The 56,425-nt window shown below is 37.8% G+C and carries 63 protein-coding genes, 1 pseudogene and 1 other annotated feature (1 of these 65 cut by a window edge); of the genes and pseudogenes, 48 read left to right on the top strand and 16 right to left on the bottom strand.

What is annotated here, in order from left to right; genetic code table 11:
- Positions 1-586, bottom strand: partial view of a DUF2254 domain-containing protein gene (locus tag ACFX4R_RS21550; protein ID WP_377570311.1) — the start only. The gene continues 803 nt to the left of window position 1, outside the view; 586 of the gene's 1,389 nt are visible here — the first part of the coding sequence; it begins with the start codon at positions 584-586; the stop codon falls past the left edge of the window.
- A gap of 104 nt (positions 587-690) precedes the next feature.
- On the opposite strand from ACFX4R_RS21550, the gene ACFX4R_RS21545 reads away from it, so the two are divergent.
- Complete coding sequence (locus tag ACFX4R_RS21545; protein WP_013083648.1) at positions 691-1,137, top strand: DUF4385 domain-containing protein; 447 nt, start codon at positions 691-693, stop codon at positions 1,135-1,137.
- Here ACFX4R_RS21545 and ACFX4R_RS21540 read toward each other — a convergent pair whose 3' ends face one another.
- The gene (locus tag ACFX4R_RS21540) at positions 1,138-2,451 is read right to left on the bottom strand and encodes a hemolysin family protein (RefSeq protein WP_043981596.1); all 1,314 of its coding nucleotides are present in this window, start codon (positions 2,449-2,451) and stop codon (positions 1,138-1,140) included.
- A 269-nt stretch (positions 2,452-2,720) separates the two neighbouring features.
- On the opposite strand from ACFX4R_RS21540, the gene ACFX4R_RS21535 reads away from it, so the two are divergent.
- On the top strand, positions 2,721-4,754 hold the full coding sequence (locus ACFX4R_RS21535; protein WP_043981597.1) for a Na+/H+ antiporter: 2,034 nt from the start codon (positions 2,721-2,723) through the stop codon (positions 4,752-4,754).
- Between the two features lie 47 nt (positions 4,755-4,801).
- On the opposite strand, the gene ACFX4R_RS21530 is transcribed toward ACFX4R_RS21535, so the two are convergent.
- Positions 4,802-5,338 carry a histidine phosphatase family protein gene (locus ACFX4R_RS21530; RefSeq protein ID WP_013083645.1) on the bottom strand — a complete coding sequence of 179 codons (537 nt, stop codon included), beginning with the start codon at positions 5,336-5,338 and terminating at the stop codon, positions 4,802-4,804.
- A gap of 263 nt (positions 5,339-5,601) precedes the next feature.
- Here ACFX4R_RS21530 and ACFX4R_RS21525 point away from each other — a divergent pair, with 263 nt between their 5' ends.
- On the top strand, positions 5,602-6,483 hold the full coding sequence (locus tag ACFX4R_RS21525; protein ID WP_377570308.1) for a M23 family metallopeptidase: 882 nt from the start codon (positions 5,602-5,604) through the stop codon (positions 6,481-6,483).
- 30 nt (positions 6,484-6,513) lie between these two features.
- Here ACFX4R_RS21525 and ACFX4R_RS21520 read toward each other — a convergent pair whose 3' ends face one another.
- Positions 6,514-6,972 (bottom strand): hypothetical protein, encoded by a 459-nt coding sequence (locus ACFX4R_RS21520; RefSeq protein WP_013057518.1) that lies wholly within the window; start codon positions 6,970-6,972, stop codon positions 6,514-6,516.
- Positions 6,973-7,171: 199 nt separating this feature from the next.
- On the opposite strand from ACFX4R_RS21520, the gene ACFX4R_RS21515 reads away from it, so the two are divergent.
- The 4 genes from ACFX4R_RS21515 (at position 7,172) to ACFX4R_RS21500 (ending at position 10,106) form a co-directional block, all read left to right on the top strand.
- Positions 7,172-7,816, top strand: a complete 645-nt coding sequence (locus tag ACFX4R_RS21515) for a GntR family transcriptional regulator (RefSeq protein WP_377570405.1) — start codon at positions 7,172-7,174, stop codon at positions 7,814-7,816.
- A gap of 78 nt (positions 7,817-7,894) precedes the next feature.
- Positions 7,895-8,926 (top strand): zinc-dependent alcohol dehydrogenase, encoded by a 1,032-nt coding sequence (locus tag ACFX4R_RS21510; RefSeq protein ID WP_043981600.1) that lies wholly within the window; start codon positions 7,895-7,897, stop codon positions 8,924-8,926.
- Complete coding sequence (locus ACFX4R_RS21505) at positions 8,923-9,684, top strand: glucose 1-dehydrogenase (RefSeq protein ID WP_043981601.1); 762 nt, start codon at positions 8,923-8,925, stop codon at positions 9,682-9,684. The genes ACFX4R_RS21510 and ACFX4R_RS21505 overlap by 4 nt, the downstream gene beginning before the upstream one ends.
- A 62-nt stretch (positions 9,685-9,746) precedes the next feature.
- Positions 9,747-10,106: a hypothetical protein gene (locus tag ACFX4R_RS21500; protein ID WP_043981602.1), complete on the top strand. Its 360-nt coding sequence runs from the start codon at positions 9,747-9,749 to the stop codon at positions 10,104-10,106.
- A gap of 44 nt (positions 10,107-10,150) precedes the next feature.
- Here ACFX4R_RS21500 and ACFX4R_RS21495 read toward each other — a convergent pair whose 3' ends face one another.
- Positions 10,151-10,381, bottom strand: coding sequence for a hypothetical protein (locus ACFX4R_RS21495; RefSeq protein WP_165575001.1), 231 nt, complete (start codon positions 10,379-10,381; stop codon positions 10,151-10,153).
- A gap of 263 nt (positions 10,382-10,644) precedes the next feature.
- On the opposite strand from ACFX4R_RS21495, the gene ACFX4R_RS21490 reads away from it, so the two are divergent.
- On the top strand, positions 10,645-11,157 hold the full coding sequence (locus ACFX4R_RS21490; RefSeq protein ID WP_377570306.1) for a P-loop NTPase family protein: 513 nt from the start codon (positions 10,645-10,647) through the stop codon (positions 11,155-11,157).
- Between the two features lie 79 nt (positions 11,158-11,236).
- Here the strand turns inward: ACFX4R_RS21490 and ACFX4R_RS21485 are convergent, their stop codons facing one another.
- Both ACFX4R_RS21485 and ACFX4R_RS21480 read right to left on the bottom strand, forming a co-directional pair.
- A complete protein-coding gene (locus ACFX4R_RS21485; protein ID WP_043981605.1) occupies positions 11,237-11,908 on the bottom strand; it encodes a glyoxalase in 672 nt (223 codons plus the stop codon).
- A gap of 39 nt (positions 11,909-11,947) precedes the next feature.
- On the bottom strand, positions 11,948-12,349 hold the full coding sequence (locus ACFX4R_RS21480) for a hypothetical protein (RefSeq protein WP_028408992.1): 402 nt from the start codon (positions 12,347-12,349) through the stop codon (positions 11,948-11,950).
- Positions 12,350-12,478: 129 nt separating this feature from the next.
- Here ACFX4R_RS21480 and ACFX4R_RS21475 point away from each other — a divergent pair, with 129 nt between their 5' ends.
- A complete protein-coding gene (locus ACFX4R_RS21475) occupies positions 12,479-13,714 on the top strand; it encodes an MFS transporter (RefSeq protein ID WP_165575002.1) in 1,236 nt (411 codons plus the stop codon).
- Positions 13,715-13,735: 21 nt separating this feature from the next.
- Positions 13,736-14,041 (top strand): GNAT family N-acetyltransferase, encoded by a 306-nt coding sequence (locus ACFX4R_RS21470; RefSeq protein WP_377570302.1) that lies wholly within the window; start codon positions 13,736-13,738, stop codon positions 14,039-14,041.
- 109 nt (positions 14,042-14,150) lie between these two features.
- Here ACFX4R_RS21470 and ACFX4R_RS21465 read toward each other — a convergent pair whose 3' ends face one another.
- Positions 14,151-15,062, bottom strand: a complete 912-nt coding sequence (locus tag ACFX4R_RS21465) for a DMT family transporter (RefSeq protein WP_097825101.1) — start codon at positions 15,060-15,062, stop codon at positions 14,151-14,153.
- Between the two features lie 167 nt (positions 15,063-15,229).
- Positions 15,230-15,376 (bottom strand): hypothetical protein, encoded by a 147-nt coding sequence (locus ACFX4R_RS21460; RefSeq protein WP_013057506.1) that lies wholly within the window; start codon positions 15,374-15,376, stop codon positions 15,230-15,232.
- A gap of 220 nt (positions 15,377-15,596) precedes the next feature.
- On the opposite strand from ACFX4R_RS21460, the gene ACFX4R_RS21455 reads away from it, so the two are divergent.
- On the top strand, positions 15,597-16,487 hold the full coding sequence (locus tag ACFX4R_RS21455; protein WP_162214451.1) for a LysR family transcriptional regulator: 891 nt from the start codon (positions 15,597-15,599) through the stop codon (positions 16,485-16,487).
- 84 nt (positions 16,488-16,571) lie between these two features.
- A complete protein-coding gene (locus tag ACFX4R_RS21450) occupies positions 16,572-17,744 on the top strand; it encodes an iron-containing alcohol dehydrogenase (RefSeq protein ID WP_237074477.1) in 1,173 nt (390 codons plus the stop codon).
- A 38-nt stretch (positions 17,745-17,782) separates the two neighbouring features.
- Here ACFX4R_RS21450 and ACFX4R_RS21445 read toward each other — a convergent pair whose 3' ends face one another.
- A complete protein-coding gene (locus ACFX4R_RS21445) occupies positions 17,783-18,115 on the bottom strand; it encodes a hypothetical protein (RefSeq protein ID WP_377570298.1) in 333 nt (110 codons plus the stop codon).
- Positions 18,116-18,314: 199 nt separating this feature from the next.
- On the opposite strand from ACFX4R_RS21445, the gene ACFX4R_RS21440 reads away from it, so the two are divergent.
- The 7 genes from ACFX4R_RS21440 (at position 18,315) to ACFX4R_RS21410 (ending at position 24,835) form a co-directional block, all read left to right on the top strand.
- Positions 18,315-19,352: an EAL domain-containing protein gene (locus tag ACFX4R_RS21440; RefSeq protein WP_377570296.1), complete on the top strand. Its 1,038-nt coding sequence runs from the start codon at positions 18,315-18,317 to the stop codon at positions 19,350-19,352.
- A 172-nt stretch (positions 19,353-19,524) separates the two neighbouring features.
- Positions 19,525-20,769, top strand: coding sequence for a YeeE/YedE family protein (locus ACFX4R_RS21435; protein WP_165575003.1), 1,245 nt, complete (start codon positions 19,525-19,527; stop codon positions 20,767-20,769).
- Between the two features lie 300 nt (positions 20,770-21,069).
- Positions 21,070-22,176, top strand: a complete 1,107-nt coding sequence (locus ACFX4R_RS21430; protein ID WP_377570293.1) for a CapA family protein — start codon at positions 21,070-21,072, stop codon at positions 22,174-22,176.
- Positions 22,177-22,267: 91 nt separating this feature from the next.
- Positions 22,268-22,453: a DUF4083 family protein gene (locus ACFX4R_RS21425; RefSeq protein WP_043981614.1), complete on the top strand. Its 186-nt coding sequence runs from the start codon at positions 22,268-22,270 to the stop codon at positions 22,451-22,453.
- A 100-nt stretch (positions 22,454-22,553) separates the two neighbouring features.
- On the top strand, positions 22,554-22,787 hold the full coding sequence (locus ACFX4R_RS21420) for a hypothetical protein (protein ID WP_192993831.1): 234 nt from the start codon (positions 22,554-22,556) through the stop codon (positions 22,785-22,787).
- 103 nt (positions 22,788-22,890) lie between these two features.
- The gene (locus ACFX4R_RS21415; protein ID WP_043981616.1) at positions 22,891-23,376 is read left to right on the top strand and encodes a GNAT family N-acetyltransferase; all 486 of its coding nucleotides are present in this window, start codon (positions 22,891-22,893) and stop codon (positions 23,374-23,376) included.
- 127 nt (positions 23,377-23,503) lie between these two features.
- Positions 23,504-24,835, top strand: coding sequence for a TIGR00366 family protein (locus ACFX4R_RS21410; RefSeq protein WP_237074479.1), 1,332 nt, complete (start codon positions 23,504-23,506; stop codon positions 24,833-24,835).
- 43 nt (positions 24,836-24,878) lie between these two features.
- Here ACFX4R_RS21410 and ACFX4R_RS21405 read toward each other — a convergent pair whose 3' ends face one another.
- Positions 24,879-25,718, bottom strand: a complete 840-nt coding sequence (locus ACFX4R_RS21405; protein WP_237074480.1) for an SDR family oxidoreductase — start codon at positions 25,716-25,718, stop codon at positions 24,879-24,881.
- A gap of 224 nt (positions 25,719-25,942) precedes the next feature.
- On the opposite strand from ACFX4R_RS21405, the gene ACFX4R_RS21400 reads away from it, so the two are divergent.
- The 3 genes from ACFX4R_RS21400 to ACFX4R_RS21390 all read left to right on the top strand — a co-directional run bounded on the left by ACFX4R_RS21400 (position 25,943) and on the right by ACFX4R_RS21390 (position 29,086).
- A complete protein-coding gene (locus tag ACFX4R_RS21400; RefSeq protein ID WP_013057494.1) occupies positions 25,943-26,905 on the top strand; it encodes a carbohydrate ABC transporter permease in 963 nt (320 codons plus the stop codon).
- Positions 26,905-27,732: a carbohydrate ABC transporter permease gene (locus ACFX4R_RS21395; protein WP_013057493.1), complete on the top strand. Its 828-nt coding sequence runs from the start codon at positions 26,905-26,907 to the stop codon at positions 27,730-27,732. Before ACFX4R_RS21400 ends, ACFX4R_RS21395 begins: the two co-directional genes overlap by 1 nt.
- 70 nt (positions 27,733-27,802) lie before the next feature.
- Entirely contained in the window at positions 27,803-29,086 is a 1,284-nt protein-coding gene (locus ACFX4R_RS21390; protein WP_377570290.1) for an ABC transporter substrate-binding protein, read from the top strand.
- A gap of 122 nt (positions 29,087-29,208) precedes the next feature.
- Here ACFX4R_RS21390 and ACFX4R_RS21385 read toward each other — a convergent pair whose 3' ends face one another.
- Positions 29,209-29,532: a YnfA family protein gene (locus ACFX4R_RS21385; RefSeq protein WP_162214445.1), complete on the bottom strand. Its 324-nt coding sequence runs from the start codon at positions 29,530-29,532 to the stop codon at positions 29,209-29,211.
- A gap of 311 nt (positions 29,533-29,843) precedes the next feature.
- Between ACFX4R_RS21385 and ACFX4R_RS21380 the strand changes: the two genes are divergently transcribed.
- The gene (locus ACFX4R_RS21380; protein WP_043982729.1) at positions 29,844-30,830 is read left to right on the top strand and encodes an MBL fold metallo-hydrolase; all 987 of its coding nucleotides are present in this window, start codon (positions 29,844-29,846) and stop codon (positions 30,828-30,830) included.
- A 40-nt stretch (positions 30,831-30,870) separates the two neighbouring features.
- Here the strand turns inward: ACFX4R_RS21380 and htpX are convergent, their stop codons facing one another.
- Positions 30,871-31,743 (bottom strand): protease HtpX, encoded by an 873-nt coding sequence (gene htpX / locus ACFX4R_RS21375; protein ID WP_043982731.1) that lies wholly within the window; start codon positions 31,741-31,743, stop codon positions 30,871-30,873.
- A gap of 252 nt (positions 31,744-31,995) precedes the next feature.
- On the opposite strand from htpX, the gene ACFX4R_RS21370 reads away from it, so the two are divergent.
- Both ACFX4R_RS21370 and ACFX4R_RS21365 read left to right on the top strand, forming a co-directional pair.
- A complete protein-coding gene (locus ACFX4R_RS21370; protein WP_013083614.1) occupies positions 31,996-32,334 on the top strand; it encodes a PadR family transcriptional regulator in 339 nt (112 codons plus the stop codon).
- On the top strand, positions 32,324-33,001 hold the full coding sequence (locus tag ACFX4R_RS21365; RefSeq protein ID WP_377570287.1) for a DUF1129 family protein: 678 nt from the start codon (positions 32,324-32,326) through the stop codon (positions 32,999-33,001). The genes ACFX4R_RS21370 and ACFX4R_RS21365 overlap by 11 nt, the downstream gene beginning before the upstream one ends.
- A 172-nt stretch (positions 33,002-33,173) precedes the next feature.
- Here ACFX4R_RS21365 and plsY read toward each other — a convergent pair whose 3' ends face one another.
- Entirely contained in the window at positions 33,174-33,761 is a 588-nt protein-coding gene (gene plsY / locus ACFX4R_RS21360) for a glycerol-3-phosphate 1-O-acyltransferase PlsY (protein WP_377570284.1), read from the bottom strand.
- Positions 33,762-34,410: 649 nt separating this feature from the next.
- Between plsY and ACFX4R_RS21355 the strand changes: the two genes are divergently transcribed.
- The 15 genes from ACFX4R_RS21355 to ACFX4R_RS21285 all read left to right on the top strand — a co-directional run bounded on the left by ACFX4R_RS21355 (position 34,411) and on the right by ACFX4R_RS21285 (position 45,268).
- A complete protein-coding gene (locus ACFX4R_RS21355; protein WP_225049418.1) occupies positions 34,411-34,599 on the top strand; it encodes a hypothetical protein in 189 nt (62 codons plus the stop codon).
- 307 nt (positions 34,600-34,906) lie between these two features.
- A complete protein-coding gene (locus ACFX4R_RS21350; protein WP_043982736.1) occupies positions 34,907-35,218 on the top strand; it encodes a hypothetical protein in 312 nt (103 codons plus the stop codon).
- A 129-nt stretch (positions 35,219-35,347) separates the two neighbouring features.
- Positions 35,348-36,088 carry a GH25 family lysozyme gene (locus tag ACFX4R_RS21345; RefSeq protein ID WP_377570403.1) on the top strand — a complete coding sequence of 247 codons (741 nt, stop codon included), beginning with the start codon at positions 35,348-35,350 and terminating at the stop codon, positions 36,086-36,088.
- A 34-nt stretch (positions 36,089-36,122) separates the two neighbouring features.
- Complete coding sequence (locus ACFX4R_RS21340) at positions 36,123-36,449, top strand: nucleoside triphosphate pyrophosphohydrolase (protein WP_162214441.1); 327 nt, start codon at positions 36,123-36,125, stop codon at positions 36,447-36,449.
- A gap of 174 nt (positions 36,450-36,623) precedes the next feature.
- Positions 36,624-37,568: a DNA-binding transcriptional repressor DeoR gene (locus ACFX4R_RS21335; protein WP_183128468.1), complete on the top strand. Its 945-nt coding sequence runs from the start codon at positions 36,624-36,626 to the stop codon at positions 37,566-37,568.
- 5 nt (positions 37,569-37,573) lie between these two features.
- Positions 37,574-37,897: a hypothetical protein gene (locus tag ACFX4R_RS21330; RefSeq protein WP_377570281.1), complete on the top strand. Its 324-nt coding sequence runs from the start codon at positions 37,574-37,576 to the stop codon at positions 37,895-37,897.
- Positions 37,898-38,079: 182 nt separating this feature from the next.
- The gene (locus tag ACFX4R_RS21325) at positions 38,080-39,381 is read left to right on the top strand and encodes a pyrimidine-nucleoside phosphorylase (RefSeq protein WP_162214439.1); all 1,302 of its coding nucleotides are present in this window, start codon (positions 38,080-38,082) and stop codon (positions 39,379-39,381) included.
- A gap of 21 nt (positions 39,382-39,402) precedes the next feature.
- Positions 39,403-40,077, top strand: a complete 675-nt coding sequence (gene deoC, locus ACFX4R_RS21320; RefSeq protein ID WP_013057476.1) for a deoxyribose-phosphate aldolase — start codon at positions 39,403-39,405, stop codon at positions 40,075-40,077.
- A 59-nt stretch (positions 40,078-40,136) separates the two neighbouring features.
- A complete protein-coding gene (locus ACFX4R_RS21315; protein WP_013057475.1) occupies positions 40,137-40,535 on the top strand; it encodes a cytidine deaminase in 399 nt (132 codons plus the stop codon).
- A 19-nt stretch (positions 40,536-40,554) separates the two neighbouring features.
- Complete coding sequence (locus ACFX4R_RS21310; RefSeq protein ID WP_013083603.1) at positions 40,555-41,736, top strand: NupC/NupG family nucleoside CNT transporter; 1,182 nt, start codon at positions 40,555-40,557, stop codon at positions 41,734-41,736.
- Positions 41,737-41,884: 148 nt separating this feature from the next.
- Positions 41,885-42,499: an AmiS/UreI family transporter gene (locus ACFX4R_RS21305; RefSeq protein WP_025751370.1), complete on the top strand. Its 615-nt coding sequence runs from the start codon at positions 41,885-41,887 to the stop codon at positions 42,497-42,499.
- Positions 42,500-42,541: 42 nt separating this feature from the next.
- Positions 42,542-42,786 (top strand) — a binding site (T-box leader).
- Positions 42,787-42,853: 67 nt separating this feature from the next.
- Positions 42,854-44,083: an MFS transporter gene (locus ACFX4R_RS21300; protein ID WP_162214438.1), complete on the top strand. Its 1,230-nt coding sequence runs from the start codon at positions 42,854-42,856 to the stop codon at positions 44,081-44,083.
- An 84-nt stretch (positions 44,084-44,167) separates the two neighbouring features.
- Positions 44,168-44,584, top strand: coding sequence for a DUF4275 family protein (locus ACFX4R_RS21295; RefSeq protein WP_377570401.1), 417 nt, complete (start codon positions 44,168-44,170; stop codon positions 44,582-44,584).
- A 34-nt stretch (positions 44,585-44,618) separates the two neighbouring features.
- Positions 44,619-44,861 (top strand): DUF805 domain-containing protein, encoded by a 243-nt coding sequence (locus ACFX4R_RS21290; protein ID WP_237074484.1) that lies wholly within the window; start codon positions 44,619-44,621, stop codon positions 44,859-44,861.
- Between the two features lie 50 nt (positions 44,862-44,911).
- A complete protein-coding gene (locus ACFX4R_RS21285) occupies positions 44,912-45,268 on the top strand; it encodes a DUF805 domain-containing protein (protein ID WP_043982754.1) in 357 nt (118 codons plus the stop codon).
- Between the two features lie 71 nt (positions 45,269-45,339).
- On the opposite strand, the gene ACFX4R_RS21280 is transcribed toward ACFX4R_RS21285, so the two are convergent.
- Positions 45,340-46,398: an LLM class flavin-dependent oxidoreductase gene (locus tag ACFX4R_RS21280; protein ID WP_377570279.1), complete on the bottom strand. Its 1,059-nt coding sequence runs from the start codon at positions 46,396-46,398 to the stop codon at positions 45,340-45,342.
- A gap of 320 nt (positions 46,399-46,718) precedes the next feature.
- On the opposite strand from ACFX4R_RS21280, the gene ACFX4R_RS21275 reads away from it, so the two are divergent.
- The 5 genes and pseudogenes from ACFX4R_RS21275 (at position 46,719) to ACFX4R_RS21255 (ending at position 51,949) form a co-directional block, all read left to right on the top strand.
- Positions 46,719-47,531 carry an amino acid ABC transporter substrate-binding protein gene (locus ACFX4R_RS21275; RefSeq protein WP_377570276.1) on the top strand — a complete coding sequence of 271 codons (813 nt, stop codon included), beginning with the start codon at positions 46,719-46,721 and terminating at the stop codon, positions 47,529-47,531.
- A 151-nt stretch (positions 47,532-47,682) separates the two neighbouring features.
- Entirely contained in the window at positions 47,683-48,486 is an 804-nt protein-coding gene (locus ACFX4R_RS21270) for an SRA domain-containing endonuclease (protein WP_043982758.1), read from the top strand.
- Positions 48,487-48,669: 183 nt separating this feature from the next.
- Positions 48,670-49,581: an NAD(P)/FAD-dependent oxidoreductase gene (locus tag ACFX4R_RS21265; RefSeq protein WP_322552175.1), complete on the top strand. Its 912-nt coding sequence runs from the start codon at positions 48,670-48,672 to the stop codon at positions 49,579-49,581.
- Positions 49,582-49,922: 341 nt separating this feature from the next.
- Positions 49,923-50,255 (top strand): annotated as a pseudogene (locus ACFX4R_RS21260) (putative immunity protein); the annotation flags it as partial.
- Positions 50,256-50,593: 338 nt separating this feature from the next.
- Positions 50,594-51,949 carry a TrkH family potassium uptake protein gene (locus ACFX4R_RS21255; RefSeq protein ID WP_322552174.1) on the top strand — a complete coding sequence of 452 codons (1,356 nt, stop codon included), beginning with the start codon at positions 50,594-50,596 and terminating at the stop codon, positions 51,947-51,949.
- A gap of 298 nt (positions 51,950-52,247) precedes the next feature.
- On the opposite strand, the gene ACFX4R_RS21250 is transcribed toward ACFX4R_RS21255, so the two are convergent.
- On the bottom strand, positions 52,248-53,447 hold the full coding sequence (locus tag ACFX4R_RS21250) for a macrolide family glycosyltransferase (RefSeq protein ID WP_377570273.1): 1,200 nt from the start codon (positions 53,445-53,447) through the stop codon (positions 52,248-52,250).
- A 357-nt stretch (positions 53,448-53,804) separates the two neighbouring features.
- Between ACFX4R_RS21250 and ACFX4R_RS21245 the strand changes: the two genes are divergently transcribed.
- The 3 genes from ACFX4R_RS21245 (at position 53,805) to ACFX4R_RS21235 (ending at position 56,275) form a co-directional block, all read left to right on the top strand.
- Entirely contained in the window at positions 53,805-54,299 is a 495-nt protein-coding gene (locus ACFX4R_RS21245; protein WP_165575016.1) for a DinB family protein, read from the top strand.
- Between the two features lie 437 nt (positions 54,300-54,736).
- Positions 54,737-55,024, top strand: coding sequence for a hypothetical protein (locus ACFX4R_RS21240; RefSeq protein ID WP_165575017.1), 288 nt, complete (start codon positions 54,737-54,739; stop codon positions 55,022-55,024).
- Positions 55,025-55,858: 834 nt separating this feature from the next.
- Positions 55,859-56,275, top strand: coding sequence for a hypothetical protein (locus ACFX4R_RS21235; protein WP_098886629.1), 417 nt, complete (start codon positions 55,859-55,861; stop codon positions 56,273-56,275).
- The last annotated feature ends 150 nt before the right edge of the window (positions 56,276-56,425 follow it).

Below are 56,425 nucleotides of genomic sequence, written 5' to 3'. Positions count from 1 at the left end.
TTGAAATTAAGTTGCCGACTTTAATCCAGTTAATAACATGATGAATTAAAAATACAAACATACCTAGACAAATGAAAGCTACCAAAATGGCTAGTGAAGGAACAATAAAAGTGTTGCTGACTTGATTGCTTCGAACTTGAATAAGCAGTACAAGCACGTACACATACCCACCGATAAAAGTGCCAAGCACGCGCTGAGTTTTGGCATCTGTATTGAAATTTTGAATCGTTCTAGGAGAAAACTGGCCTACAAACGTAGTCAGTACCACTAAAACAGAAGAAAACGTAATCGTCGTCATCGTTAATAAGGAATTTGATACTGAACTCAAAATAGTATGAGCAAGCTCTTTATCCGTTAGAAATACAGAAGGAACTAATTTTAACCATTGTTTATGAGCTGTTAAATATCGATCTAAAAATGTACTAATAGTGGCTAAAACAAAAGCAACAATTCCATATAAAGAAGGAGTAATCCAAAAATTAGCTTTGATTCGGTTTTGCTGTAGCTTTATTGACATAACGAAATCTCTCGTATCATGATTTAATAAGTTCGGCCTTCTTTTAGCATGGAGAAAAAAGTTAGTCATACTTATCCACCTATTATTACCCGCATCTGCATGTGAAAAACTTCTTTAAGAAAAGTTTTATCATTCATTTGTAAGGGGTAGAGATCAAAAAGGAGGAGAGAGCCGTGGCATTTGATTATTCACTTGACTTTGAGCATATCGATTTTAGAAAACATCCTGAAAAGTATAGAGTAGGAAAAGGAGAACAAGGAGTTCTCCTTGTGGAGCCGTATAAAAGTGAAATTCTTCCTCATTGGCGTTTTCGAACACCTGAAATTGCTGAGGAATCGGCGGACGCCATTTATCAGCTTTTTTTAACCTACAAAGAAAAAAGCGATTTTGTTGGAATGGACATGGCCCGGAAATTTCTCCAAATGGGATATACGCGATCCAGGCGCTACGCGAACTACAAAGGCGGAAAGAAATACAGCAAAGACGGAGAGCGTAACGAACGGCAAATTGATGAACAAAAAGCAAAATCGGCGGCTATTTTTATGAAAAAATGGAAGGAGGTACGAGAGAATAAAGAGTACTTGACATTTAAAAAAGAGCATCAAAAAAAGTACGGATAATCAGCTGTTATCCGTACTTTTTTCCTTTGTTATTTCGATTCGTTTAATATGGTGATGTTCAATATCAATGACTTTAAATGAAAAACTTTCGTTTGTGATGCTGTCACCTTTAGCAAGATCAAACTTTTCGGTCAGCATCCAGCCGCCAATGGTATCAACGTCTTCTTGCTCAATATTTGTTCCGAGTAAGTCATTTACTTCTTCAATCAACACCTTCGCATCGAGTACGTAGTGATTTTCATTAATTTTGTGTACGTCCGGTATTTCATCATCATCAAATTCATCACGAATTTCACCAACAATTTCTTCTAAAATGTCTTCTACCGTTACAAGCCCTGTTGTTCCTCCGTACTCGTCTATTAAGATGGCCATGTGAATTCTGTCTTTTTGAATTTTAAGCAATAAGTCGTAAATGGCGATGGAATCAATGACTTGAATGATGGGTTTCATATACGTTTGCACGGTACGTGGTTTAATATCATCTTCTTTTATGTAATCCGCTAATATTTCTTTAATATTAACTAATCCCACCACTTGATCTTTGTTTCCATCTACAACTACTGGATAGCGAGTATATTGCTCTACTCTAGCCATTTTTAAGAATTCTTCTATCGTTTCATCTGCTGATACGCTAACAATTTCTGTACGAGGCACCATGATTTCTTTAGCCGTACGATTATCAAATTCAAAAATATTATTCATGAACTTAAATTCCGATTGATTAATTTCACCGCTCTCATAGCTTTCAGATAAAATAATTCTAAGTTCTTCTTCACTATGAGCTACTTCATTTTCAGAAGCTGGCTTCAGGCCGAATAATCCGACAACGCCTCTTGCTGAGTGGTTTAAAAGCCAAATAAACGGATAAAGTAACTTAGAAAAAAGAATAAGAGGACGGGAAAATAACAGCGTCACTTGTTCGGCTTTTTGAATCGCCACTGTTTTGGGCGCAAGTTCCCCAGCTACCACATTTAAAAATGTGACAACCGAAAAAGCAAGAACAAAAGATATGACATGCGAAAGTGATGCAGCAAAAGGAAGCATGTCAATAAGCGGCTCTAATAAATGACCTACCGTAGGTTCACCTATCCAGCCTAGACCCAGTGCGGTAACCGTAATGCCTAACTGTGTGGCTGAAAGATAACCATCTAAATTTGATACTACTTTTTTTGCTGCTAAAGCGTTCCGGTTTCCTTCTTCAATTAACTGGTCGATTCTAGTCGACCGTACCCTAATGACGGCAAATTCCGTTGCAACAAAAAAGGCTGTTAATATGATTAATACGATGAATAAAATGACATTTACTGTTTCCAAATTTATCTCCTTACCCCGTTGAAACGGATAAGGGAACACCTCCCTTATAAAAGTTTGATGAGCTGATTTATATGGTAAATAAAGAATATCATGTATACTGTTCCCTTAATGTCCGCAGAAATAAACTTACCGAAAAGAAAGAGCACTTTTTAATAACCCACAACATTTTTTGGCACAAAAAGCGTAAACTAAACACTATAAAATGAATGAAAAGAGATAACGTGATACCTTTAAAAGGATGTAAATAGAAGTAGGAGTCGATTGTTTTTATGGAATTTTTTCTGACGATATTAGTCTTATTGGCTTTGATTGGTCTATCTAATATCATTAATCATTTTGTACCATTTATTCCTGTTCCATTAGTTCAAATAGCTTTGGGAGCAGGGCTTGCTATCTTACCATTTGGCGGAGATGTACATTTAGAGCCTGAGTTATTTTTTATTTTATTTATTGCCCCGCTATTATTTAATGATGGAAAAAACGTGTCAAGAGCTGCTCTTTGGAAGCTTCGTACACCTATTTTATTACTAGCGCTGGGACTGGTTTTTGTAACGGTGGCAGTAGGGGGATATCTAATCAATTGGCTCATTCCTTCCATTCCGTTACCGGCGGCATTTGCACTAGCTGCTATTTTGTCCCCGACAGATGTAGTGGCTGTTGGAGCTATGGCGAGCCGAGTAAAGCTCCCTAAGCGAATTATGCATTTGCTGGAAGGCGAAGGGCTGATGAATGATGCCTCTGGTCTGGTAGCGTTTCAAGTAGCAGTAGCTGCTACCGTAACGGGCGTCTTTTCTATAGTAGATGCTACATTTCAGTTCCTTTGGGTAGCGCTGGGCGGTTTGTTTGTAGGAGCATTTATCGCTTTTTTGATTATCAGATTGCGTGTACTTGTTCGACGTTTAGGAATGGAAGATATTACGATTCATATGTTAATACAAATTCTAACTCCATTTGTTGTCTTCTACATTGCTGAACATTTTCATTTATCAGGAATCTTGGCAGTTGTAGCAGGCGGCATTGTACATGCGATTGAGCGTGACCGAGAGGAATCACCTAATCAGCAGCTTAAAGTAGTATCAAAAAGTACTTGGACGGTTATTTTATATTTGTTAAATGGCTTGGTGTTTGTACTGCTTGGTCTGCAAATACCTAAAGTGGCGAAAGCAATTATTCAAGATCCAAACTTTAATAATGGACAAGTGCTTCTTTATATTTTGATTATTACTGTCTTTTTGCTTGTACTACGATTTATTTGGGTGATGGTGTCATGGTCAGTAGGCTGGTATTACAAAAATAACAAGCATCTAAAACCTGAGCCTCGGTCTATTGGCATTATCACGGTTTCAGGTGTACGAGGAGCGGTTACGTTAGCCGGAGCGTTTTCGATCCCATATACGCTTGATAACGGCAGTGATTTTCCGGAACGCTCTCTGATTATTTTTCTAGCAGCAGGCGTTATATTGTTAACCTTAGTTACGGCAAGTATTCTTTTACCTCTCATTGCGAAAACAGAAAAGGCGCCGAAGAAGCCTGAGCGCAATACAAAAGAGGTTAAAGCACGCATTAAAGTGCACAAAGCTGCTATTCAGCGGTTAAAAAGAGAAATGACCGAGGAAAATCGTGGAGCAGCCCTTTCGTTAATTTCAACGTATAATACAACGATTAATAACATCATCGTTAAAACTCATCCTTTAGAAGCCTCTGAAAACAAACAGTACGAAGAAAAAATTCGATTGCTGGCTCTTCAGGCCAAGGGGAAATTGGTGGAAAAGCTATTAAAAGAGGAAAAAATAGACCGTGAGACAGCGTATATTTGTTTGGAACATACGCACAAGCTTGAAATGGCTGTAACCAATCGTGTAAGGTACAAATTATTGGTGAGCTGGATGAGGTTTAAAAAAGTTTTATTATTACTAGTCCGAATTTTTTCACCTAATAAGCAGGCGTTAAGAAAACAAAGCTTGCGAAGAAGAAGCAAAGTGAATAAAGTACGTATTCAAATGATTGAAGAAGCGATAAAGGTCATTAAAGAAAATATGAACGAAGAAAATCGAATGATTTCACTTGCTATTATTAGCGAATACCATAGATCCATGGCAAGACTTAGAAAAGAGAGTACGGAGTATAATTCACGCAAACGTAAAAAAGCAACGAGAGATTTATGTTATAAAGCGTTTCATACCGAGCGGGAAACGGTGCAAGAACTTTATGAAAAAGGAGAAATCACGCGTGAAATCGCTCATAATATCCGAAAAGATATCGCTTTACGTGAAGCATTAACAATTGAAGAAAATGGTTATTAAAAAGTCGCAGAGAGTAGTCTCTGCGACTTTTTCTAGTAAGTTTCATTCTATTGCTTTTCAAAAAGATAAAGCTTTCCGTTAACAGCAATATCAAACCGAGGCCCTTTAAAGCCGCGTTTTATAAGTTCTTTACGCATAAACTTCATAATGCCTCCGTGGCTGACAATCAGCAAATCGTCTTCTGACTCGGAAATGGCGCGATCTAGCACTGCTGCTACTTTTCTCTTAGTCTCAGCCATATCTTTACGAGCTTGTTTGTTGATGAGTCCGGACATGCGAAACAGTAATACCCAGAGGATAAAAGGAAGTTTAAATTTTACTGGAATAATAGGCATAGGTATTTCTCTAAGTTCCGGAAGAAGCGTGATCTCTTGTTTATAAATATGCTTTGCCGTTTTGTGTGCTCGCGGCATATCGCTTGAAAAACAGCGTTTCCATTGGATATTATTCAAATCAGTCTCTCCATACGTAATATCTGATTCATCATATTCCTGAAACCAAGCCACTAGTTCGTCAGTGGATAAGCGGTGGTTTTCTGGAAGACCTTTGTTTACTTTGTAATGACGTACTAATGCTACTTTCATTGTGAAATCTCCTTAAAATCTAAGCGCCAAAAACACTTATTCGGCGCAGCTTGATTTTCTTATTTAACGTTATTTTCATCATGCTGCACCTCCTTTCAAATATTTGTAAAATAAGTATAAAATGGATTAAGAAAATTGTAAATACGGAATAAAAGAAGATTTTGAGATAGAATAACTGGAAAATGAAACCTTTTTATAACATAAAACGTATTACTTATAGATAATTCAAACAAATTGAAATACATATAAAAGGGTGGATTACAATGATGGATACAGAGAGAAAAGTGAACATCAGAGAAGAGTTTGGAATTTTATTTGCACAAGGGGATTTTAAGAAACTTTATGATTGTGTAAGCGAAGAATTTAAACGTCAAGTTTCGCTTCAGCAATTTTTGGAGCAGAGCAAATTGTTTAATCAAGGAGAACAGTTCTACAGACTAGAAACAAATCTCTATTTAACTCCTCAAATTGAGCAGTTTATTTGGTTAAATTCTACACAGACGAAATTCATCAGCGTTATGTTTGATGAACATAACATTATACAAGCACTTGTGATTGCTCCTATAGAATCATTTTCAGAGAGAGATCGATGGAGTACAAACAAATATACGATGCCGATTCAAAGTGAATGGTTTGTCTATTGGGGAGGAAAGCATGAGGTGTTGAACTATCACCATCCAGTCGAAAAACAAAGGTATGCGTATGATTTAGTCGTGCGAAAAGGAAAGCAAAGCTATAAAAATGATGGAATGAAAAACGAAGATTACTATGCCTATGGAAAAAAAGTTGTAGCGCCGCTTGAAGGAGTCGTTATCACAGCAGTTGATGGTCAAGAAGATAATGAAATTGGACATACGAATAAAAAAAATCCTTTAGGAAATTACGTCATCATTGAGCATGAAGGAAAAGAATACAGTGTGCTTGCGCATTTGAAGAAAGGATCGGTTTCTGTGAAAAAAGGAGACGTGGTTCGTAAAGGAACGCTGCTCGGAAGGTGTGGAAATTCCGGGAATTCATCCGAACCCCACATTCATTTTCACGTCATGGATGCCTCTGACATCGAAACGTCAAAAAGTTTGCGAATTCGGTTTCATGCGGCCATTGAACCGATTCGCGGAGATATGGTTATTCCATTTTTTTACTGATTAAAAAGCCATAGCGTTTGCTGTGGCTTTTTATGCAGGGCTTTCCTCAAATATAAAGTCAAGCAGCCGTTGAAACAAGTAAAGGATAATAGCTACGGTAGTCATGACAAGGAAAAGCCCAAAATGACTGATATCATACAGATTATAAAGCCCGATTTTAGCAAGAAAAGGAACAATAACATAACCATGAATCAAATCCAAAATAATGTTAACAATTATGTACAAGATAAACCCCGGATACGTCAGGTAAAAGACAAAGATCGTAATCACAATATGAAGGCAATAAATCGTTGCTCCCATGCTAGTAAGAAAAAATACGTTTTCTTGAACCGTCCACCAGTGCATTTTTTCCGCTACTTGATAGGCGATTGTCATCATTAATGCAGCAAATAACCCTACAGTAAAAAATCGTTTAACACGCTGTTTATCAAGCAGCAGCAGTAAAAACCATGGAATAACAAGAATCCCCCATAATATAATTTGATTCATTCATCTTCCCACCTTTTATTTATCAGTAGTTCTTAGTGTAAGAAAGAGTTGTAAAAATATACATTCTATAAAGAAAACGTTTACAATCAGATTACTTCTCTATATACTAAATCTTGAATACTTGTATACAAGTTGGCTAAGGAAGTGATGACACATTAAAAAGGTAACCTACCCGGAAAAATGGCTTCGCGGAGCCTCGCTGGGAGAGCAAGTTGTAAGCAAATTAAGAATTCAAATTATGAGCGGCGAGCTGAAGAAAGGAACCATACTATCGGAAAATCAGCTCTCGGCAGAGTTTGGAACGAGTCGATCTCCTATAAGAGAAGCGCTGCGGACCCTTTCAAACGAAGGACTCATTGATTTACAGCGAATGGGAGCAGTTGTTATTGGTTTAACAGCTAGGGATTTAAACGAGCTGTACGATGTTCGTCTGCTTTTAGAACATTTTGTCTTAGAACGTCTATCTGAAGTCAACCATGATTCGCTTATTAAAAAGCTTGAGCAAAGTATTGATCAAATGAACATGGCAGCTAAATACGATGACTATGTAGAGTTTGCTTATCAAGATTTGCGGTTTCATGAGCTCGTGATTATCGAAGCAGGCCACAAACGGATATTAAAATTGTGGGAAAGCATCCGTGAAATTATTTTAGCTGCTCTTTTAATTACCACTGAAAAAAGATTTCGAGATGATAAAGCAGCTGTGTTCCCACTGATAAAGCAGCATCATGAAATGATTAAAGCATTAAAGTCTCAAAATACAGAATGTATTCAAGATGAAGTGAAGCGTCACTTTGAAGACACGCGAAATACGATAACAGCTTCACTTTTGAATGAAGCATAAAAAAGGATAAAAGATTCAAAATGTTTTTGGACCTTTTTATCTTTAACTTGTCGACAAGTATACAAAGGGGATGGGAAAATGAAAGCAGGTGTCTACGTTTCAGAAACAAAAGCCGTTATGCAGCAAAAAGCGAAACCGGTTATAAAAGAAGGAGAAGCGCTTGTAAAGGTATCTCATGCTGGAATTTGCGGAACGGATATGATGATTTATTTTGGAAAACATCCTAGATCACAAGCGCCACTTATTATGGGGCATGAATTCAGCGGAGTTATAGAAGAGATCCGAGGGGAAACGAAATTTTCTTTAGGTGACCGCATAGCAGTTGAACCTACGATTAGCTGCAGAACGTGTGAAGCCTGTGTAAGAGGACAGTTTCACGTTTGTAAGAAGTTAAAACTAATCGGCATTGATCAAGATGGAGGGTTCGCGCAGTACGTGGCTGTTCCAGTGAACCGCCTTCACCTCTTACCAGAGAAACTGTCTAGCGCGCATGCAGCTCTTGCAGAACCTGTAGCGGTTGCCGTACATACAGTACGACGCTCGCGGTTGAAAGTAGGAGACCAAGCTGTCATTTTAGGGGCAGGACCTATTGGACTGCTGATCGGGATGATTGCGAGACGAGCAGGAGCAAAAAAAGTAATGATCTCAGATATTAGTTCTTATCGCTTAACTAAAGCGAAAGAACTTGGCTTTATACCAATTGATGCAACGAAAAAAGACGTCGTAAAAGAAGTGCGCTTGCTTACGAATGACGTCGGTGCAGACGTTGTATTTGAAGTAGCTGGAAATCAAATGACAGCAAAACAAATGGTTGAAACAAGCCGTATTCAAGGAGAGATTGTGGTGGTGAGCGTATACAAAAACGCTCCAGAAGTAGATTTAGCAGCAATGCACTTTAAAGAAATTTCATTAACTACAACGAGATGTTATACAAGGGAAGATTTTCAGACGGCTATTGATTTACTGACAAACGGTGAAATAGCAGCAGATTCTTTAATTTCTCATAAACTGCCGCTTGAAGATCTTCAAGCGGGGTTTGAGTTTATGCAGCGGCCTGATGAATCACTTAAGGTTTTATTTGCACCAAACGGAGAGGAGAATGAACAATGACAGTAGATTTATTTTCTTTAGATGGTAAAGTAGCAGCGATTACGGGAGCAACGAGAGGAATTGGAAGAGCAATGGCGATTGCTTTGGCAGAAGCAGGTTCGGATATCGCTCTTCTGCAGCGATCAAAGGAATTTCTTGGAGTAAAAGAAGAAATTGAACGTCTCGGAAGAAAATGCTTTATTGTTAATTGTGATCTAGAAAATGCTTCTGAAGTAAGCGAAGCGATCTCATCGGTTGTTGCTTATTTTGGCAATCTCGATATTTTAGTGAACAACGCTGGCATTCAAAGACGTTCACCCGCTGTAGACTTTGCAGAAGAAGATTGGGATGCTGTTATGAATGTTAATTTAAAAACCGTATGGTTGTTATGTCAGCAGGCGGGCCGCCAAATGCTTAAACAAGGAAGCGGAAAAATTATTAATATGGCATCTTTGCTTTCTTACCAAGGAGGTATTACCGTTCCGGCTTATGCTGCAGCAAAAGGCGGAGTTGCTCAACTTACAAAGGCTTTATCTAATGAATGGGCAGCAAAAGGCGTAAATGTTAATGGAATTGTACCAGGGTATATTGCTACTGATATGAATGAAGCACTTATTAACGATGAAACGCGCAGCAGACAAATCATTGAACGTATTCCCGCAGGCAGATGGGGGGAAGCAGATGATTTTAAAGGAGCGGTTGTCTTTTTAGCATCTGATGCATCTGCCTATATTCATGGGCACTTACTTGCTGTAGACGGAGGCTGGCTAGGAAGATAACGCATGAATGAACGAATTTTTTCATATCATGAACAAACTTAATTAAAAGGAGCGTTCGTGGTATGAAAAGGTGGATGTTAAATATGGGTATTTCTGTCACAGTGCTCATAACTGCTTGGGCGGTGTATACAAAGCCTGAAGAGAAAGAGGTTTCGCTATTTTCTTACGATCAGCCTTCTATAGTTGTTCAAAAAGAAAGCACAGACTTTGAAAAAGCGTTAAAAGCTTTTTTGACGCAGCATGGCTTTCAAGAAGTTAGGGTGCTGAATAACTATGCGGAAGCTCAAATTCTAGTTCTTCTGCCTCGCGAACACCTTTCTTCTCATAAGAAAAGGGAAATTCAGCAAATGGTAAATCAAGTTGCCAAACAGTATCACGTTCATCCTGATGTAGTTAATGTTCAGCTATATGAAAAAAAGTAAAAAGCCTTTTAGAAAGGGGAATCCCCCTCGATAAAAGGCTTTTTTTACTCTTTCTTCTTCTCTTGTTCAGCGAGCTCTTCTTGTCTTTTAAAATGTGATTTTCCTAACGCATACACAAAACTAAAAAACAAAGGAAGTAAAATAGTCAGCAGCAAAAGGCGGGTAAGCATATCGCCCAAATCATTTCTTGTTAAGTAAATATTAATAGCTGCAATGACAATATAAACAAAAATACCGAGGTTTCGTAAAAATCTCTTTAGCATAGATGCATTCATTTTTTTCACCTTACTTTTATATACTCACATTTAAGGTAAAGGAAACGATTCATAAAAGCAACCTATTTACTACAAAGCAAGAAGGAATATAGGGATTTATAATGAATATTTATAGGTTGCCTGAAAATCATGGAAATAAAAATCCTAACATGAAGTCGTTTTATAAAGAAGCTCGCTCCGAGTACACTGAATGCGCCGAGTCAGCTATAAACAGCTGCCTTCTCTTCAATCAGCTTTATTTCTTAAAAAGGTAAGGTGATAAGATGAAAAGAGTACTGGTAATGGGCGTTTCTCCAGGAGTAGGAAAGTCTACATTTGCCAAGAAATTAGGGGAAAAGCTTGATCTAGAAGTATATCATTTAGACAGCCTGTATTGGCAGCCTGGCTGGACGGAAAGAGACAATGATAGCTTTGGAGAATTGCAGGAACACATTGTAAAAAAAGACAGCTGGATTATCGACGGGAACTACAGCAATTCCTATGACCTGCGAGTGAAACGTGCAGATACCGTTATTTATTTAGAGCTGCCGCTAATCGTTTGTATGTACCGAGTAATAAAGCGGAGAATCGTATATGCAAGAAAAACGCGTGAAGATATGGCAAAAGGATGCCCTGAAAAAGTAGATTGGTCATTTTTTACGTTTATTCTTACTACGTATCGAGAACGGAAAAAAAAGATGAGAAACCGGTTTAAAAAGCTTAAAAATGATGAGGATTACAAGGTTTTTATGCTGATGAACAGAAAGGACATCGAGAACTATATACAAAACCTATAGGAAGGAGTATGTGCTGAATTTTGAACAAAAATAGCCACGTAACAAGTTCGCTTGTTACGTGGCTTTATTAAAAAAACAATCATTCTTGCGTAATCTTCAACATTCCTTCTTCGTCGAGCGCAAGCGTTAGAGAATGATTGACTTTTACCATTAATGGATGAACTTCAGAGTCTCGGTTCGAAAAAAACCACCTTCTTTTAGGCGTCCCTACAAGAAAAAACGCACTGCCGCTTCCTAAAAAGTTAAAGGTCTCGTTTAATAGCCTGTTGTTACGTACGGTGATACCGGAGTTAATAAGCTGTGTCCCTACAGAGTGGACATGAGGAGTTGTCAAGTTGATTTCTCCTATGCTTAAAAGCGACTTAGAAGAAAAGGGGTCCTTGGATGACGCGCAGTCCGAATGTCTTGAAATGTATTCAACAATATTATGAGCAGGGTCTTCAAAATAAAAGGAATGAGCATCAAATGCTTCAAAATAAATCTCATCTTTCTTCTCTTCTGTATTGAGGAAGACTCTCTGAGTAGCCCATTGCTTTGCTTCCATAAACCGGTTTGCTGGAATATTAAAAGCAAAATGGTAAAAGGGCTTTGTATGTAGAGAACTTTCTTTAAAGGTTAGCTCACTTTCACCAACCTTGATGGAAAAAGAACGCGGTGAAGCGGCGGTTAATGGAAAATCGAGAGAATTTACATAAAAATCCTTCATTGTGTCCAATAAGTGGGTGTACAGGACAGCTTGATTAATGATCATAAACCATTCCTCCTCGTTTAAGCGTTGTCTAAAATGGTATTACACAAATTTTTCGCTCTCTTTTTGATTACTGCTTTTCCAGTGAAGCTGAAAAGAGCCTTTATGCTCAGAGCCTACAAAATTAATACGATATCTCCTCGTTTTTTCAGGTGTTAAATAAAGAGAGTTATTAGTCATTTCAAAAAATCGTGTCTGTTTTGGATCTTCTACGTACAGGGACAGGTCTCCGCTTTTGGTATTTTTAGATAGCGTAAAAGCGTAGGTTACGCCTTTTTTGAGTTTAATGCTCCGGGAGTAGCGGCCCGTAAAGCTGTCGTATTCGCCAAAGAAAACCTCACTTCGTTCCTTTTTTATTTTGCCTCCTACAATTTGATTTTCCTGGCCGTTAAAGTTAATAAGTAAAAAAGCGATAAGAACAATAAGAAAACTATATTTAAACATAAAAACCTCCATCTACTAAATTATAGATAGTTTTGGATTTCGTCAAATAGTGTTATAGTTTAAAAGGGAAAAATTAACAAAAATGAATTATCTTTTTGCATGTTACGTCTAACAGAAAGGAGAAAAGAATTGACTCAGCGTTTTTATCTTTTAGCAGCAAGTCAAGTAACCGCAAATGTAGGTTTTGTTCTTTATACAATGGCTGTCACTTCCTATATAAAGGAAAACACCGGTTCAACAGCTCTTGCGTCGATGATTACGATGACGAGCTTACTTGCACGGCTCCTTAGCGGCCTTATCGTACCTTTACTAGCCGATACGTATAAATCCATTCACATTATGCGGTCTGTTCAAGTGATGCAGATAGGGATGCTTGTTGGATTGTATGTGCTGCTTACACAAGAATTTACAGTCACAGTACTAACGATGGGTTTTATCATTGTTGGAATCATTTCTTTTTTTAACGGCTTTTTTTCCATTTTTAAAACGTCAGTTGTACGCAGCTTAGTAAATGATAGTCAAAGAATGCAGGCGAATAGCTTGCTTTCAACAATTGATCAAACTTTTCTGTTTGCAGGGTGGTCGCTTGGTGGTTTCGTTTTGTCCTTAACGGGATCCACTCAGTCTCTATTTATAACGGCAGGTCTTCTATCGATCTCATTTGTTTGCTTACTGTTTATAAAAGAAGCCCATACATATAAACAAACACAAAAGCGAAGAGCGGCAAAACTAATGGAAGGATGGCGCTTTTTATGGATACATAAACGCATCAGAGCCCTCGTTATAATGGACATCATCGAGTCGCTTTTTGGAACCATTTGGATTGGAGCTATTACTCTTTCTTTTGTGAAAGAAGTGCTTGAAAAAGGAGAAGCGTGGTGGGGATATATAAATGGTGCGTATTATTTTGGAAGCATAGTTGGAGGAATTATTGTGTACCGAATGTCTTCTATGGTAAAAGGAAGGCTTTTGCTTTTTATGTTCGCAGGCTCACTCGGTTATGCTGTTTTAACCGGTTTTTACGGTCTAGTAACGAACCCGTATCTAGCTTTAGTACTTTTGATAATGATGGGTCCTGCCTATCAGCTTCGAGATGTAGCTCAGGAAACCATTTATCAAAATACCTGCAGCAATGGGATGCTTTCTAAAGTAATAGCGGCAAAATCAACTCTTGTACAGTCTGTGTTTATACTTTCCATAGCATTTGTAGGGACAATAGCCGATCTGTTTGGGGTAAGGTTTGTATATCTATTTTCAAGCTTCATGCTACTTTTAACGGCTCTAATAGGCATGGCAGGGTTAATGTATAACAAGCATTCTATCGAAATAGACAAGACATCTGCTGAACGGAGAGAAGGTATATGAGAATCATTAGGCTAATGTATCTTGTGGAGCATTTACAGTCAACACAACAAATTAATTGGCGTAGCCGGCCTTAATGAAAATCCTCACAGCCAGTATGCTAACGCTGGAAGAGTAAGGAGGTTTTATGTTTCAGCTCAATTGTGCAGAAAGGGTATAGGCAAGCGACTTTTAAAAGAAATTATTCACTATGCAGAGAATTATTATGACAGTCTCGTTCTTTATACAGACATGGACGAAGCGAAGTTATTTTATGAACGAAACGTTTTTAAACGCGTATACAAGCAGCATAAAATCACTCATGAATATAAACTAAAAAATGTTCATTAATCAAACTAACGGACATTTAATTCAATTAGGACATTAAAATAATATACGAATAACGCCCAGAAAAAATCTGAGCGTTATTAGCATGAATCAACCGAACCCGTTACTCTTGTTAGTTTGCTTTTTTAAGTTTAAGAGCTGTTTTAGGAGCAGGGCTTTTTTTGACAATATACAAACCGCTAAAAATAATAAGTCCTCCAAGCAGCTGCATAGCATTGATGGTCTCTCCAATAGTTACAGCAGCAAAAACAACGGCGAACAAAGGAATAACATACATGTAAACCATTACTTTTGTAGAACCAATTTTTCCAATTCCTACATACCACATCACCAGCCCGTACACTGTCACGAACAAAACAGAGTATGCCAGAGAGCTCCAGCTACCTATATCTGTTGGCCATACAAGTGTTTGATAGGTGAAAAGACAGTAGACAGTAAGCGGAATAGCGCCGATTAAAGCGGACCACGCAGTCACGCGCAAAGCAGAATATTTTACGACTAAAGGTTTTGCTAAAATCGGGTACCAGCCCCAAGCAATGGCTGCCACAATCCCCATGATGTTTCCGAACCATGCAAGCTGCGACAGCGCATGACTAGAGTGACCAAACAGCAGTACAAACGCAGCCCCAAAAAAAGCAAGCACAGAGCCTAGCTGTGTTTTTAATGAAAAAGCTTCATGCTTATATAATATAGCTAGGATTCCTGTGAAAATAGGAGACATCGAAATAAGTAAAGAAGCATTTGTAGCTGTTGTATACTTAACAGATACCATAAACAGCGTTTGATAGAGCGTAACGCCTACTATACTGACCGCTATTAAGCGTCCCCAGTCTTTTTTTTCGATCCGAATGCCTCGCTCTATTATTCCTGTAATAAGTAAAAGAATAGGAGCAACCATTATAAAACGCAGTGCGCTAAATTGAATGGAAGACATATGAGCAACTCCAAATTTTCCGATTGCATAATTGGCTCCCCAAATTAACGCCACGGATAATAATATCCATTCCAGCCAGCCTTTTTTCATGTAATCACCTCGAGTAAGTATAGAAACTAAATAAGTGCGAATATCCTTAGTTACAAAGTATACAGGAAGAAATTATGTAAAAGGCCAGCCAATTCAGCTATTTTTATCTCATCCACTTGTTTTTAATACAAATAAAAAAGCAGCTGCATTAGCTGCGTTCATGATTGTTATCCACATTGTTCTATCTCATCTAATCGCACAAGTTCGACTTTAAAAGCATGATCAATCGGTCGGATTTCACAGTATCCTGAATCATATACGTGAATCAGTACAAAGCGTTTTCCTTTATATAACACTTCTTTGTAGGCTGTCATGAGATACACCCTTTCTTTTCATAGGTTTGTTTTTCATTCTATGAACAAAAAACGGCGTAATTGCCTAATATAAAAAGAATTTTTAAGGTTGATAAAATTGCTTGGCAAAACGAGTTCGCTTATACTGTACTGTGATTCTATTTACGTATAAGTTCTAATTACTAGAACAGCTTTAACATATGGACAACGAAACCAAACAGCAGTACATAAGGAGCAGCACATGGATATTAATTATTTATATACATTTAAAGAAGTAGCGAAGTGGGGGAGCTATACACGAACGGGCGAGGAGTTAGGGTATGCTCAGTCAAGCGTTACCACTCATATAAAAAAATTAGAGGATCATTACGGTCAAAAACTATTTGAACGAACAGGACAAAAAATGAAGCTGACTCAGCCTGGTGAAGAATTGCTTTATTATGTGAATCAAGTAACCGAGTTATTAAATGAAGCAAAAGAGCGTCTTACTACGAACGAAGATGCTAGAGGAACCGTTTCAATAGGAACCGTGGAGTCGCTGGCCGCCTATTTTATTACACCGTATATTCGTGAATTAAAAAAACAGCACCCTTCTCTAAAGATTATGCTAGAAGCGGGTTTATGTCCAAATTTAACACAAGGAATTATTGACGGAAAGTATGATGTAGCCGTTTTGCTTGATCGCCTTCAAACATCTTCAAGTTTAGAAGTGATTCCTATTCGAAAAGAAAGCATGGTTATGATTGCTTCGTCTTCTCATTCTTTTAGTAAAAGAAACAGCGTTCTAATGGAAGAGTTTGAGGGAGAGACCATTATTTTAACTGAGAGCGGCTGCCCTTATCGCACGCTTTTAGAAGAGATGATGCGCAGCAGCGGTATTCATATGCAATCGGTCATCTCGTTTAGCAGTCTTGAAGCGATTAAACAGTGCGTAGCGGATAATTTAGGTATTGCTCTTGTACCGGAAATAGCGGTAAAACAAGAGATGGAAAGTGGAAAACTGATTAAAGTCCCGTTTGACCACGAAGAATTTTATCTTTATTCACAGCTTATATTCAAAAAGAAAAAATGGCTGACGGCACCTATTCAACAATTTATTTCACTTGTTAAAGAAGGTTATCAAAAATATTGATAATAGATATAGAGAATCTTCAATAATGATGAAGTAGTTTTCGTGCTACACTTTTTATAAAACATGAAACTAGAGGTGTAGAACATGAATATATTTTTGCAGCACAATCCTACAAAATTATACTTTGGAAAAAATCAAATTACGAAGCTATCGCAAGAGCTTGCTTCTTATCATAAACAAGTAAACGTTCTGTTAGTATACGGAGGAGGAAGTATCAAACGAAATGGCGTATACGACGAAGTGAAAGCTGAACTTCAGTCTATTAACGCGGTTGTTCACGAGCTGTCTGGTGTAGAACCTAATCCTCGTTTGACTACGGTAGCTAAAGGCGTGGACATCTGTAAAAAAGAAAACATTGATTTTCTTTTAGCCGTTGGGGGAGGAAGTGTAATCGATTGTACAAAAGCTATTGCAGCTGGAGCCGTGTATGAAGGAAATACATGGGATTTAATTACACGTAAAAAAGAGATTACAGATGCGCTTCCTTTTGGAACGGTATTAACACTTGCAGCAACTGGGTCTGAAATGAATTCAACTTCTGTTATAACAAATTGGGAAACAAAAGAAAAGCTCGGATGGACGTCTTCTCACGTATTTCCCGTCTTTTCTATTTTAGATCCGGCGTACACATTTTCAGTGCCGCGCGATCAAACCGTCTATGGAATTGTTGACAGTATGTCGCATGCGCTTGAACACTATTTTCATCGCACGGAAAATACGCCGATGATCGACGGCTTTATTGAATCTTTACTAAGAACGGCTATACAAGAAGGTCCTAAGCTTCTTAAAGATCTGACTTCTTATAAGTATCGTGAAACGATGATGTATATCAGCACGACGGCGTTTAACGGAAGCTTAGCAAACGGAACGGACGGGGGAGACTGGGCTACTCACCGTATCGAACATGCTCTGTCGGCCGTATATGATATTCCCCACGGAGGCGGTCTTGCTATCTTGTTCCCTAACTGGCTGGAGCACGTCTTAAAAGAAGACCCTTCCCGTGTAAAACAATTGGCTGTAAACGTATTTGGCATTGATCCAGCAGGAAAAATCGATGAAGAAACAGCAATGGAAGGAGCAAAAGCGCTTCGCACTTTCTGGAATGACTTAGGAGCCCCGAACTGCTTGCGTGACTATGATATTGATGATCGTGAATTTGATGCGATTGTTGAAAAGACCTTTGTAAAACCAGGTGTTGGCACTTATAAAGAGCTTGACTATGCAAGCGTTCGAGATATTCTAGAAAGATCCAAATAAAAAAAGACGAGCTGCCTGCTCGTCTTTTTTATATGTACTCAATAATCCATTAGAAAATAAAGAAAAAGAAAAAAGCACAGCACAATGCATCCTGCTCCTACCGTTATTTCGGAAAAACCTTGAATAAACGTACTTTTAGGACTGCCTCCATCGTTTTGCAGATGAAATACATGTTTTCTTTTGCGTTCATGTACGATTACCAACGAACCAAAAGCAACCGATAATAAGGTGAAGAGCGGCACCGCGATTAAAAACAGTTTAATAGAATACGCCCAGTACGATAGATACAGCATATAATACATTGCTCCGGTACTTAAGGCAAAGAGTATTAAAGAAAATAAAAACCACTTCGTAAACCGGTTTTTGCTCATGTATCGTTCACTTCCTTTTATCAAGTGCGTCTTATGATGTAGACAATAAAATACGTCTATCATTGTACCAAAACTTTTTGGTACATTCTATTTTAACGGGAAAATAGGGTTTGTAAGTTTCTTAAAAGTGGTATAGTTCCTAAGAACTATCCATGTATACATACAAAAAACTGATGATAAATGAGGGAGAAGATGAGCTATGGGGTGCGACGCGTGTCTGCCAATTAGGACAGGATATACGGTTTCTTTTCAGAAATCAAGCGATGTGAAGAAATTGGAAAAATACTTTAAAGATATTTCTCAAAGCCAATGGAAGACTCTTGGAGAAGATATGGTCTGGATGAGGGAAGATATCTTTTGGAGTTTTATGGATTATGTTCATCAGCATCTAGACCCTCGGCATGTGTGGGCTGTAGAAGCCAAGCAGCGGAGCCCGTTTGAAAACCTGCGGGGTATGGAGCCAATCACCGTTTTTCAAAAAATGAAAGATGCCTTGTGGATTGATGAGCTGATTGAAGACAAGCGAATTTGCTCATATTATCAGCCCATTGTATCGATTGATCACGAACGCGTGCATATCGTTGGCCACGAAATTTTATCAAGAGGATTAGAAGAAGACGGAAGTATTATACCGCCTTTTAAAATGTTTGAAGCTGCTCAAATAAGAAATAAAACCTTCGCTCTTGACCGAGCCTGTCGCTTAGAAGCTGTAAAAAATGCTAGTATTATTGATCGTCAGCTGATTTTTATTAACTTTATTCCTACAGCAATATATAATCCCGAGCATTGCTTGGCATCTACATTTGCGTTAATTCAAGAATTGAATATAAAACCCGAACAAATAGTGTTTGAAGTGATTGAAACCGAGGATGTTCAAGATATTGAGCATTTAAAAAACATTTTGAATTATTATCGTTCCCACGGATTTAAATATGCTTTAGATGACGTAGGTGTTGGTTATAACACGCTGAAGAGGCTTTTAGAAGTGGAGCCTGACGTGGTGAAGTTAGCATTTGAATTCACAAACGGAGTCAGTAAAAATGAGAAACAGAAAAAAGTGGCCCAAGAGATGTTAGCTATCACCCATAGAATGGGGGCGAAGGCTCTTGCGGAAGGAGTAGAGACAGAAGAAGATTTAAAATGCCTGATAGAGATGGGATATGATTTGTTTCAAGGGTATTATTTTGCAAAGCCTCATCCTACTCCAATAAAAGAGATTCATTCTATTTACGCTTAGCAGCGAAAAGCAGAAGAATAGAAACTTCTGCTTTTTGTATGACTAAAGGTAAGAATATTTAAAAAATAAACAATTCACTTTCATTTTGCTAAACAGTTTACAGGAGAAGGGAAGTGCTATAAGATGATAAATATTAATTCTTAGTATTTCTATCAGAAAAGGAGTGGATGATGTGTCGCAAACGTTGCACTCATCATATAAATCAAAGCCTACTACTGTTGTAACAGAATTAAGTCCTATGCAAAAGCCATTATTTGCAGGAGGGGTTATGACAGCAGTTATTTTATTTCTTGCGATTGTGCTCACGACTAATTGGACGCAAGGTGTTTTATTTATTATCGGCCTAGCGTTAGGGATGACGCTTCTATACGCACGTTTTGGCTTTACATCAGCATTTCGCCGCCTTGTATCTGTCGGCAATGTTCAAGGCTTGCAAGCGCATATGCTTATGCTTGCAATTGCGTCAACATTGTTTGCTATTATTTTAAGTACAGGCTTTAGCTTTACAGGGGTAACGCCAAAAGGATATGTCTCACCTGTAGGAGTAAGCGTGATAGTTGGTTCGTTTATGTTTGGAATTGGCATGCAGTTAGGAAATGGATGTGCCTCAGGGACGCTGTATTCGTTAGGCGGAGGTTCTTCTTCTATGATTTTAACACTTTTAGCCTTTATTGTAGGTTCTATGTTTGGGGCGTATCATTTGCCATTTTGGCAAAAGCAACCTTCGCTTCCCCCTATCTCATTAGCTGAATCGACAGGTCTTGGTTATTTTGGAGCTTGGATTATACAGCTTATCGCGTTCGCAGCGATTTACTGGATTACGATTCAAATTGCTAAAAAGAAAAATCCGCCTATGATGAAACAGCTTCCTACTACAAAAGGGTGGAAAAAGATTATTCGAGGCTCTTGGCCTCTATTCACAGCAGCGATTGTGCTGGCAGTATTAAATGCATTGACGCTTGCTGTAAGAGGAAACCCTTGGGGAATCACTTCTGCTTTTGCATTATGGGGCGGAAAAGCCATGATGGCAGCCGGGATAGATGTATCGAGCTGGGGATTTTTCCAAGGTGCAAATGGAGAAGCGCTAACGCAAAGTGTGCTAGCAGACTCTACCAGCGTGTTAAACTTTGGGATTATACTAGGGGCCTTCATTTCAGCGACGGCGCAAGGGACGTTCAAACCAGGAAAGATTAAGCCCGGAGTTGCGGGAGCAGCTGTTGTTGGCGGCCTTTTAATGGGGTATGGTGCGCGTCTTGCTTTTGGCTGTAACATCGGCGCTTACTTTGGCGGCATTGCTTCATTTAGTCTTCATGGATGGGTATGGATGGTTATGGCGATGCTTGGCACAGGCTTAGCACTATTTATCCGACCGATATTTGGACTCAAAAACCCTAAATCTAATGATTCGATTTGTTAAGTTTAGATAAAACCTTCTTTGCATGAGCAAAGGAGGTTTTTTATTTTAGGTGATGTTTGAAAACCTCTATATTTTTGTAAATTCCTTGACGTTTATCAAAGATCATCAGCTTTCTTCATAGCGCTTGTATTAAAAAACCTCTTGTTTTAACTCAAAAAGAAGATAGGAATTTCCTTTTTTTATAAAAATTTCACTTATTTTGCCGATATAACAGGAAGATTGTATGTATTTGGCGAAATGTACATTAAACACCATGTCCAAACACAGTTATTAAAACGTAAAAAGGGGTTTTAACGTTACATGAATAAGTATTTAAAAAAAGCTGTTATTTATGGAAGTTTGTGTTTTTTACTAGGAGCGTGCGGAGGAGCAGGAGAACAAACATCTTCTGAACCGCAGAAAAAAGAAGAAGCTGTAAAATCTAAAGAAGAAGCGACAAAAAAAGAAAAAAAAGAGGGCATTAATACAACCATTAAAATTAGCGCAGCGGGAGATTTTACTTTAGGAAATGATGAAAGCTTCAGCTATGATTCTACTTTTAATGACGTAGCGGCAAGAAATGGCCTTCCATATTTTACGCAAAATGTAAAGTCGATTTTTGAACAAGATGATTTAACAACGGTTAATTTAGAAACGACGCTGACAAAGGCGACCGAAAAAGCAAGTAAAACATTTCGTTTTAAAGGTGATCCTTCTTTTGTGAATATTTTAAAACAAGGAAGTATTGAAACCGTTAACTTAGCTAATAATCATACACGTGATTATTTACAGCAAGGATATGATGATACAAGAGAGAACTTAAAGAAAAGCGGAATAGGCTATTTTGGCTATGAAGATACATACATCACAACGGTAAAAGGAGTCAAAGTAGGATTGCTTGGATATCCTGGCTGGGATGACACCAAAGAAATAAGAAGCCAGATTAAAGACAGAATTAAGTCTTTAAAAGAAAAAGGAGCTAAAATTATCATTGTGCATTTCCACTGGGGGTCTGAACGACACTATGTTCCTGATACAGCGCAGCAAGCATTGGCGAAATATACAATTGATAACGGAGCAGATTTAATTTTAGGTCATCATCCTCATGTTGTTCAAGGAATTGAAGAGTACAAAAATAAATTTATTGTCTATAGCTTAGGAAACTTTATGTTTGGCGGAAACAAAAATCCAAGTGATAAAGATACATTTGTATTTCAGCAGACATTTACGATTAAAGATGGAAAGCTAACGACGAATAAAGACATCAACGTCATTCCATTCCGTATTTCTTCCACAACAGCACGAAACGACTACCGACCTACGCCTTTAACAGGCCCGGAAAAGGACCGAGTGAAAAATAAACTGATTGATGTTTCCAATCAAATCAAACAGGAAAAGTGGACAGTTTACGATGAAGATAGTAAATGAAGCTCTCAGCATTGAGAGCTTTTTTTTATAAAATAAAACAAAAATAACCAAAAAAATAATATAATGTAAAAAATAGATTAAAGGTGGAACTATGGTTAATATAGGTGATATAATTTTTCAAATTCTTATGATGCTTATCCTGATAGGAATAGCAGGAGTAATAATTGCATTTATTATAGGCTTAAAAAGGTTGATTCAAAAGCAGGGGGCAAATGAAAAAAGGCTTCAGCGTATGGAGCAAAAGTTAGATGATATGCTGAAAAATAAAGAGTCTTGACTATACAGAAGCACTGTCAATACATCAGTACTTCTGCACTTGACATTTTATAAAAAAGCAGTAAGATATGTATACATCATTTATATAGGGAGGAAGTTACATGGCAAAGTCAAAAGCAAAAAAAATGCGTGATAAAATGACGCGTGAAGGCAAGCGAAACCCAGAATTAAACCGCAGTCTGTTTGTATTTGCAGACATGGAAACGCGGAAAACCAAAACAAAGAAGGAAAAACTTCAGCATCAGCAAACAAAACATAAAGAACGATTATCAGACGGAGCGTACAGTACCGGAGATGATCGTTTTTTTATTGCGTTTCATACATCTAGAAAATGAAAAAAGAGTTTTTTGACTATCCATCTTCACTTTGCTCAAATATTTTTACTGTAAACTTTCACAAAAAACCCTTATGATAGGAAAAGAAGGGGATGAACTAAGAATGCTTACGATTGAAAAAGTACCTAAAGACCAAGCGGGCGTTTTGCAAAATTTGTATTCTCTTTATCTCCACGATTTATCTGCTTATACACCTTCTTTAGATATTTGCGAAGATGGAGCTTTCCACTTTGAAGAGCTGCCGCTGTTTTGGAAAGTAGAAGGCCTCTCGCCATACTTTATTAAAGTAGATGATAAGCTGATGGGCTTTTTTTTACTTCTTGAACAGCCCGCACTTCAGCAAGAAGCAGATTACTGCATCAATGATTTTTTTATCTTAAACAAATACCGAGGGCAGGGCATCGCTTCCAAAACGGTAAAAGACATTTTCTCTCATCGAAAAGGAACATATATGATTATTGAGCTTGCAGGCAATAAGCGGGCTATTTCATTTTGGAAACATATTTATAAAAGCTTACATATTTCCTTTCAAGAAAAGAAAATTGAACTTGACGGAGAACCAACTCTTATTCAAACATTTAGTGTGTAAAACCCTTCTGAAAAACAGAAGGGTTTTTTATTTAAACTAAATATTAACAATTTTCAACAAATTATGTATAATTAAAGATGCTTGTCGACATTTATTCACAGGAGTATTCCTGTAAAGGAGGAGTAAAATGAAAGCGTTATCTAATTTCTTTACGGCGCTTGTGCAGCGTTTTTTACCTGATCCGTTTGTATTTGCTTTAATCTTGACGCTGATTTTATTTGTATCAGGTATTGTTTTTACTCCTCACGGGCCGATTGAAATGGTTCAGTTTTGGGGAAGTGGCTTTTGGAACCTTTTGGCATTTGCGATGCAAATGAGCTTAGTGCTTGTCACGGGACATGCGCTTGCCAGCTCGCCGCTTGTAAAGAAGTGGCTTGTGAACATAGCACTGTTAGCCAAAACTCCGGCGCAAGGGGTAATTCTTGTCACGCTCGGCGCAGCTATGGCCTGTATGATCAATTGGGGGTTTGGCTTAATTGTAGGTGCGCTGTTTGCGAAAGAAGTAGCGAAACGCGTGCCGGGATCTGATTACCGGTTTTTAATTGCCTGTGCTTACATAGGGTTTTTAACATGGCACGGAGGCTTGTCGGGTTCGATTCCTCTTGTTGCTGCTACACCTGGAAACCCAATGGAAAAAACGGCTGGACTTATTCCGCTGTCAGACACGATTTTTACAGGGTACAACTTATTTATTACCCTCGGGTTATTAATTGTCCTTCCTATTATGACAAGACTGATGATGCCGACGGGAAAAGAAGTGGTAGAAATTGATCCAAGACTGTTGGCGGAAGATGAAATGGCTCCGGCTACAGTTGTTGAGACAACTTCTTCTAAGCCAACATTTGCTGTACGCATGGAGAACAGCAGGTTTTTAAGTCTGACGATTACACTTCTTGGGTATTCATATTTAATTTATTATTTTGCTACAAACGGTTTTAAAATGGATATTAACACAGTGAACTTATTGTTTTTTACAACGGGTATTTTACTTCACCGCACGCCTTTATCCTATATGAATGCTGTTTCTAATGCTGCGAAAGGAACCGCTGGGATTGTGATTCAGTTTCCATTCTACGCAGGTATTCAAGGCATGATGGAGCTATCAGGCTTAGGCGGGAAGCTAACGAACGCATTTATCTCGATTTCAAATGAAACGACATTTCCGTTTCTTGCGTTTTTAAGTTCTGGTGTTGTGAACTTTTTTGTTCCGTCTGGAGGAGGACACTGGGTTGTACAAGGACCTTTTATTATGCCGGCAGCTGAACAGCTCGGCGTAGATCCGGGAGTCGCTGCGATGGCCATTGCCTACGGAGAAGCATGGATGAATATGGCGCAGCCGTTTTGGGCACTGCCCGCACTAGCTATCGCAGGGCTCGGAGCGCGAGATATAATGGGCTACTGCGTGACGACCTTAATTGTATCAGGCTTTATTTTTGCTATAGGACTAACGTTTTTCTAATACGAAAAGGTCAGCTGAAAAGCTGACCTTTTTTTATTCTACATTATAAGCCAACTTCGCGTGCACTCCAGTTCCAGAATTCTTCTGCGAGTCGTTCATTTTTTGCTCTTGAAGAAGGGGGTGTAACGCGTTTTTTATAAAAATAAGCGCCGCTAATATGCGTCACTTCAGGGCTGACTGCTAAATAAATAGCTGTTTCGGCACCTTGAAGAGGTGTTAAAAAGAAAGGGCGAAGCACGGCGTGAACGCTTTTTCCAAAACCCGTTTGACGATTAACGCCGATAGCGGTAGAGACTGCACCGGGGTGTAGGCAATTTACGGTTACAGAAGTATCTTTTAGCTTTTTACTTAAATGGACCGTAAATAAATTATTCGCTAATTTAGACTGAGAGTATCCTCGCCATATTCCGAATCCTGTTGTTAAGTGAGGGTTGCTGAAGTCTATTTTTCCAGCTTTATGAGCACCGGACCCAACGTTTATAATGCGTCCTTGCTGAGATTTTTTCAGCAGATCTAAAAGTAAATTAGTTAACAAAAAGTGACCCAAATGATTGACACCAAGCATCATTTCAAAGCTGTCTTGGGTTGTTTCACGCTTGATTGTCACCACGCCCGCGTTATTAATCAGCACGTCAAACACGCTGTAGCGAGACGTAAAGTCTTCACTGAAAGCCCGAATACTGTCAAGAGAACCTAAGTCACAGGTCATAAGAGATATGGAATCCGATCCGCTTTGACGCTTCGCTTCTTCTAAAGCCGTATTTCCTCTTTCTTCATTTCGGCATACCATAATGACTTCGAATCCTTTTTTAGCTAGTTCAATCGTTGTGGCCAGCCCCATTCCAGAATTGGCACCCGTAATTAACGCTCGTTTGGCTGTCATGCGTATGTTCCTCCCAACTACATCTTTTTTCTAGTGTATAGGATAAGAAGATACGTCGTCCACTTCTAGCTTTTCTTTCATGCATACTTTAAAAAAATGCGTAAAATGTGCACAGGGGAGAAAATGTTGCACAAAGGTCAATATTTTACACCCTACTCGTCAATTAAAGCGGTTTCATAAATAGCTGATTTCGCTAAAATAAGACATAGGGAGGTGCTAGTAAGATGAATAGCCAAAGTAAATTACAGGAGACAGAATATGTTCCTTTAGAGCAAGAACTTAAAAGAGAACCATCCATTAATACAAAAAAACGTAAAAATTTGAAAAATGTAGGTTTATTTGCACTATTTGTAGGGCCCGCACTTTTAGCGTTTTGTGTGATTGTACTTATACCATTTTTTACAGGGATTTATTACTCATTTACAGACTGGAACGGAGTAAACGGCACGATTAACTGGGTGGGCCTTGATAACTTTAAGTACTTGTTCACCGAAGATAAGCAGTTTCAGCAGTCGTTTTGGATCACAACAAAATATACGGTCGTTGCGATTATCTTAACGAATGTGGTGGGGTTCGTGTTAGCAATCCTTGTTACTCAAATGTTAAAAACACGAAACATTTTACGTACGGTTTTCTTTATGCCGAATTTAATTGGCGGACTTTTACTAGGATTTGTATGGCAGTTCATTTTTGTAAAAGGATTTGCATCTATCGGACAAATCACGGGAATTTCGCTTTTTGAACTTCCTTGGTTGGGAGACGCAAAAACAGCATTTTGGGGCATCGTGATTGTAAGTGTATGGCAAGGAGCGGGTTATATCATGCTTATTTACACAGCAGCACTGCAAAACGTACCGCAAGAGCTAATTGAAGCAGCAAAAATTGACGGAGCAAGCAGATGGCAAATTCTTCGTCACATTACAATTCCAATGGTAGCACCGGCAGTAACGGTTTGTTTATTCTTAACGATTTCATGGTCATTCAAAGTATTTGATGTCAACTTATCATTAACAAACGGTGGTCCATTTAAATCAACAGAAATGTTAGCGCTTAACATTTATACAGAAGCATTTGTTAATAACAGATACGGTCTAGGTGAAGCAAAAGCCTTAATTTTCTTCATCGTCGTAGCAGCAATTACAATTATTCAAGTAACATACACCAAGAAGAAGGAGGTTGAATCGTGATGGGAAACAAATATACGAGCAAAACCTTTATTGTTGAAATTTTAGCAGTCCTGCTTGGACTAGTGTTCTTGGTACCATTTTATTACGTGCTTTCAAACTCACTGAAGTCATTTGCAGAAATTTTGTCAAACACATCGGCACTGCCGACAACAATTCAGTTTCAAAACTTTGTTAATGCATTCAACCAAATGAATTACTTAAAAGTGCTTAGCAACTCGCTGATCATTACAGTCATTAGTAACGCAGTTCTAGTCATCTTCTGTTCAATGGCAGCTTACATGCTGGTTCGAACAAAGAAAAAAATCAGCAGCATTATCTTTATGGCATTCGTAGCGGCAATGGTTATTCCGTTTCAATCCATCATGATTCCACTTGTAAAAGTAGCAGGAAACTTAAATCTGTTAAACAGCATCTGGGGTATTGTGATCATGTATTTAGGCTTTGGTTCAGGTATGACGATTTTCTTATACCACGGATTTATTAAAGGAATTCCAGTCGAGCTAGAAGAAGCAGCAATCATCGACGGATGCTCACGTCTAGGCGTATTCTGGAGAATTGTGTTTCCGTTATTAAAACCAATTACAGTAACCGTAGTTATCTTAAACAGCCTATGGATTTGGAATGACTTCTTACTTCCGTCTCTTGTTCTGCAAGATCCTGAGCTAAGAACAATTCCGCTTGCCACATTCTTCTTCTTTGGTCAGTATACAAAGCAGTGGGATTTAGCACTAGCAGCACTTGTGATCAGTATTATCCCGCTATTAATCTTCTTCTTTGCAATGCAAAAACACATTGTTAAAGGAATTACAAGCGGTTCAATTAAATAATAGAAACGGCAACAGGGCTGATTTTGATGCTGAGGCGTCAAAATCAGCAGCAAATAGGGAGGAACGGAAAATGGCATTTAAAATGAAAAAATGGCCTTTAGCAGCAGGTGTTTTATCGGCTACGCTTTTATTTTCAACCGCGTGTTCAAACGAAAGTGCATCGGGTAATAAAAAAAGCGGCGGAGATCAAGTAGTAGTAGATGTATTTCAAGGAAAAGTAGAAATCGCTGATCAGCTAAAAGCTTTAACTGATCAATATACAAAAGAACATCCAAACGTAAAGTTTAATATCCAAACGGTTGGTGGAGGAGCTGACGGCGCAGCTGCTTTAAAAGCACAGTTTGCGTCGGGTAATGCACCTGATCTTTTCACAAACGGCGGATATCAAGAGGCAAAAACATGGAAAAATAAATTAGAAGATTTATCGGATCAGCCGTGGATTGATGACGCGTATGAAAACACACTTACACCAATGACGATGGACGGTAAAGTATATGGGCAGCCGATCAGTCTTGAAGGCTACGGATTTACATATAACAAAAAACTGTTCAAAAAAGCAGGCATCAAAGAACTTCCAAAAACATATTCAGAATTAGAAGCAGCGGCTAAAAAGCTGAAAGCTGCCGGTATTACGCCATTTTCTATCGGCTACGGCGAGTGGTGGGTGCTTGGAAACCACGGCTTAAATATTCCATTTGCTAGTCAAAAAGATCCGGATGCATTTATTAAAGGGTTAAATGACGGCAGTACGAAAATCGCAGGAAACGAGCAGTTCAAACAGTATGTAAAGCTGCTTGATTTAACGGTAAAATACGGAAATAAAAATCCGTTAACGACGGACTACAACACGCAAGTAACGAAGTTTGCGAACGGTGAAGCAGCGATGATTCAGCAAGGAAACTGGATTCAGCCAATGCTTGATAAAATTACGCCGAACATGGGTGTAGGCATTTTGCCTATGCCGTTAAGCGATGATGCAGCTGTATCTGACAAGCTTGCAATCGACGTTCCAAGCAATTGGGTTGTTCACAAGCAAGCGCCAGCGGCAGATAAAAAAGCAGCCAAAGATTTCTTAAACTGGATGGTTACATCTAAAGAAGGTCAAAAAGCGTTAGTAGAAGACTTTAAGTACATTCCAGCCTTTAAGTCAATCGAAGCAAAAGACATCGGTCCTTTAGGCGAAGAACTTCTTAAATATTCTAAGGATCAAAAAACGATTCCTTGGGAATGGACAAAATTCCCTGAAGGCGTAACGCAAAAATTTGGAGCGGATGTACAAGAATACATCGGCGGCCAAACATCTGAAGATGAGCTGTTAAAATCATTAGATAAAAGATGGGCTGAGTTGAAGTAATGAAAAAGACAACCTTGGGGTTGTCTTTTTTGTAAGTGCATAAACTGGCAATATAGCTGTATTTATCTAAAAAAATAAAAGGCGGCAGAATTCATGTATTCTGCCGCTTTCTGCGTTATCATTTAACTTCTTGGCCAAAGCATAACGGCTACGCCAAGTAGACACACAAGTCCGCCAATCCAATCATATGTATCGGGCATTTTTTTATCAACCCACCACGCCCAAAACAGGCTTAAAACAATAAAAATACCGCCGTAAGCTGCATATACACGTCCAAAGTCCGGGAACGACTGCCACGTAGCAATGACGCCGTACAGCACCAAAGCAATACCGCCCAGAAGTCCTAACCAGCTTGATGCTCCTTCGCGCAGCCACTGCCAAATCAGATAGCCTCCGCCAATTTCAGCAAGGCCTGCTAAAATAAAAAGAAAAATTGCTTTAATCATAAACTATACTCCTTATATCATCATTCCATCTCTTTATTCTATCTTACTTTCTTAGTTTGATAAATCATTCGTTTGCTTTAAATAAGTACACTGGAAAGCATTCCTTTATCAATTTGTCTTCAAACCTGCTAAACTATTAATAGTATGAGTTTATGTAAAATGTTTGTACGAGTACAAAGAGTCATCCAATTATTGAGGCTCAGCACACTTTTACAAAAGGTAGAAGTTAGCAGGAAATTGACTATTTAAAAGAATAAAACGTTTAACAGTATAAAGCAGTAAAAAGAATGCAGATATAGGGGTTTGGTAAAATGAGTTTAGATCATAAGGTAATACGCATTGAGCTGCCTACGCCATTTCCAATTGGACCAGTGAATGTGTTTTTATTAAAAGCAGACAAGTTAACGTTAATTGATGCAGGTATGAAAACCAAAGAAGCGTGGAATGTTTTTGAAGAGGCGCTTCGTAAAGAAGGATATAAAGTAACAGACATTGAACAAGTGATTCTTACTCATCAGCATCCGGATCACACTGGATTTTTAGAATGGCTGCCGAGTGATATACCGGTTTACGGTCATAAGCTTGTGGAGCCTTGGATTTACCAAGATGAAGAGTTTGTTCAGCAGCATAATGAGTTATACCGTAATTTCCTTATGGAGTTTGGAGTCAGTGATGATGTAATGGATACATGGCTTCGTAAAGCAACGGCTGCAATTCAAGTATATTCACCTAAAGGACAGAAGCTAGCAGGGTATTTGAAAGAAGGAGATACACTTCCGTATGCCAGTGATTGGGAAGTGATTGAAACGCCGGGACATTCCTTGAGTCAGCTGATGTTTTACAATCGAAAAGAAAAAGTCGCGTTTGGCGGAGATCATATTTTGCCAAAAGTACCGTCAAATCCATATTTAGAGCCAACCATTCAAAATCCTAAGCCAACGCCGCTATTGGACTACTTGGCGTCTCTTGAAAAAACGTTAAACTACGACATTGATTTGATCTACAGCGGACATGGTGAACCGCTTGGTGACATTCATTCTTTAATTATGGAACGTATTCAAAAGCAGCATAAATGGGCCCTGCGCGTGTTACAAGTAATGGGTGAAGGAAAAAAAACAACGCTTGAAGTCAGCGCAGCTTTTTTCCCGGATATGTATCAAAAAGCACCGGACTTTATTTTCTCAGAAGTGTACGGCCAGCTTACGTATTTAGAGAAAGAAGGATACGTTGAATTAACAAAAAATCAAGATGGCGTCTTGCTGTGGGAAACTACACGTGTGCTTGCTCCTCAGTCATAACATAAAAAACCAGCTTCTATAAAGAAGCTGGTTTTTATGCTTATAGTGAATGCAAGCGCTCAATGCGTTTTTCAAGCGGCGGGTGAGTAGAGAATAAGCGTGAGAACTTTTCTTTGCCGCTAATTTTAAAAGCAGCAATTGATTTTTGACGGTCATCTACTAATGAAGTAGTATGACGAAGCGATTCTAACGCATAAATCATTTTTTCTTTACCACCGAGTTTAGCTGCAAGCGCATCGGCTTTGAATTCACGTCTTCTTGAATGCCAGAAGATAATTGGGCTGCTTAAGATACTAAAGAGAATCTCAAATACAATCGATGTAAGGAAATAAACAACCATCGCAAACTCTTCTCGCACAAAGTTTGACACCGCTTTGGCTACTAAACGAGAGAAGAAAATAACGAATGTATTTAATACTCCTTGCAGAAGCGTAGTTGTGACCATATCCCCGCTTTTAATATGCGCTATTTCGTGAGCGATAACGCCGCTGATCGCATCGCGGTCCATTCGTTCAAGCATTCCGCTTGAAACGGCAACAAGCGAGCGTCTTTTACTTGGCCCAGTTGCAAAAGCGTTAACTTCCGCTGAATGATAAATTCCGACCTGAGGCATTTTTCTTAATCCTGCAACAGATGCAAGTCGATGCGTTTCTTCTAAAACAAATCGTTCATATTCACCTTGAGGAGAACGTTCATCAATAACTTGAACACCCATCATCCACTTTGCCATCACGCGTGACATCATAAGAGAAATAATCGCGCCGCTGAAGCCGGCAATTACGCTAAATGCCAGCAGGCCGCCGTAACCGCTGCTTCCCATATAGCTTTGAACACCTAATAAAGATGTAATCGTTGTGATTGTGATTAATACTAAAATATTAACGAAAATAAACAGTGAAATTCGTTTTAGCACAAGTCTTCCTCCTTTAACTAATACGTGCATGATAGGTATACGGTTAGTAGAGAAGAAAGGTTTCATTTATTTATTCAAATTTACTAAAAAGATTACTATGTTAAGTGGTTTAATGAAAAAAAGTAAATAAATGGTTGATCGTTTACCATAAATAGTTTATTATGAGTGATATAAAGCTATCTTGTCTTGCAAGGTAGCTTTACTTTAAAAATGTATCTTGTATAACAAGATAGTGAAAAGGAAGAAATCAATATGTCTTTGAGAAGTCAATTGTTAAAAGGAATTTTAGAAGGGTGTATCTTATCAATCATTCAAAAAGAAACGGTTTATGGCTATGAGCTATCCCAGAAGCTTCAACAATATGGATTAAATGATGTGAGTGAAGGTTCGATTTACCCAATTTTACTACGTCTTCAAAAGGAGGGATTAATAAAGGGAGAAATGAAAGCATCGCCTTCGGGTCCTAAACGAAAGTACTATCATCTTACGGCATCTGGTGAGAGCGCATTATGTGAAATCCAAGAGGAATGGATCAACATTCAAAACCCTGTAGATAAATTGTTGAATAGGAGTTTTTACGATGAACGCTAAGGAATTAATTAAATTAAATAATAAGAAGCGAAAAGAGCTGACCAAGGAAAATGAAGAGTACTATGATAATATGCTTGTTTACATTCGAACGAGTGTGTCAGTTTCTGAACAGCAGGCTGAAGAATTATTGATGGAGCTTTTAGATCACCTTATTGACGCACAAGCGGAAGGGAAGCGTGCTGAAGAGGTGTTTGGAGAAAACCTTAAGACGTACTGTGATGAAATGATTAAACAGTTACCTAAAGAACCCTTAAAAAGCACTGCTTTTTTTATAAGCTTTTTATTGTTACAGCTAGCAAGCTTGATGGCTATAGTAAGCGGGATAGGAAATATCGTTGTACATTATGTTAAGGATAGCAGCCAGACTGTTTATATCGGAACAGCAATCGTCACTTTTGTTATTGTTGCAGCTATTATTTCTCTTGATGTTTTTCTGCTTTTAAAATGGATACAAAAATCTGTTTACAAAATTTCGAATAAGATTAAGGACTTTTTTCTACTCTTTGTCTTAATTTTTATTTCTCTTGCCGGGATGTTTTTTTTACCAAAGCTTATTCCACCTTTTGGGTATGTAATAGAAGTTGGAGGTTTCTTATATTTAGCTGCTGGTGCCGTAACACTCATCGTTTTAAGGTGGTTAAATAGTAAATATCAAATTATAAAATGAGATATAGGAAGCAGCGAAATGTATTGTTTAGTCTATAATCAAGAGCATTTTTAAAGAAATTTCATAATTTACGTCTATCTTGGGACAAGACATACTAAAATAATTAAAAAGGTGTTCAACGCATGAACACCTTTTTGGTAACACCATTTAAAAATTACTAACTTTAGTACGTTTAAAAATTAACCTTAGGTTCTGTACCTAATTTAATGCGTTTGAAGTTTTTAATATGCTTCCATGTAATAAAAACAAAAATAACGGCTGCGAATACCATCAATACTACATCACCTATATAGAGTGATACCAAAAAGGCAACCAATGCCCCAATAGGTGAAGACAAGGATACGTATTTAGAAATTTTGAGAGAAATTAAAAAAGCTAGAATCCCTAGAATGAAAGCTAATGGTGAAAATGCAAGGAATACACCAGCGGCAGTCGCTACAGATTTTCCTCCTTTAAACTTTGCAAAAATCGGATAGCTATGTCCAAGAATAGCAATAAATCCAGGGACAAGCATATGCAAGTGACTATTCATCATAAGCGGTAAACAGACAGCTAGCGAGCCTTTTGCTATATCGCCGATCAACACTATAATACCTGCTTTCTTTCCTAAAGTACGAAAGGTATTAGTGGCTCCTAAGTTACCGCTTCCGTGCTTGCGAACATCGGTTTTGTAAAAGCCCTTTCCAATCACTAAAGCAAAAGGAATGGACCCCATTAAATAAGCTAATAAGATAATTATAGCGTTTGTTAATACGTTCATTGTTGGCACCTCAAATTGTGTTGTTATTATTCATTTTATAGCAAGATATCAAGAGTAAAGTTTATTTTGTTTCTGAACACTTCTATTAGTATGTATTGCTTCCCAGCGAGTAAATTGCGGCCTCTTAATAGTGGAAGGTAGCCTTTTATATCTCTACAAAAGATAAACGCGGTAAAAGCAGTCTTTTGTATGGATAGAGGGTGCTAGCTGTTTCGGTAGAGCATTTGTAAATTCAACTATATTTTTAGCGGAATAGCTTCATGACTTTATGTTAAAATATTTTTGGATTTTCAAGCCTTCCTACGTATTAGGACGAATCCATATGTCCATTATAAATATGTAAAAAAGAAAAGAGGATAGGCGGAAAGGCAAAAATAAAAAAACTTGCTACAACAACAGCAAAGTTTTTTGCGCATCAGCCGTTCTGATTTTTTCTACAAAAATAAAAACTTGTAATACAATTTTTAAAATATAACATAAATGTTTAAGGATTAAAAGATATTTTGGGTATATTGTATTAGAAGAAATGTGTTTTAATATTTTTTTATAAAAAACAAGACAAAGAAATTAACAAATCAAAAGAAATATAATAAAATGTAAAACGGTGTTTCGAAATATTAACTTCTTAAAGTTGAAAGGGGTCCTGCACTTGTTGTGGACAGATATCAAAGAACGAGAAGTAGTTATGTACAAAAACTGCCAGGCGAAAATTTTAGAAAAAAAGGTGCCGAATAAAATAGTCGTGCGCAATCTAGAATTCCCGGAAAAAGGCGATTGGATATCAGCCGAGCTTGATTTTGAAGCTGTTGAAAAATTTGAGAAGAGTCGAGAACACTAATACGAAAAACATTTTATAATACTTCTATTTGTTATATAAGAAAAAGCCGAGCTTACATTTTGAGTTCGGCTTTTTTGTTTATATTTAATTCGTTCTCTTCACGAAGAGCTGCTCGTTATTAAATGTAAAACCACGTCTTTTTCCTCTCATTCATTTTCCACTATTACACTAGCCCCGTATAAAAACGTATCTTTATACGGGACTATCGATTTATTTTTAGTACACGTATTTTTGCCGCTTTTTTCATATACAACTGTTCAGAAACAAAACCTCTGTGCATACATTGAAGACAAAGGGGGAGGATACATTGGGAAAAACAAGTCGTATATTGAAATGGGTCAGCGGAGGATTAGAGGCTCTTTGGGGGATTCCCCTCCTAGGCGGCACCTTGGTTATAAGCCTAGCCTACACGCCGCTTATTCTAATGCTCGCATTGCACGTCGTAGGTTTAGTATTTGCGATTAAAACAAACAAAGTTCGGACAGGGCATATCATGGGAATTGTCTGTTCTGCTATTGCGTGGATTCCAATTGTCGGCATGATTATGCATATTTTAACGGCTATTTTCTTACTGATAGAAGCAGCCAAAGATAACGAGCCATCTGAAGACGCAGCATAAAAGAAAAGCCGCCTGATTTTTAGGTGGTTTTTTGTATTTAACACCACAGACTTGGAGGCTATATTGTTTTGGAAAATCCTTTTTATGTTAGAATATTAGAAGTATTTTCTAAAAAAGGGGGTAAACATAATAGGCAAAGCCAATCGAAAAAACAAAAGACTTTTTATAGCAGGACTCATATTAGTCGCTCTTGTAAGCTTTATATTTTTACTATGGAGTAAAGGATGGGTAATTCCTAATGCGATAAGTGCCAACCGCTATGATGTAAAAGGCGTAGACGTATCTTCTTATCAAGGGGAGATTGATTGGAGTGTGCTGAGTAAACAAGATATTCAGTTTGCTTTTATCAAAGCAACGGAAGGAAGTTCATTTCAAGATCCTTTATTTAAACAAAACTGGGAACAAGCAAATCGGAAAAACATGCGGATCGGAGCTTATCACTTTTTTAGCTACGATAGCAAAGGTTCCACACAAGCGGCTAATTTTATCAAAGCGGTCTCTCTTAAAAATAATGATTTGCCTCCAGTGATTGATGTAGAATTTTACGGAGATAAAAAACAAAGCCTGCCGTCTCAGAAACATGTATACAAGGAGCTTTCTAGCATGATTAAACATCTTGAATCTCATTATGACAAGCGCGTCATTCTTTATACGACGCCTAAAGCGTATAACTTGTATATTAAAAACAGATATCCTGAGTGTGATATTTGGATTCGCGATGTTGTGAAAAAGCCTACTCTTGAAGAACAGAAGAAATGGGCGTTTTGGCAGTATACGGACAAAGGGCGGTTAAGCGGCTATAAAGGTAAAGAAACGTTTATTGATGTAAATGTGTTTAACGGAAATCAAGCAGAATTTGAAAAATACTAGTTTACTAGAAAGGTAAGAGATGGAGGAAAAAATAATGCCTACTTATAACAAGCTAGTGCGAGATAAAATTCCCACGATTATTGAACAAAGCGGAAAAACCTTCAAATCACGCGTGCTCCAGCGAGAGGAATATCAACATGAGCTGACGAAAAAGGCAAAAGAAGAACTTCAAGAGTACGTAGAAGCCCAAACGCATCAGGAGGCAATTGAAGAGCTCGCGGATTTACTGGAAGTTATGCAGGCGCTAGCAGCTGTGCACGGGGCCACGCCAGAACAACTTGAGAAAGTGCGTGAGGAGAAGGCCAGGGAGCGCGGGAAGTTTGATGATCGGATTTATTTAGTGGAAACAGAAGAAGTGTAGACCCGTGTTTTGTTATCTTAAATTGGTCACCGTCCTTCCTTAGTATTTCTCTTTTCAATCCAGTTACAAAATCCCCTCTTGAAATTTTGTTCACCAAACAAGTAAACTAAAGACATAAGTTTGGTAAAATTGGGATAAGAAATTCATGAGGTAGGGGAGAACAAGTCGATGGAGATGGATCAAGAGAAATTTAATAAGGTGATTGAAGCGGCAAGGATGTATTATATTCTTGATTATAATCAAAGTGAAATTGCAAAAAAGCTTGGTGTATCAAGGCCTACGGTTTCTCGATTGCTGCAGACAGCAAAAGAAGAAGGCATTGTTCAAATTAAAATTGTGGATTCATCTATCAATAGTGAAAAATTGTCTTCTCAACTTGAACAAAAATTCAATTTAAAAAAAGCAATCGTCACACCGGTGCCTCAATATGAAAATCACATTATTAAAAGTCATCTAGGCGTGGCAGCAGCTGACTATCTCTATGACATCGTAAAAGACGGAGATATTATTGGGGTGACGTGGGGAACAACTCTTTATCAAGTGGCCATCGATTTAAAACAAAAGTATGTGAATGACGTGCAGGTTGTGCAGTTAAAAGGCGGAGTAAGCCATTCGGAAACGAGCACGTATGCTTCTGAAATTATGTACTTATTTGGAAAGGCATACAATACGCCTCCTATGCATCTTCCTTTGCCTGTAATTGTCGATCACGTGGTAGTCAAAAAAGCAATGGAAACGGATCGTCATATTAAGCGCATTTTAGATTTAGGCAAACAAGCCAATATTGCCGTCTTTACTACGGGACCCATTAAAACCGATTCGCTGCTTTTTCAGCTTGGCTACTTTTCCGAACAAGATGTAGAGATGATTTCCTCGCGAGCAGTAGGAGACATTTGTTCACGTTTTTTTGATAAAGATGGACAAATTTGCAATGAAAGCCTGGATGAACGGACGCTTGGACTTGATCTGGAAGAACTAAAGAAGAAAGAGTACGCCATTTTAGTAGCGGGCGGGGATCAGAAAATTGACAGCATTTACGGAGCACTGCAAGGGAATTTTGCAAATGTGCTCGTTACAGATCAGTTCACGGCGCGCTTTTTGTTAGATAAACAAGAGTAAGGGAGATGAAAACGCTGTTTTTTCAAGAGCAAAAGCTTCATCGGATTGAAATAGTAGAAGATATTGTATCTTATTCGGCGTCATCTCTGCAGGCGCAGCGAAACCGGTATCCTTTTCAAACAGACATCTCAAAAGACGGAGTGATTGCCAAAGGAACCACGGGCTATATCATTAAACAGTGGGGAAAAATGTACTTCTCCCCTGATGCTAATCAAAAAGGAATTGAACGGTTTACGCCGCCTGATCAGCCATACGTATTAATTCCTTATAAAAAGGTAAAGAATAAGTACCGAATCATGTTGTCATTTGTGATAAAAGCTGAAAAATAAGGGAAGACTTCCGAGTGCGGAAGTCTTTTTTTATTCACTAAAACAGCAGCTATAAATATTTTTGAACAAATGTAAATATATATGTTTACAATTGTTCAAAGCTATTATATAGTAAGGGTGTAAGTTGTTGAAAACGTTTTAGTGGATGCACAATATGCAGATACTTTTAGGGGGAAAACGTCATGAGAATGGTTGACTTAATTGAAAAAAAACGTAATGGACATGAATTAAATAAAGCTGAAATCGATTTTATTATCGAAGGTTATACAAAAGGGGATTTACCTGATTATCAGCTATCGGCATTTGCGATGGCGATTTACTTTCAAGGAATGACGCAGGAAGAACGCGTGAATTTAACGCAAGCAATGGTTGAATCAGGCGATCAAATCGACTTATCAAAAATTGAAGGTATTAAAGTAGACAAACATAGCACAGGCGGCGTAGGTGATACAACAACACTTGTATTAGGACCTTTAGTAGCTGCGGTTGATGTACCGGTTGCCAAAATGTCTGGCCGCGGCTTAGGACACACTGGCGGTACGATTGACAAACTTGAAGCAGTGCCTGGCTTCCACGTTGAAATTACAAATGAAGAATTCATTCGTTTAGTAAATACGAATAAAATTGCCGTTATCGGTCAAAGCGGAGACTTAACGCCGGCGGATAAAAAACTTTATGCACTTCGTGATGTAACAGCAACGGTTGATTCGATTCCGTTAATTGCAAGCTCAATTATGAGTAAGAAAATTGCAGCTGGAGCAGATGCCATTTGCCTGGATGTAAAAACTGGGAACGGCGCGTTTATGAAAAAGCTTGAAGATGCTGAAGAATTAGCAAAAGCAATGGTTGAAATCGGAAAAGGCGTAGGTCGAAACACAAAAGCAATCATCTCAGATATGAGCCAGCCTCTAGGTTTTGCGGTTGGTAATGCGCTTGAAGTGAAAGAAGCGATCGACACGTTAAAAGGCGAAGGCCCTGAAGATTTAACAGAGCTTTGCTTAACATTAGGAAGTCACATGGTTGTACTTGCTGAAAAAGCAAGCAGCTTAGATGAAGCGCGTGCAATGCTTCAAGAAGTAATTAAAAACGGAAAAGCATTAGAATCGTTCAAAACGTTCTTAAGCGCACAAGGCGGAGACGCTTCTGTTGCAGACGATCCGTCTAAATTACCGGATGCAGCGCACAAAATTGAAGTGCCAGCAAAAGAAGATGGCTACATTTCAGAAATCGTTGCAGAAAAAATCGGCGTAGCAGCAATGAAGCTAGGTGCAGGACGTGCAACAAAAGAATCTGAAATCGACTTAGCAGTTGGTATCATGCTTAATAAAAAAGTTGGCGACCAAGTGAAAAAAGGTGACTCTCTTGTTACAATTCACAGCAACAGCGAAAATGTACAGGAAGTAATGGATATCGTCTACGATTCTTACAGCACGGTCGCTGAAAAAGTGGAAGCTCCAACGTTAATTTATAAAGAAATTCATTAAGAGACAGAGAGGAAGTACAAAATGAGTCAAAACATTACGGGTATTATTGATCATACATTATTAAAAGCAGATGCGACAGAAGAGCAAATTACGGTTTTAGCACAAGAAGCAAAAGAATATTCATTCGCTTCGGTTTGTGTAAATCCAACGTGGGTAAAAAAAGCAGCTGAGTTATTAAAAGATGCTCCAGAAGTGAAGGTATGTACGGTAATCGGTTTCCCTCTTGGAGCTACTACTTCAGCAGTAAAAGCATTCGAAACAACAAATGCAATCGAAAACGGTGCAGATGAAGTAGATATGGTAATCAACATCGGCGCGTTAAAAGATAAAAACTATGACTTAGTGCAAAGCGACATTCAAGCAGTAGTAGATGCTGCAAAAGGCAAAGCGCTAGTAAAAGTAATTATTGAAACAGCTCTTTTAACAGACGAAGAAAAAGCAAAAGTTTCTGAGCTAGCTGTAAAAGCTGGAGCTGATTTTGTTAAAACGTCAACGGGCTTTTCTACAGGAGGCGCAACGGTAGAAGACGTAGCGCTTATGAGAAAAACGGTTGGACCAGATGTAGGTGTAAAAGCTTCTGGAGGCGTTCGAGGCTTAGAAGATGCAAAAGCAATGATTGAAGCTGGTGCAACACGTATTGGTGCAAGCTCTGGCGTATCAATTGCAAAAGGTCAATTAAGCAACTCTGATTATTAATAAATGACAGCAGGTTAGTACTAACTAACCTGCTGTAAACTAAGCAAAGGATGATGACTGTGGAGCCAAAACAATTAATAGATGAAGCAATCGCAGCAAGCAAACAGGCACATGTACCATATTCTCACTTCCATGTTGGTGCAGCTCTTTTAACAACCGATGGGAAGATTTATCGTGGATGCAATATTGAAAACGCTTCCTATGGATTGACGAACTGCGCTGAGCGAACGGCAATCTTTAAAGCTGTTTCAGAAGGGGACAAGCAGTTTTCAGCTATTGCAGTTGTAGGAGATACGGACGGACCAATTTCTCCTTGCGGCGCATGCAGACAAGTATTAGCTGAGTTCTGTGATGATCACACACAAATTATCTTAGCAAACCTAAAAGGAGATTTTGTGATTACCAACATCAACGAAATCTTACCGGGCTATTTTTCATCAAAAGACTTACAAAAATAAGTAAGCAGTGGAGGATACTATGAAATATTTAATTGGCATCTTAGGGTTACTCGTTGTCTTTGGATTAGCGTATCTTGCAAGTAATAACCGTAAAGAAATCAAATATAAACCAATCGTTATTATGGTTGTGATTCAAGTTCTTTTATCAGCTTTACTTCTTAATACAAAGTTTGGCTTGATTATTATCAATGCGATTGCCAGCGTTTTTGGAAAGCTGCTTTCATACGCAAACCAAGGAGTAGAGTTCGTATTTGGAGGCATTGCGAACAAAGGATCAATGCCGTTTTTCTTAAACGTGCTGCTTCCGATCGTTTTTATCTCTGTCTTGATTGGGATTTTACAGCACTTTAAAATTCTTCCTTTCATTATGAAATGGATTGGCTTAGTTCTCAGCAAGATTAACGGAATGGGAAAATTAGAGTCTTATAACGCAGTAGCTTCCGCGATTGTAGGTCAGTCAGAAGTATTCATTACTGTTAAAAAGCAACTAGACAAACTGCCGCCAAATCGTTTATATACGCTTTGTGCATCAGCTATGTCGACTGTTTCAATGTCAATTGTCGGTGCTTATATGACAATGATTGAACCAAAATACGTAGTAACAGCAATCGTTATTAACTTATTTGGCGGATTTATTATTTCTTCTATCATTAACCCTTACACAGTAACGGATCAAGAAGATATTTTAGAGGTACAAACAGGTCATAAGCAAACGTTCTTCGAAATGCTTGGCGAATACATTATGGATGGATTTAAAGTAGCAATTATCGTAGGTGCGATGCTAATTGGTTTCGTTGCGCTGATGGCTGCGATTGATAACGTGTTTGAAATGTTATTTGGTCTATCGTTCCAGCATCTTCTTGGCTATGTGTTTGCACCGTTTGCATTCATCATGGGTGTTCCTGCTTCAGAAGTTGTGGCAGCGGGTGGAATTATGGCAACAAAACTTGTAACAAATGAATTTGTGGCAATGATGAGCCTGTCGGATATGGCTTCAACATTCAGTGCTAAAACGCTTGGAATTGTATCTGTATTCTTAGTATCATTTGCTAACTTCTCATCAATTGGAATCGTGTCAGGAGCTGTTAAAGGCTTAAGCGAAAAGCAAGGAAATACAGTAGCGCGCTTTGGTCTTCGTTTACTATACGGAGCTACGCTTGTAAGCGTACTGTCAGCAATTGTTGTCAGCTTCATTTTATAAGTGTAATAGAAACAGAAAGAAAAGCAGTTTCCTTTTCAAAAGGAATTGCTTTTTCTTTTTTACATGTAAACTACAACTCCGCACATCCTAAAGAAAAACATCGACGCAGAGGAGGACAAGAAAAGCTGGGGGCTTTTCTTACTGAAAAATGGATCAAATTGGACTGTTGCTGTCAGGTGCAGCTTTATTTTTAAACGGACTGATGCTGCTTGGAAAAGCAGATGAAAAAAACGTAGGCGTATTTAACTTATTTGTTGGAGCTTTTCAAGTTATTGTTCCGTTTTATTTAATTATTACGTCAGATCAAAGCAACTGGATTTTGTATGAAAGAACGGCAATCTTTTTATTTGGCCTTACGTATTTGTATGTAGGGGTGACTGTATTAAAGGGAATGCAGGGAACAGGACTTGGCTATTACTCGCTTTGGGTATCGATTATCGCTTTAGTGTACGTTACGGTTTCTCTTGTTCACTATCATGACGTAGTTAATGCCATTACATGGATTCTTTGGTCGTTTTTATGGTTTTTATTTTATGTGCTTAATACGAGCAAAAAAGATGTATCTGCATATGTGGGGAAAGTGGCGATTGTCCAGTCGTGGGTGACGTTGACGATTCCAGCGCTGTTTTCACTAACAGGCGTATGGGGAAATAAGGATATGTACAATATGTGGGGAATCGTGCTGGTGGCGTCTATCATTTATTTCGTATATCTAGGGTATCGACTATTCTTTTCTCAGCCGCAAAAAATGATTTTGAAATAAAGTATTTACAAAAAATAGATAATAATGGTAAGATGTTAGAAATTAAATGCCGTGAAGAGAAAAGTAGACAGCGCGTATTCTTAGCAGAGAGCTCCGGAAGCTGAAAAGGAGCAAGAAAAACGCTGTTGAAACAAGCCTCTGAGCAGCGCATTGGATCTAACGTGATAGTGCGACGGCTGCTTCCGTTACAAAGCTAGAGTATAAGCGAAAGCCGTACTCGATAAGGTTTATATGGCGACATATGAACAAACTAGGGTGGCACCGCGATTCATAATCTCGCCCCTAAGACAAATGTCTTGGGGGTGGGATTTTTTTATTGATCGAAATCAATAGTGAAGCGGAGGCCTTTCTTTTATGAAAAATAAGCTGTTGTCTTGGAAATACCCGTGTTTATTACTGTTTGGAATTGGCATTAGCAATATCGGGGACTGGATTTATTTAATTGCTTTAAATGTCATGATGCTTGATATGACGAATTCGCCGCTTGCGGTTTCAGGGCTATACATGATAAAGCCGCTTGCTGCGCTATGTACAAATATATGGTCTGGAAGCTTAATTGACCGCATGAACAAACGGAAGCTTATGCTGTTTTTAGATTGGACGCGCGCGGGGATTATTGCTTGCTTTCCGTTTTTCTCATCCATACTGATCATTTATGTGCTGGTATTTATCATGAGTATGGCAAGTTCAATGTTTCGGCCAGCATCGATGGTTTATATCACAAAGCTTATTCCACGTAAAAAACGAAAAAGATTTAATTCGCTGCGCAGTTTGATTGATTCAGGCGGTTTTCTTATTGGGCCAGCCGCAGCAGGTGCGCTATTTATGATTGGAACGCCAGCGTTTGCCATTTATGCTACTGCTGCAGCGCTGGTATCGTCAGGAGTGGTTACTTTGTTTATGCCGAACCTGGATACAAAAACAGAAGTTAAAGAAAATAAGCTGTCTGTAAACACCATTCGAGAAGATTGGAAAGCGGTGTTTCGTTTCAGTAGAGCCAACAGATACATTATCACCATTTATGTATTATTCAGTTTCTTAATGGTCATGGCCACGGCAATTGATTCTCTTGAAGTTTCATTTGCAACAAAAGTCATTCCTTTGTCCGAAAGCGAATACGGATTTTTATTAAGCATAGCAGGAGCTGGCATTATGATTGGAGCAGTTGTGAATACACTGTTTGCTAAGAAGCTGTCGACGAACTTTCTCATAGGCGCCGGCAGTGTAGGGGTGTCGCTTGGTTATTTGCTGTATGCGTGTTCCTCTTCTTTTCAAACTATCGGAGCAGGATTTTTTAGCTTATCTTTTGCGTTAGCTTTTGCAAGTGCTGGTTTTCAAACCTTTTATCAAAACAGTATTCCCGTTGACATGATGGGTCGAGTAGGAAGTATATATGGACTGCTTGAGTCACTCCTGATCATTATCATGACTTTTTTATGCGGCATGGCTGCGCACATCTTTTCGATTCAGGAAGCTGTAATTGGTGGAAGCCTGGTTATGTTTTTAAGTACAATTGTATTGTTTTTGTGCACGTTAAAGCCGACGTTTTATAAAGTGAATTTGGTCAAAAAGCAAAGAATCTAACGCACGGGTACTAGTGGACAAATAAGCTAAGAAGCCGATAAAAAGAAATGAATACAGGATAAAGGATGGAAAAGCACAGTGAAAATGAAAGATGCGTTAAAGAAAAAAGGAATGTTTGTTAAAAAATTACCGAATCAAGGTGAATTCTTTCGAAAGCGATGGGAAAATGAATTTGCAAGTGCTTTAAGCGCATCGCAAAAAAAGAAAATTTATATGGACCAATTTTTGTGGCATGCGTTTAGCTATGAAAAGCTCCCTTGCTTGCAAGGAGAACAAGCGGTTCAAGCGTTCGAACAGCAAATAAAGAACGACTGTTATTTGCTGTTTGAGCATGATGAACGAGTGCTGCAGCTATCTAAATGTAAGCATCTAACAAGCGCTGATTTAAGTGAAAATACAAACATGTATTTAGAAGATTTATATGTGGTTGATAAAAACTTCACGTGGACTTACGTAATTACCCATGAAAGCTCATGTGAACCTTACTTTTACCGAACATAAGTGAAGATATGGCCTGCCGTGTTTATAAAGGTGTGTGCTTTCAGCTATTGAACTTATAACAGATATGCCTCCGTTTTTGCGTATAGTTTATCTTGTTGCAGTCCTCATTCCATCTCTTGCTGTGACGGCACGCCGACTGCATGACATAGGAAGAAGCGGCTGGTGGCAGCTCATTAGTATTATTCCGATTGCAGGAGTTATTTGTCTATTAATTCTTCTTTGTCTAAGAAGTGAGTCGCAGCTAAATCGTTTTGATGTACCTAATAAAGTTGCGTAGGACTTAAATGATTAGGTAGTTTAATTTAATAAATAAAGAGAGGGTTTGTCATGTACTGGTATATAAAAGCGTTAAAAAATTACGCGACGTTTCGAGGAAGAGCAACGCGTACGGAGTATTGGATGTTTACATTATTTGCTTATATCTTTACGCTTGTTCTATACGCCTTGGTTTTTATTGATTCAATTGCTCTACTTGTATCTATTTTAATATTGCTCTATGGAGTAGCAATGATTCTGCCTTCACTTGCTGTTACTGTTCGCCGGCTGCATGATACAGGAAGAAGCGGCTGGTGGTATTTAATTAACTTTGTTCCAGTTATCGGAGGCATTTGGCTGCTCATCTTACTTTGTCAAAGAAGCGAAGTAACAGCCAATATTTACGATACAGACACGCAGGCATCTTAACCAGAGTAGTTTATTAGTTTAAAAGTTAATAAACTAATAGACAAATTATTTTTAGCTAAAGAAAACTCCTGTTAAAAAGGAGTTTTCTTTTTTTTATTTTCCCACACGCTGCTGGGAAGTTCTTTTCGAAGAACAGGTGCAATATCATCTGCAAAGCGCTCTAGCTGTTCGCGCTGTTCTGCTTCGCTTAGACCGTCTACGCTGATGCTCAGCACTTCGTTTCCATAAGCATGGTGATAGTCTATTATTTTTTCAATGATTTGCTCAGGGCTTCCTACTAAAGCAGGACCATGTTGAACGATATCTTCTAGTGATGTGAACGGCGATTGATTATGTTTGGCTGCTTCTGTATTGCTAAAGGCGTTATAATACGGGCGATAGCGGCGAATCGCTTCTTCCGCTGTATTAGAAATATAGAGGCTACTCGCCCCCGAACCGACGATGGCCTTGCGTGGGTCATGGCCATAATAAGCCAAACGTTCGCGGTAGTGGTCAATCAGCGCTTTATATTTAGCCTGAGGATGGAAGGAATTAGATGAAAATAGCGGCTCTCCGTATTTAGCCGCCAGTTCTGTAGACAGCGGGCTTGACGCGCTTCCATGCCAAACGGGAATAGAAGTTTGAAACGGACGAGGCTGAGTCGTAACGTTTGTCAAAGGCGAACGATAACGGCCACTCCACGTGACATTTTCTTTTGTCCAAAGCTGTTTTAAAAGAGCGTATCTTTCAGCAAGAGATTCCCATTGTTCTTCTTCTGTAATACCAAAAAGCGGATAATGACGCGGGTCATTGCCTTTTCCGATAATCAGTTCAAGGCGTCCACCCGATAGGTGATCAAGCGTTGCATAATCTTCAGCTACTCGTACAGGGTCTAAAATACTTAGAACGGTAACGGTCGTAAGGAGACGGATGTGTGACGTTTTAGCCGCAATTGCACTTAAAACAACAGGAGGAGAAGAAGACAAAAAAGGAGTTCCGTGTCTTTCGCCGACTCCGTAAGCATCAAAACCTAACTTTTCTGCCAGCACTGCTTGATTTAACACATGCTGAAACTTTTCTTGAGCAGTGAATATTTCTCCAGTAACCGGGTTCGGGATGTTTTGAATAAGACTAAATAAAGCAAATTTCATACGTTTTACCTCCAAAAGATAAAATGGTAGACGACAATAAAAAAAGCAAACGTACACGCATTATCGTGTCCATTTGCCTCCAGTTGACTGGTAGATATGTAGGTTCAATGTTTTATTAGTTGTATCTTAAGCGGTAGACACCGGGCTGTCAAGATAATCTTTTTCTAAAAACCTACTTGATTTATCGGTTAACTAGTATTATGATGTGAATAATCTTACACGAAGTAAGCCCACTGGTTAACCAGAGGCTCTTGATGAAGCAGCTGCTTCATCAAGAGCCTCTTTTTATTACATAATATAGGGATTTAGGGGAGGAACGTATGAAAAAATATTGGCTGTTTTTACTTTCAATTGTAGTAGCTGTGAGCGTGGCAGGATGCGGAACAAACGCATCTTCAAGTGCAGGAGAAAAGAAAGAAAAAGATGTTCAAACGATTGTGGTTGGAACAGGCACTCAGTTTCCTAATATTTGCTTTATCGATGATAAAGGCAAACTGACCGGCTATGATGTAGAAGTAGTAAGAGCAATCGACAAAGAGCTAAAGGATTATAAATTTGAATTTAAAACGATGGAATTTTCAAATCTGCTTCTCAGCTTAGAAAGTAATAAAATTGATATGATTGCTCATAACATGGCTCAGAACGCTGAGCGAAAGAAAAAGTTTTTATTTAATGATGAAACATATAATTATTCTCCGCTTTATGTAACAGTTCCTCAAAATCGAAATGATATTCATTCATTAAAAGATTTAGAAGGTAAAAAAATGATTGTAGGAGCTACAAGCAATGCGGCTGTCTATCTAGACAAATACAATCAAAAACACGGCAATAAAATCGATGTAGTTTACGCCGGTCAAGGTGCGGATGATGCCACAACTCAATTAAAAACAGGCCGGGCAGATGCTACGCTTGCGACACCATTTTCCATCGACTTTAGCAATCAAACGCTGAAATTTCAGCAAAAAACGGTTGGAGATATCGTGATTAATTCAAAAGTATATTTTATGTTTAACAAAAAAGACGAAAAGTTAAAGTCGGAAGTCGATCAGGCGATTAAAAAGCTGAAAAAAGACGGTACATTAAAAAAACTCAGCACAAAATGGCTAGGAGAAGACTATACGGTGCAAAATTGACTATCGCAAAAAAGCAGCTGCCCATACAGCTGCTTTTTTTGTATGATATAAATCCAATAGATAGAAGAAACGATCTGCAAAGAAAACAAAAATTAGTGTATAGTAGAGCTATAAGTACTATAAAAGCAGGACCGCAGTAGGAGGCAATTCATTGATTACGGATTTACAGCGCGGAGATTTCTTTCAAAAAGGACATCGTTATCGCAGAAAACAAATTCATAAGCTTTATAAAGGACAGGAACAAAGCGAAATATCAACGCCGAAAGCGCATCCATATATTTTTATTTTCACAAAAGAAAGCGGAAGTGAATACGGAACAGGACACGGGTGGAACAGAGATAAAACCGCTTTTTTCTATACAGGAGAAGGCCAAAGAGGATCGATGCAGCTCATTAAAGGCAATAAAGCGCTTCGTGAACATTTCTTATCAGGAAAAGCCGTTTACTTGTTTCACTACGTGGAGCCTGGAGTAGTAGAGTTCATTGATGAAGTGACGTATATTAATCATCAATTAGAAATCATGTGGGACTCAGACGGAGAGCTTCGTGAAGCTATTATTTTTGAACTTGAACGAAATCCTGTGATTGAGGAAAAAGCAGCAAAGCTGGATGTTTCACCTTATTCAACTGAACAGCTTCGCCATATAGCATTAGGAGAAGAAAAAAAGACAAGTATTTACGAACAAACGGCCGCTCTTAAACAATATGTTCACAAACGCGCAGCAGGTATTTGTGAAGCCTGCGGAGAAAGCGCGCCGTTTATCGCAAAAGATGGAAGCTCCTTTTTGCAAATGTACTATCTTTCAAAGCTTTCAGAGAGCGGATTCGCTAAGCCAAAGGACGCTGCGGCACTATGTCCCAACTGTTATAGTCGTCTACGCTACGGGAAAGATAGTGAAGTATATAAAGAAGAGCTGATTACTAAAATTAATGAAAAAGAAGCAAAAAATGAGTGATATCGTCTTTCTTCATTTTATAAAAAACCGTCTCTAGGCAGGGCAGCTGCCGAGGCGGTTTTTTTTGTATGTAGAATGACTTCAAAAAATAAAGGCAATAAAGCGTATAAAAATAATGGAAAAACAGATAATGAAAAACTGAAGCTTTTGTTTAGAAAATAGTAAAAGTTGGGGTGATGTGCTGTGGCAGACAAGTATGACTGTGTCATTATAGGTGGAGGAATTGCAGGACTTCAAGCCGCTATTCAGCTTGGAAGATATAAGCGCAGTGTATTGGTTATTGATTCAAACGATGGCCGTTCCAATCTTTGCAAAAATTATCAAAATATATTGGGATGGCCTGAGGGAATAAGCGGGCAAACTCTAAGAGAAACGGGAAGGCAGCAAGCAAAAAGCTACGGCATTCAATTTGCAGAAGAGCGTGTCCTTCAGTGTGAAAAAGAAATAGAAGGGTTTAACGTCATTACAAACTTTGCGAACTACGAAGCAGCTACTTTACTGTTTGCGACGGGAGTCGTAGACCGAATTCCGCCTGAACTTCAGCAAGAGCTATATCCGTGCATGGGAACAACCGTATATGTATGTCCCGACTGCGATGGGTATGAAGTAAATAATAGAAGGGTATTAGTACTAGGGTCAGGAAAAGTAGGAGCCAGTTTATCTCTTACGTTAACATATTGGACAAATGACATTACGTACATTAATCACGACAAAAAAGAAATTGGACCTTTAGCAGATACCTTGATGCAAAAGGGCATTACCTATAAAGAAGCGGCAATAAAAAAAGTCATAGCTGAAGCAGACATGTTAAAAGGAGTTATCCTCGAAAACAATGAATTTATCTATGGAGAAAGAGGTTTTTTAGCGTTCGGAGGAAATAAAGTTCGAACAGAATTAGCGCATGAGCTCGGAGCAGAACTTCTAGAAAATCAGCACATTATCGTAAATCCGCGTACAAAAGAAACAAATGTTTCAAACGTGTGGGCAGCAGGAGACATTGTAGCTCATTCTGAACAAGTGACGGTAGCGATGGGAGAAGGTTTACAGGCAGCTATTTGGATACACAAACGCTTGTTAGAGCTTTATGAAAAATAATTGGTTTTTATCCGTTTCTGCACACGCTACATTCTGAGTGGGAAAAGTCGATTTTTAGTGTTTTTTGTAATAAAACTCTGTACAGTATTCTGTGTTCAATAACCTTTCTTATTCTATTTTATATTACAATCGAATAAGAGAAAAATAAGAAAGAGTGATAATAGGTGTTTATTGGATATGCACGTGTATCAACAGGATTATAAAAATAAAAGGTATTTTCTACAAATAGAAAATACCCCCCCGTTGGTTGCTACATTAAAAAGGTTAGGTTTGTTATAGCGTGACTTTATTTACCTGATAGCATGGATGATTTAGGACAATAAAAAGGATTAGATTTTCTCGATGACCATTTAAAAAATGAACTATGTATAAATTTGAGAATAGAAACTTTGCAAAAACGAATAGAAGAAAGTATTAGAGCTTTTGATTTACGAAAAGTTGGATTTATTGTAAATGAATTGGCTAAAGACTCCAAATCTGACGTTAGTAAATATTCTGCACGTTCATTTGCCCAAGCCATAGCAACAGGACATATGAGAAGACAGGCAATGGTTAGCAGTGACTACGCAATAAAGGTAACAAATCTTCTAACACATAACTCCTTAGATTCCTCAACAAAGGAAAGGGTAAGGCAATTAAAGATAATAGATGAATTGTTAGAATCGCCAAGCTGATAATCAACCATAAGAAACAAGGACACTATGTTTTATTCAATATAGTGTTTTTCTTTATTCAAAAAATCAACAATAAAGTTTAACAGAGCCTTATAAAACTATTATTTTTATAAATTAGTTTGTTATTTTACTCCTTTACATAGAAGATGTGATCTTTTTATTTTTAATAAATTTTATCTTATTTAAAGTATATTAACATTAGATACTTTATTATTTACTTAATGTAACGTACTTTCTGAGAAGATAGGAAGGTAATAAAAGTAATGACCATCTTTTGAAATAAATGGGTATGATATATAATAAATCTTTAATCAAAACATTTTGAAGGGAAATGTAATATGAAAATTTCTAAGTCACGTAAAAAACATAAAGTGAAGCATCTGGAACCTGCAAGTATCTTGTTCGTGGGGTTTTTAGGATTAATATTGCTCGGCACCGGCTTATTAATGATTCCTGCTGCTACAAGCGATAGACATCATCTAAGCTTTATTGATGCTCTTTTTGAAGCCACTTCTGCTGTATGTGTAACAGGCCTAGCCGTGGTAGATACGGGGACAACATTTACTTTATTTGGACAGCTCATTTTGCTTGTACTCATTCAAGTTGGTGGCTGGGGATTCATGACTATTGGTATACTCATGTTTATTGTACTAGGTAAAAAAATAGGATTACAACAAAGATTAATACTTAAGGAATCTCTAAATGCTTTTTCGCTACAAGGCGTTATTGCATTAGTCCAACGTGTTGTGCTAATTACATTGGCTGTGGAAGGTATAGGAGCGCTTATCCTAGCTATTCGTTGGTCCCAAGAAATGAGCTGGGGAAAGGCTATTTATTATGGCATATTCCATTCTATCTCTGCTTTTAATAATGCAGGATTTGGTTTGGAACCAGATAATTTAAGCAAATGGGTAGGAGATCCAACCGTAAATATTATGATTACGTTACTTTTCATAATAGGAGGGACTGGATTTTTTGTCATAGCAGACATTTTTCAGAAACGAAACATAAGAAAGTTTTCTCTTCACACTAAAATTGTATTAGTTTCAACTATCCTACTAAATGCCGTGAGTACACTCATTATTTTTACTCTAGAATATCATAACTCTCATACTTTAGGTCAATTAAGCATGGGGGATAAATGGTGGGCAGCTTACTTTCAGGGTGTAGTTCCTCGTACTGCTGGTTTTAATACCTTGGATATCGGGGCGCTCACATTGCCTTCAAAAGTGTATATGATGGGTCTTATGTTTATTGGAGCGGCTCCAGGTTCAACAGGCGGTGGAATTAAAATAACTACGTTTGTCTTAATATTGTTTGCTTTATGGTCAGTATTGACAAATAAAGAAGAGATTAATGTTTTTCGACGCCGAATTCCTAAATCGCTTGTGTATAGAGCTTTTTCTATTGCTACTTCTGGCATTATTTTTGTTTCTATTATTTTCTTTCTACTCACAATCACAGAAAAAGGTATAGACATGTCTACCCTTTTGTTTGAAACGTTCTCTGCTTCTGGAACAGTTGGATTAAGTGCTAACTTTACAGGAGATTTAAGTCCTATAGGCCGAATTCTGATTACAATTATGATGTTTATTGGCAGAGTGGGACCTCTTACCATTGGCTTTGTACTTGCGATTCGTTCAAACAAACAATCTAAAATTAGGTATGCAGAAGAAAAGATTCTTATTGGTTAAAAATTTATTTTAAATATATAATTTGGTCAACATATTCATGATTTAGGCACAAGTAGCCTAAACCACGAATATCTCTTTTTATTATAAACAAACTACTCAAGGTGCTGAGAATTATCTTCGATCTAAATCTCATTAACCTGTAGAAAAACTCCCTATTTATTGGAGGGAGTTTTTTCTAATTTTAAACTGTATATGATTTTAGTTAACATAAAGCCTGTTCTAGGTAGCAAGTAAAAAAGAAGCCTCTAGCTGAGACTTCTTTTTTACTTTTTTTGAACTTTCTTATTTTTATACGAGGTTAAATGTTAGCATCGTCTTTAAATTTTAAAATGGCTTCTACTGCCTTCTTGTATCCTCCAGAATCCCTTAAAGATTTTCCAATTTCCAAGCTTCTTTCTTTGAATGAAGAGTTTGATAGTACTTGTTCCGTTGTATTTCGTAATGTAATAGCATCCAGTTCTTGACGATTAAGTTGTAAACCAGCTCCTAATTCTTCAATTCTATTAGCCACTATTGGTTGATCCCCCATAACAGGGATAACCACAAGAGGAACACCAAAATAAAGCCCTTCACTCGAACTATTCATTCCACCATGAGTAATAAAAACATCTGCTTGTTGTAGTATTTCTAATTGTGGTACATAATTACGCACGATGAAATTAGGTGGAATATCCTTAAACTGGCGAATATCAGTCTGTTTTCCTACTGATAATACAACTGTAGCTTTACTTTCTTGGAATGCTTTAAAACAGGTAGTATATAACTCAGGTTGCTGATTAAATACTGTGCCCATTGAGATAAAGACGAGCCTATTACTAGGGATACTTTTTAAAGGAAGAGTTTCTACATCTTTCCGTGGCGCAATAGAAGGACCAACAAAGATGAAAGACTCATCAAATTTATCAGCATGGGGTTGATATAACTTAGAGGTAAATACAATCGTGATATCCCCAGGACAAGACATCAAGTTTTGACTATCACTGAGAATGACTCCATATTTATGCTTCCATTTTGTCGTTATTTCTTCAATTTCTCGATACCTTTGGGAGGTTTTATCTATTTCTCCTCTGCTCTTTATAAGGGCTGAAAAGATATCCTCATTAATGGCAAATGTTGTACAAGAAGATATTTTAGGTATTCCCAGTACATCAGCAATAATCCATCCTGCGGCGAAATTATTATCATAAATAACATAGTCGTATCTCTCTTCGCTTATTTCGTTTAAAACATCCTCTATAATCTTATCCATTGACCGTCCCATAAACAGCAACATTTCGAGAGGATCTATTTTTTCCGTCATCCTTTTCATTGGATCTATATTGCGTACAAAATTTTCATAAGGTCGAAATAAAGCACCTGTTTTTTCAATTTTATTTTTATATTCTTCCACACAGTAATAGACCACGTCTTCTCCCTTTTTCACTAGCTCTTCTACGAATGCAATGGTGGGATTAACATGGCCTTCTCCAGGAAAATTAAAGAATAATACCTTTCCCATTAAAATTCCTCCTTTTTTCACAATGAAAAATAACAAAATATTAATATATTTCCTTATTGTACCATAAAGTATTTTTAAATTTCATATATTTTCTTAATTCACATAATGTCTCTTACAGGAACCAGAAAGCCCTTTAAATAAACAAAAATATTTTCTTCTAATGTAAAAATGTATAGTTTTTATTTGTTTACCAAATGAAGAGTAGTGGTTGAATGAAAAAGGAAAATAACTATATATAAGAGAATGTATGTCAGTGGAAAGAAAATAGATTTATGACATTTTCAACAAGGCATCTTTACATAATTTTGATTTTTCCTATGAATAGATCGGAAATTTTTTATAAAGGGGATGGAAATCATGTTTCACGCGAAGGATGTTTTAGCCGATCAACTGTTAGCAAATGCTAATGACCCTAGCTGGTACCAGCCATTTTCAGCTTCGATTGAAAACTTGTCGGAAGAGGAAGCTTTTTGGAAGTCTAACAAGGACAGTAATAGTATAGATGAGATTGTGCAACATCTACTTTATTGGAATGAAACATGGCAAGCTAGGTATCAAAAGTCTCATGTCAATGCAATACCTTCTATAGGAAATAATAATAAAAGCTTTATAATTGTCGAAAATCAAACATTTGATCATTTAAAAGAGCGACTATTAGAAGTACTGTTACAATGGCAAGAGTTATTAACTGAAGAAAAAGTCGAAAGAGATGTAAATGGTTTTTCTGAACATGTGAAGTGGTGGGAGGTACTTGGAAATTTAACTACTCATAACGCATATCACATTGGTCAAATCATTTATATTCGGAAACTACAAAAAAGTTGGAAAGAGAATAGTGGTGAAGAGGATTAACCGAAGTCGATAATTGATGTCTCTGAATGAAATGGAGCATGAAGTTCTCCTTTTTTTATGTAGAATGTATTATGATGTACGAAGTACTTTAATATTTACTTAATGAATGATGAAACCTAGGTAAAAGAAAAAGTAGGTTTCTATCGAATGTAGAGTCGATTACAAAATACAGAATCTGCTCTTTTTATGACCAATGTTTCAGTAGGGCTACGATATATGTCATTTCCTATACATGTGTGTATCAAAGGTTATAGGACATTGTTCTCATGGTATACTATCGATTAATGACAAAACACATTGTATATGCAACATGTTTTGTTCATTTTCTGCTTTTGGGGGACAACTTCATTGTTTGTTGTCCTTCTTTTTATTTTATATAAAAAGAAGGACTTACTCTCCAGAGTACTGTTAACCTTAGTCAAGGGAGTTGAAACGTTATGAAAAAGACAGAGCACATCAAGAGGTATGAGCAAGGTATTACTAGTAAGTTTGCTGTGTACAGATTACCCTATGTTTATGACTTTTCTATTTACGCTATTGATATCTTTTATACTGATACAGAGGACTACTTCTTTGGCTGTGCCAAGAACACTACACTTGAAAGATTCTTTACTCGTAAAATCCACCAAGATGAACTAGGGTATTATTTCCCGTATGCTCAAGAAAAGGTCTATCTCAACAGTTTTAATCCAATAAAGAACAATAAGCTACAGTTTGTTCAATGAACTGGCTTTTTTTATGCCATCCAAGACAAATAACCTATCATATCACCATTATGAGAAGTAAATGCTAAGAATATCAGCATGATTAATCCTGTTGTTTTATTTGATATAAATATTTTCCCTTTATTCGAACATTCTACTACTTAAGAAACCCTAAAAAGTTTACTCAAAGATATAAAGGTGGATTCAATATAAATGAATAATAAGGCTTATATGGTCTTTCGTGAGATCTTCATTGTTTGCATTGTTCCCTTTGCTGTTATCTTTCTTACCGACCTTTTGGTGCAAATAACCAGTAAAAGAAATTGATTTATATTCTTCTCCCACTATAAACGGATAATAAATAGCAACTTGAGCAAACTACTCAAGATGCAATAGAGCATTATCAACATGACATCTAAATTTCAACGACTAGGAAAACTACTGTACAGGAGCAGTAGTTTTTTCCGTTTTTATGTTGTATAGAATATACAAGGTTAGTTAACGTAATGTAATTTATAGGAATGAAAGTATTTTAATGTTTATCTATAAGTGTTTTAATAGAAAAGTAAATATTTCAAAACAAGAAAGTGAGAACAAATGGACTTTATTTTTAATTTTATAGTTGAATTTATTGAAACAATAATTATAATGTGGCTTGTTTCGTTTGCATTAGAAAAACTGAATGTATATCAGCTAGAGAAAAAAACTAAATGGAAATTAATACTTACCCTTTCATTTATATTAGGTATTATCTTTGCATTAATTGACCTATTATAATATGTATATCGTATACAAATTTAATGATTCTCTGGTGAAAGATTCTATATAATAAAGGTTACTCAAGGAGAGGATTAAATGGATAAAGAGCTAGAAGAAAAAGTAGTAAGATCCTTCTTTACTAAGAGAATCCAAGATAGAGTGATGTTCGAACTTTTTTCTGCAAAGAAAAGAGAAGACGCATTACATCGTCTTAATCACAATTACACAAAGACGTTGAGAGAAGAGTACATGATTGAGATTCCTAAACCAAATTCTTGTGCCGATGACATCGCCAAATTATTAAAGCAGCACGGCGCAGGAAAAGAGTGTTATTCAATTTCATGGAACAAAAAAATAGACGGAAAAGAATTACCTTTACTTACAGCTCTTGAGGATGCAGTAGGTTATGGTTTTCCTTCTATTGTCGTTTGCATTCCAAATAAACTAGCATATTTTGAAGCAGAACAAGGATACGGACCTCCACCAAGGTATATTTTAAAAAGAGAAACGTAGATGTATGCTCCATACATTTTCAGTTTACATAATACCTCTTCCGGTACACATCCCAAAAAAGAACCCTTGGTTTTGAACTGAACCCAAAAAGTTAGACAATTTATATTTAAGCAACGTAGTTGGCATGAGTACGGTATTCGACTGGACTCA

The organism is Priestia sp. YIM B13490, assembly GCF_042787735.1.
In the GTDB taxonomy this organism is placed as follows: Bacteria; Bacillota; Bacilli; order Bacillales; family Bacillaceae_H; genus Priestia; species Priestia megaterium.
Note: the sequence above shows the minus strand (reverse complement) of the source record. Positions and strands in the feature narration are given on the sequence as shown.

Excerpts from the sequence above, each read along its gene's own strand:
- ACFX4R_RS21535 (WP_043981597.1), top strand. The coding sequence starts at position 2,721 with ATGGAATTTTTTCTGACGATATTAGTCTTATTGGCTTTGATTGGTCTA.
- ACFX4R_RS21530 (WP_013083645.1), bottom strand. The coding sequence starts at position 5,338 with ATGAAAGTAGCATTAGTACGTCATTACAAAGTAAACAAAGGTCTTCCA.
- ACFX4R_RS21525 (WP_377570308.1), top strand. The coding sequence starts at position 5,602 with ATGATGGATACAGAGAGAAAAGTGAACATCAGAGAAGAGTTTGGAATT.
- ACFX4R_RS21520 (WP_013057518.1), bottom strand. The coding sequence starts at position 6,972 with ATGAATCAAATTATATTATGGGGGATTCTTGTTATTCCATGGTTTTTA.
- ACFX4R_RS21510 (WP_043981600.1), top strand. The coding sequence starts at position 7,895 with ATGAAAGCAGGTGTCTACGTTTCAGAAACAAAAGCCGTTATGCAGCAA.
- ACFX4R_RS21505 (WP_043981601.1), top strand. The coding sequence starts at position 8,923 with ATGACAGTAGATTTATTTTCTTTAGATGGTAAAGTAGCAGCGATTACG.
- ACFX4R_RS21500 (WP_043981602.1), top strand. The coding sequence starts at position 9,747 with ATGAAAAGGTGGATGTTAAATATGGGTATTTCTGTCACAGTGCTCATA.
- ACFX4R_RS21495 (WP_165575001.1), bottom strand. The coding sequence starts at position 10,381 with ATGAATGCATCTATGCTAAAGAGATTTTTACGAAACCTCGGTATTTTT.
- ACFX4R_RS21490 (WP_377570306.1), top strand. The coding sequence starts at position 10,645 with ATGAAAAGAGTACTGGTAATGGGCGTTTCTCCAGGAGTAGGAAAGTCT.
- ACFX4R_RS21485 (WP_043981605.1), bottom strand. The coding sequence starts at position 11,908 with ATGATCATTAATCAAGCTGTCCTGTACACCCACTTATTGGACACAATG.
- ACFX4R_RS21480 (WP_028408992.1), bottom strand. The coding sequence starts at position 12,349 with ATGTTTAAATATAGTTTTCTTATTGTTCTTATCGCTTTTTTACTTATT.
- ACFX4R_RS21465 (WP_097825101.1), bottom strand. The coding sequence starts at position 15,062 with ATGAAAAAAGGCTGGCTGGAATGGATATTATTATCCGTGGCGTTAATT.
- ACFX4R_RS21460 (WP_013057506.1), bottom strand. The coding sequence starts at position 15,376 with ATGACAGCCTACAAAGAAGTGTTATATAAAGGAAAACGCTTTGTACTG.
- ACFX4R_RS21455 (WP_162214451.1), top strand. The coding sequence starts at position 15,597 with ATGGATATTAATTATTTATATACATTTAAAGAAGTAGCGAAGTGGGGG.
- ACFX4R_RS21450 (WP_237074477.1), top strand. The coding sequence starts at position 16,572 with ATGAATATATTTTTGCAGCACAATCCTACAAAATTATACTTTGGAAAA.
- ACFX4R_RS21445 (WP_377570298.1), bottom strand. The coding sequence starts at position 18,115 with ATGAGCAAAAACCGGTTTACGAAGTGGTTTTTATTTTCTTTAATACTC.
- ACFX4R_RS21440 (WP_377570296.1), top strand. The coding sequence starts at position 18,315 with ATGGGGTGCGACGCGTGTCTGCCAATTAGGACAGGATATACGGTTTCT.
- ACFX4R_RS21430 (WP_377570293.1), top strand. The coding sequence starts at position 21,070 with ATGAATAAGTATTTAAAAAAAGCTGTTATTTATGGAAGTTTGTGTTTT.
- ACFX4R_RS21425 (WP_043981614.1), top strand. The coding sequence starts at position 22,268 with ATGGTTAATATAGGTGATATAATTTTTCAAATTCTTATGATGCTTATC.
- ACFX4R_RS21420 (WP_192993831.1), top strand. The coding sequence starts at position 22,554 with ATGGCAAAGTCAAAAGCAAAAAAAATGCGTGATAAAATGACGCGTGAA.
- ACFX4R_RS21415 (WP_043981616.1), top strand. The coding sequence starts at position 22,891 with ATGCTTACGATTGAAAAAGTACCTAAAGACCAAGCGGGCGTTTTGCAA.
- ACFX4R_RS21410 (WP_237074479.1), top strand. The coding sequence starts at position 23,504 with ATGAAAGCGTTATCTAATTTCTTTACGGCGCTTGTGCAGCGTTTTTTA.
- ACFX4R_RS21405 (WP_237074480.1), bottom strand. The coding sequence starts at position 25,718 with ATGACAGCCAAACGAGCGTTAATTACGGGTGCCAATTCTGGAATGGGG.
- ACFX4R_RS21400 (WP_013057494.1), top strand. The coding sequence starts at position 25,943 with ATGAATAGCCAAAGTAAATTACAGGAGACAGAATATGTTCCTTTAGAG.
- ACFX4R_RS21395 (WP_013057493.1), top strand. The coding sequence starts at position 26,905 with ATGGGAAACAAATATACGAGCAAAACCTTTATTGTTGAAATTTTAGCA.
- ACFX4R_RS21390 (WP_377570290.1), top strand. The coding sequence starts at position 27,803 with ATGGCATTTAAAATGAAAAAATGGCCTTTAGCAGCAGGTGTTTTATCG.
- ACFX4R_RS21385 (WP_162214445.1), bottom strand. The coding sequence starts at position 29,532 with ATGATTAAAGCAATTTTTCTTTTTATTTTAGCAGGCCTTGCTGAAATT.
- ACFX4R_RS21380 (WP_043982729.1), top strand. The coding sequence starts at position 29,844 with ATGAGTTTAGATCATAAGGTAATACGCATTGAGCTGCCTACGCCATTT.
- ACFX4R_RS21370 (WP_013083614.1), top strand. The coding sequence starts at position 31,996 with ATGTCTTTGAGAAGTCAATTGTTAAAAGGAATTTTAGAAGGGTGTATC.
- ACFX4R_RS21365 (WP_377570287.1), top strand. The coding sequence starts at position 32,324 with ATGAACGCTAAGGAATTAATTAAATTAAATAATAAGAAGCGAAAAGAG.
- plsY (WP_377570284.1), bottom strand. The coding sequence starts at position 33,761 with ATGAACGTATTAACAAACGCTATAATTATCTTATTAGCTTATTTAATG.
- ACFX4R_RS21340 (WP_162214441.1), top strand. The coding sequence starts at position 36,123 with ATGCCTACTTATAACAAGCTAGTGCGAGATAAAATTCCCACGATTATT.
- ACFX4R_RS21335 (WP_183128468.1), top strand. The coding sequence starts at position 36,624 with ATGGATCAAGAGAAATTTAATAAGGTGATTGAAGCGGCAAGGATGTAT.
- ACFX4R_RS21330 (WP_377570281.1), top strand. The coding sequence starts at position 37,574 with ATGAAAACGCTGTTTTTTCAAGAGCAAAAGCTTCATCGGATTGAAATA.
- ACFX4R_RS21325 (WP_162214439.1), top strand. The coding sequence starts at position 38,080 with ATGAGAATGGTTGACTTAATTGAAAAAAAACGTAATGGACATGAATTA.
- deoC (WP_013057476.1), top strand. The coding sequence starts at position 39,403 with ATGAGTCAAAACATTACGGGTATTATTGATCATACATTATTAAAAGCA.
- ACFX4R_RS21310 (WP_013083603.1), top strand. The coding sequence starts at position 40,555 with ATGAAATATTTAATTGGCATCTTAGGGTTACTCGTTGTCTTTGGATTA.
- ACFX4R_RS21305 (WP_025751370.1), top strand. The coding sequence starts at position 41,885 with ATGGATCAAATTGGACTGTTGCTGTCAGGTGCAGCTTTATTTTTAAAC.
- ACFX4R_RS21300 (WP_162214438.1), top strand. The coding sequence starts at position 42,854 with ATGAAAAATAAGCTGTTGTCTTGGAAATACCCGTGTTTATTACTGTTT.
- ACFX4R_RS21295 (WP_377570401.1), top strand. The coding sequence starts at position 44,168 with ATGAAAGATGCGTTAAAGAAAAAAGGAATGTTTGTTAAAAAATTACCG.
- ACFX4R_RS21285 (WP_043982754.1), top strand. The coding sequence starts at position 44,912 with ATGTACTGGTATATAAAAGCGTTAAAAAATTACGCGACGTTTCGAGGA.
- ACFX4R_RS21280 (WP_377570279.1), bottom strand. The coding sequence starts at position 46,398 with ATGAAATTTGCTTTATTTAGTCTTATTCAAAACATCCCGAACCCGGTT.
- ACFX4R_RS21275 (WP_377570276.1), top strand. The coding sequence starts at position 46,719 with ATGAAAAAATATTGGCTGTTTTTACTTTCAATTGTAGTAGCTGTGAGC.
- ACFX4R_RS21255 (WP_322552174.1), top strand. The coding sequence starts at position 50,594 with ATGAAAATTTCTAAGTCACGTAAAAAACATAAAGTGAAGCATCTGGAA.
- ACFX4R_RS21250 (WP_377570273.1), bottom strand. The coding sequence starts at position 53,447 with ATGGGAAAGGTATTATTCTTTAATTTTCCTGGAGAAGGCCATGTTAAT.
- ACFX4R_RS21245 (WP_165575016.1), top strand. The coding sequence starts at position 53,805 with ATGTTTCACGCGAAGGATGTTTTAGCCGATCAACTGTTAGCAAATGCT.
- ACFX4R_RS21240 (WP_165575017.1), top strand. The coding sequence starts at position 54,737 with ATGAAAAAGACAGAGCACATCAAGAGGTATGAGCAAGGTATTACTAGT.
- ACFX4R_RS21235 (WP_098886629.1), top strand. The coding sequence starts at position 55,859 with ATGGATAAAGAGCTAGAAGAAAAAGTAGTAAGATCCTTCTTTACTAAG.